This is a genomic window from Asticcacaulis sp. P2_C5, from assembly GCF_056404555.1.
This window is the reverse complement of sequence record NZ_JBFUDU010000003.1, coordinates 1-57,671: the sequence shown is the minus strand read 5'-3', so window position 1 is coordinate 57,671 and position 57,671 is coordinate 1. Positions and strand designations below refer to the sequence as shown.

Annotated in this window: 40 protein-coding genes (1 of these 40 running past the window's edge); 15 read left to right on the top strand and 25 right to left on the bottom strand. The window is 60.6% G+C overall.

The window, feature by feature from the left end; translation table 11 throughout:
* Both AC1DXO_RS06345 and AC1DXO_RS06340 read left to right on the top strand, forming a co-directional pair.
* Window positions 1-1,549 carry the 3' portion of a glycosyltransferase family 2 protein gene (locus tag AC1DXO_RS06345; RefSeq protein ID WP_476977270.1) on the top strand. The gene continues 1,166 nt to the left of window position 1, outside the view, so only the last 1,549 of its 2,715 coding nucleotides appear in the window; the start codon falls outside the window, past its left edge; it ends in the stop codon at window positions 1,547-1,549.
* A 3-nt stretch (window positions 1,550-1,552) separates the two neighbouring features.
* Window positions 1,553-2,629 (top strand): glycosyltransferase family 4 protein, encoded by a 1,077-nt coding sequence (locus AC1DXO_RS06340; protein WP_476977269.1) that lies wholly within the window; start codon window positions 1,553-1,555, stop codon window positions 2,627-2,629.
* 350 nt (window positions 2,630-2,979) lie between these two features.
* On the opposite strand, the gene AC1DXO_RS06335 is transcribed toward AC1DXO_RS06340, so the two are convergent.
* The 3 genes from AC1DXO_RS06335 to AC1DXO_RS06325 form a co-directional block, all read right to left on the bottom strand.
* On the bottom strand, window positions 2,980-4,449 hold the full coding sequence (locus AC1DXO_RS06335; protein ID WP_476977268.1) for a tetratricopeptide repeat protein: 1,470 nt from the start codon (window positions 4,447-4,449) through the stop codon (window positions 2,980-2,982).
* Window positions 4,450-4,552: 103 nt separating this feature from the next.
* Window positions 4,553-4,873: a hypothetical protein gene (locus AC1DXO_RS06330; RefSeq protein ID WP_476977267.1), complete on the bottom strand. Its 321-nt coding sequence runs from the start codon at window positions 4,871-4,873 to the stop codon at window positions 4,553-4,555.
* 27 nt (window positions 4,874-4,900) lie between these two features.
* Window positions 4,901-5,131 carry a hypothetical protein gene (locus AC1DXO_RS06325; RefSeq protein WP_476977266.1) on the bottom strand — a complete coding sequence of 77 codons (231 nt, stop codon included), beginning with the start codon at window positions 5,129-5,131 and terminating at the stop codon, window positions 4,901-4,903.
* Window positions 5,132-5,287: 156 nt separating this feature from the next.
* Between AC1DXO_RS06325 and AC1DXO_RS06320 the strand changes: the two genes are divergently transcribed.
* A complete protein-coding gene (locus tag AC1DXO_RS06320) occupies window positions 5,288-5,512 on the top strand; it encodes a hypothetical protein (RefSeq protein ID WP_476977265.1) in 225 nt (74 codons plus the stop codon).
* 4 nt (window positions 5,513-5,516) lie between these two features.
* Here AC1DXO_RS06320 and AC1DXO_RS06315 read toward each other — a convergent pair whose 3' ends face one another.
* Together AC1DXO_RS06315 and AC1DXO_RS06310 are read right to left on the bottom strand one after the other, a co-directional pair.
* Window positions 5,517-7,028 carry a tryptophan halogenase family protein gene (locus AC1DXO_RS06315; protein ID WP_476977264.1) on the bottom strand — a complete coding sequence of 504 codons (1,512 nt, stop codon included), beginning with the start codon at window positions 7,026-7,028 and terminating at the stop codon, window positions 5,517-5,519.
* Window positions 7,029-7,270: 242 nt separating this feature from the next.
* The gene (locus AC1DXO_RS06310) at window positions 7,271-10,351 is read right to left on the bottom strand and encodes a TonB-dependent receptor (protein WP_476977263.1); all 3,081 of its coding nucleotides are present in this window, start codon (window positions 10,349-10,351) and stop codon (window positions 7,271-7,273) included.
* A 783-nt stretch (window positions 10,352-11,134) separates the two neighbouring features.
* Here AC1DXO_RS06310 and AC1DXO_RS06305 point away from each other — a divergent pair.
* Complete coding sequence (locus AC1DXO_RS06305) at window positions 11,135-12,850, top strand: serine hydrolase (protein WP_476977262.1); 1,716 nt, start codon at window positions 11,135-11,137, stop codon at window positions 12,848-12,850.
* Between the two features lie 37 nt (window positions 12,851-12,887).
* On the opposite strand, the gene AC1DXO_RS06300 is transcribed toward AC1DXO_RS06305, so the two are convergent.
* Complete coding sequence (locus AC1DXO_RS06300; protein ID WP_476977261.1) at window positions 12,888-15,827, bottom strand: glycoside hydrolase family 31 protein; 2,940 nt, start codon at window positions 15,825-15,827, stop codon at window positions 12,888-12,890.
* A gap of 210 nt (window positions 15,828-16,037) precedes the next feature.
* Here AC1DXO_RS06300 and AC1DXO_RS06295 point away from each other — a divergent pair, with 210 nt between their 5' ends.
* Both AC1DXO_RS06295 and AC1DXO_RS06290 read left to right on the top strand, forming a co-directional pair.
* A complete protein-coding gene (locus tag AC1DXO_RS06295; RefSeq protein ID WP_476977260.1) occupies window positions 16,038-16,520 on the top strand; it encodes a cupin domain-containing protein in 483 nt (160 codons plus the stop codon).
* Window positions 16,521-16,994: 474 nt separating this feature from the next.
* Window positions 16,995-17,708, top strand: a complete 714-nt coding sequence (locus AC1DXO_RS06290) for a carbonic anhydrase (RefSeq protein WP_476977259.1) — start codon at window positions 16,995-16,997, stop codon at window positions 17,706-17,708.
* A gap of 270 nt (window positions 17,709-17,978) precedes the next feature.
* Here AC1DXO_RS06290 and AC1DXO_RS06285 read toward each other — a convergent pair whose 3' ends face one another.
* Together AC1DXO_RS06285 and AC1DXO_RS06280 are read right to left on the bottom strand one after the other, a co-directional pair.
* Window positions 17,979-19,178, bottom strand: coding sequence for a sensor histidine kinase (locus AC1DXO_RS06285; protein ID WP_476977258.1), 1,200 nt, complete (start codon window positions 19,176-19,178; stop codon window positions 17,979-17,981).
* Window positions 19,168-19,755: a response regulator gene (locus tag AC1DXO_RS06280; protein ID WP_476977257.1), complete on the bottom strand. Its 588-nt coding sequence runs from the start codon at window positions 19,753-19,755 to the stop codon at window positions 19,168-19,170. Before AC1DXO_RS06280 ends, AC1DXO_RS06285 begins: the two co-directional genes overlap by 11 nt.
* Before the next feature lie 111 nt (window positions 19,756-19,866).
* Here AC1DXO_RS06280 and AC1DXO_RS06275 point away from each other — a divergent pair, with 111 nt between their 5' ends.
* The 3 genes from AC1DXO_RS06275 to AC1DXO_RS06265 are packed head-to-tail and all read left to right on the top strand — an operon-like array spanning window position 19,867 to window position 24,322.
* Window positions 19,867-21,180 carry an efflux RND transporter periplasmic adaptor subunit gene (locus AC1DXO_RS06275; protein ID WP_476977256.1) on the top strand — a complete coding sequence of 438 codons (1,314 nt, stop codon included), beginning with the start codon at window positions 19,867-19,869 and terminating at the stop codon, window positions 21,178-21,180.
* Window positions 21,177-21,869, top strand: coding sequence for an ABC transporter ATP-binding protein (locus tag AC1DXO_RS06270; protein ID WP_476977255.1), 693 nt, complete (start codon window positions 21,177-21,179; stop codon window positions 21,867-21,869). Before AC1DXO_RS06275 ends, AC1DXO_RS06270 begins: the two co-directional genes overlap by 4 nt.
* On the top strand, window positions 21,869-24,322 hold the full coding sequence (locus tag AC1DXO_RS06265) for an ABC transporter permease (protein WP_476977254.1): 2,454 nt from the start codon (window positions 21,869-21,871) through the stop codon (window positions 24,320-24,322). The genes AC1DXO_RS06270 and AC1DXO_RS06265 overlap by 1 nt, the downstream gene beginning before the upstream one ends.
* A gap of 169 nt (window positions 24,323-24,491) precedes the next feature.
* Here the strand turns inward: AC1DXO_RS06265 and AC1DXO_RS06260 are convergent, their stop codons facing one another.
* The 3 genes from AC1DXO_RS06260 to AC1DXO_RS06250 form a co-directional block, all read right to left on the bottom strand.
* Window positions 24,492-26,030 (bottom strand): carboxylesterase/lipase family protein, encoded by a 1,539-nt coding sequence (locus AC1DXO_RS06260; RefSeq protein ID WP_476977253.1) that lies wholly within the window; start codon window positions 26,028-26,030, stop codon window positions 24,492-24,494.
* A 250-nt stretch (window positions 26,031-26,280) separates the two neighbouring features.
* On the bottom strand, window positions 26,281-27,180 hold the full coding sequence (locus tag AC1DXO_RS06255) for a hypothetical protein (protein ID WP_476977252.1): 900 nt from the start codon (window positions 27,178-27,180) through the stop codon (window positions 26,281-26,283).
* 130 nt (window positions 27,181-27,310) lie between these two features.
* A complete protein-coding gene (locus tag AC1DXO_RS06250; RefSeq protein ID WP_476977251.1) occupies window positions 27,311-28,093 on the bottom strand; it encodes a response regulator in 783 nt (260 codons plus the stop codon).
* 224 nt (window positions 28,094-28,317) lie between these two features.
* Here AC1DXO_RS06250 and AC1DXO_RS06245 point away from each other — a divergent pair, with 224 nt between their 5' ends.
* Window positions 28,318-28,563, top strand: coding sequence for a hypothetical protein (locus AC1DXO_RS06245; RefSeq protein ID WP_476977250.1), 246 nt, complete (start codon window positions 28,318-28,320; stop codon window positions 28,561-28,563).
* A 685-nt stretch (window positions 28,564-29,248) separates the two neighbouring features.
* Here the strand turns inward: AC1DXO_RS06245 and AC1DXO_RS06240 are convergent.
* From AC1DXO_RS06240 to AC1DXO_RS06200, 9 genes are all read right to left on the bottom strand, one after another.
* Window positions 29,249-30,799, bottom strand: coding sequence for an MGH1-like glycoside hydrolase domain-containing protein (locus AC1DXO_RS06240; protein WP_476977249.1), 1,551 nt, complete (start codon window positions 30,797-30,799; stop codon window positions 29,249-29,251).
* Window positions 30,796-32,343: a glycoside hydrolase family 43 protein gene (locus AC1DXO_RS06235; protein ID WP_476977248.1), complete on the bottom strand. Its 1,548-nt coding sequence runs from the start codon at window positions 32,341-32,343 to the stop codon at window positions 30,796-30,798. The genes AC1DXO_RS06240 and AC1DXO_RS06235 overlap by 4 nt, the downstream gene beginning before the upstream one ends.
* Before the next feature lie 209 nt (window positions 32,344-32,552).
* A complete protein-coding gene (locus AC1DXO_RS06230; protein ID WP_476977247.1) occupies window positions 32,553-34,031 on the bottom strand; it encodes a glycoside hydrolase family 28 protein in 1,479 nt (492 codons plus the stop codon).
* A 629-nt stretch (window positions 34,032-34,660) separates the two neighbouring features.
* A complete protein-coding gene (locus AC1DXO_RS06225; RefSeq protein ID WP_476977246.1) occupies window positions 34,661-37,966 on the bottom strand; it encodes a TonB-dependent receptor domain-containing protein in 3,306 nt (1,101 codons plus the stop codon).
* Between the two features lie 282 nt (window positions 37,967-38,248).
* On the bottom strand, window positions 38,249-39,223 hold the full coding sequence (locus tag AC1DXO_RS06220) for a FecR family protein (protein ID WP_476977245.1): 975 nt from the start codon (window positions 39,221-39,223) through the stop codon (window positions 38,249-38,251).
* Window positions 39,192-39,800: an RNA polymerase sigma factor gene (locus AC1DXO_RS06215; RefSeq protein ID WP_476977244.1), complete on the bottom strand. Its 609-nt coding sequence runs from the start codon at window positions 39,798-39,800 to the stop codon at window positions 39,192-39,194. The genes AC1DXO_RS06220 and AC1DXO_RS06215 overlap by 32 nt, the downstream gene beginning before the upstream one ends.
* Window positions 39,801-40,286: 486 nt before the next feature.
* On the bottom strand, window positions 40,287-41,042 hold the full coding sequence (locus tag AC1DXO_RS06210) for a LytR/AlgR family response regulator transcription factor (protein ID WP_476977243.1): 756 nt from the start codon (window positions 41,040-41,042) through the stop codon (window positions 40,287-40,289).
* Window positions 41,039-42,172, bottom strand: a complete 1,134-nt coding sequence (locus AC1DXO_RS06205; protein WP_476977242.1) for a sensor histidine kinase — start codon at window positions 42,170-42,172, stop codon at window positions 41,039-41,041. Before AC1DXO_RS06205 ends, AC1DXO_RS06210 begins: the two co-directional genes overlap by 4 nt.
* A gap of 55 nt (window positions 42,173-42,227) precedes the next feature.
* The gene (locus tag AC1DXO_RS06200) at window positions 42,228-43,079 is read right to left on the bottom strand and encodes a helix-turn-helix domain-containing protein (RefSeq protein ID WP_476977241.1); all 852 of its coding nucleotides are present in this window, start codon (window positions 43,077-43,079) and stop codon (window positions 42,228-42,230) included.
* A 582-nt stretch (window positions 43,080-43,661) separates the two neighbouring features.
* On the opposite strand from AC1DXO_RS06200, the gene AC1DXO_RS06195 reads away from it, so the two are divergent.
* A complete protein-coding gene (locus AC1DXO_RS06195; protein WP_476977240.1) occupies window positions 43,662-46,772 on the top strand; it encodes a TonB-dependent receptor in 3,111 nt (1,036 codons plus the stop codon).
* Between the two features lie 218 nt (window positions 46,773-46,990).
* Window positions 46,991-47,770, top strand: a complete 780-nt coding sequence (locus AC1DXO_RS06190; RefSeq protein WP_476977239.1) for a MerR family transcriptional regulator — start codon at window positions 46,991-46,993, stop codon at window positions 47,768-47,770.
* Window positions 47,771-47,999: 229 nt separating this feature from the next.
* Here the strand turns inward: AC1DXO_RS06190 and AC1DXO_RS06185 are convergent, their stop codons facing one another.
* Both AC1DXO_RS06185 and AC1DXO_RS06180 read right to left on the bottom strand, forming a co-directional pair.
* Window positions 48,000-48,326: a cell division protein ZapA gene (locus AC1DXO_RS06185; RefSeq protein WP_476977238.1), complete on the bottom strand. Its 327-nt coding sequence runs from the start codon at window positions 48,324-48,326 to the stop codon at window positions 48,000-48,002.
* Window positions 48,326-48,658 carry a hypothetical protein gene (locus AC1DXO_RS06180; RefSeq protein WP_476977237.1) on the bottom strand — a complete coding sequence of 111 codons (333 nt, stop codon included), beginning with the start codon at window positions 48,656-48,658 and terminating at the stop codon, window positions 48,326-48,328. Before AC1DXO_RS06180 ends, AC1DXO_RS06185 begins: the two co-directional genes overlap by 1 nt.
* Window positions 48,659-48,860: 202 nt before the next feature.
* Here AC1DXO_RS06180 and tkt point away from each other — a divergent pair, with 202 nt between their 5' ends.
* Entirely contained in the window at window positions 48,861-50,822 is a 1,962-nt protein-coding gene (gene tkt / locus AC1DXO_RS06175) for a transketolase (protein WP_476977628.1), read from the top strand.
* Between the two features lie 320 nt (window positions 50,823-51,142).
* Here tkt and AC1DXO_RS06170 read toward each other — a convergent pair whose 3' ends face one another.
* Window positions 51,143-51,583 (bottom strand): EF-hand domain-containing protein, encoded by a 441-nt coding sequence (locus tag AC1DXO_RS06170; RefSeq protein ID WP_476977236.1) that lies wholly within the window; start codon window positions 51,581-51,583, stop codon window positions 51,143-51,145.
* A 221-nt stretch (window positions 51,584-51,804) separates the two neighbouring features.
* Between AC1DXO_RS06170 and AC1DXO_RS06165 the strand changes: the two genes are divergently transcribed.
* A complete protein-coding gene (locus tag AC1DXO_RS06165) occupies window positions 51,805-52,536 on the top strand; it encodes a response regulator (protein WP_476977235.1) in 732 nt (243 codons plus the stop codon).
* Between the two features lie 15 nt (window positions 52,537-52,551).
* A complete protein-coding gene (locus AC1DXO_RS06160; protein WP_476977234.1) occupies window positions 52,552-54,198 on the top strand; it encodes a HAMP domain-containing sensor histidine kinase in 1,647 nt (548 codons plus the stop codon).
* Window positions 54,199-54,228: 30 nt separating this feature from the next.
* Here AC1DXO_RS06160 and fusA read toward each other — a convergent pair whose 3' ends face one another.
* Window positions 54,229-56,271, bottom strand: a complete 2,043-nt coding sequence (gene fusA, locus AC1DXO_RS06155; RefSeq protein WP_476977233.1) for an elongation factor G — start codon at window positions 56,269-56,271, stop codon at window positions 54,229-54,231.
* 514 nt (window positions 56,272-56,785) lie between these two features.
* On the bottom strand, window positions 56,786-57,671 hold an 886-nt coding region (locus AC1DXO_RS06150; RefSeq protein WP_476977232.1), incomplete at its 5' end, for a calcium-binding protein.

Sequence of the window (57,671 nt, the reverse complement as noted above, 5' to 3'; positions counted from 1 at the left end):
CTTTCAGGAAACCGCGCAAGGCTGGCTGGTCGACTATCGCTCGGGCAAGCCGATCAAGATGGCTGTCTCGGCTTGCGAGGTTTCGAACGTCGGCGCCAACCGCGGCACGACCTACGGCATGCGTCTTCACGTCGAGGACATTCCGGCCGACGGCTATGGCCGCGTCATTGCGATCCTGGATGAACGGGACCTGCCGCCCGGGCCGTACTTTTTCAACTGCGGCTTTCGAACGCCGCTGGATGCGACATGGAAAAAGCTTGTCATACCCGAGATATTTCTCGGCAAGCTGACAACCTACGGCGAGAAGCGCGTCCTGAACAAGGTGCGCACGATAAAAAAACGCGTTCAGGTCGACCATACGGTCCAATTGAAGAATGTGCTGATCAACATACCGCGCGGTGTCGGCGCCGCCGGGCCTGACGACCAATTCTGCATCGTTTTCGATCTGGTGGGCCAGGGCGATCTGGTCCTGTTCAATGCCGGCCTGGCCAAGGCACGCAAGCTGCCCGTCATTCGCGACGTCAAGTCAGGCGACTTCGAGGACCAGAATATCGCCGGGCAATTGAAGTATCTCAAGCTGTCACCGCTTTGGGCACCGGTCCCGGACGTCGCGCCGCCGGTCGCTAATGCCGAAGAAATCCAGCCTGTTCGCGGCCCCGCCCTGACACCGTTTGTCCAGATCATTATTCCGGTCTTCAACGCCTCGGCCGATGTCGATGAATGCGTTCAGTCGATCATCAAGCATACGTCTTCGCCGTTCGAGATCATTCTGTCGGACGACAGTTCCAATGCCTTTACGATCGAAAGGCTCAGTCTGCTGGCGCAGCGTGACCCGCGCGTTCGCGTGCATTTGAACGACGTCAATCTGGGCTATACGAACAACATCAACCAGGCGATTCAACAGACGGTCGCCGATTGTTTTGTCCTGCTGAACAGCGATACGATCGTCTCACCGGGCTGGCTCGATAAGATGTATGCCGCCCTGAATGTGTCGGATGACACCGCGGCCGTCGGCGCCCTGTCCAATGCGGCCTCCTGGCAATCCGTGCCCCAGGTGAAATCGGGCAAGGAATGGGCCGTCAATCCGCTGTTTGACGGCGTGACCGTCGAGGCCATGGCCCGGTTGATCGAGGATCTGTCGGAACAGGCCTATCCGGAATTTCCGTTGCTCAACGGCTTTTGCACCATGTTCCGCCGGCGCGTCCTGGAAGAGGCAAACTTCTTTGCCGATGACGCCTTCCCGCGCGGCTATGGGGAGGAAAACGACCTGTGTCTGAGGGCGGGCGATCTGGGTTACAAACTGCGCGTCGCCGACGACTGCTACGTCTTCCACAAGAAATCACGCAGCTTCGGCGCCGGTCAAAGAAAAGAACTGTCCAAGAAGGCCAATGTGCTTTTGCGTAAACGGCATCCCCATATTGCTTTCGACAAGCTGGAAGCTGAGATGCGCGACTGTATTCCGATCAACAACCTCAGGCGTAAATTGGTTGAAGCCCTGCAGATAGAGTTGAATTCCAGTCCCAGCCCTCAAACCGTAGCGCCCGAATAGACAATGAAACCCATTCTTTTTCTTCTTCCTGTAAAGGGCGGCAGCGGCGGCGCGCACAGCGTGATGCAGGAAGCCGACGCCATGTGGTCAATGGGCCAACCGGTAATCATTGCCTGCAATGCCGGCAATACGGCGCTGCTGGCGGCCAATTACGCCGATCTGCCGCGTGTCAGCGCCAATATACGGGGCTTTCACAATGCCGAGGAACTGAAGGCCATTATCACGGCGATAGAACCAAAGGTCGTGGTCGCGACCACCAATCAGTCGGTCCACACCCTGGCTGAGGCGGTACGTGATCTGCCGAACGTCAGGACGGCGTACTATGTCCAGGATTACGAGACGTTTTTCTACGAAGCCGGAAGCGACGATTGGCGGCTGGCCTTCGCGTCCTACGGACTGATCCCGGGCATGTTGCATTTCGCCAAGACGCGCTGGTTGCAAGAGGTTGTGGAACAGAACCACGGCGTTTCCGTCACCAAGGTGGCGCCCAGTGTCGACCACACGGTCTATTATCCCGATTTCAGCCGGATCAGCGACGAAAGCACAGCGTCACGCGCCATTACCATTGTCGCCATGCTGCGCCCGGTGACACCGCGCCGCGCCCCCCAGCGGACGGTCAGAATCCTCAACCAACTGGCGCAAACCTATGGTGAGCGGGTCAATATCAAGATTTTCGGCTGCCAGACGGCCGATATCGCGGCCAATAACCTGCACATCGATCCGCAAATCGAAAATCTCGGTGTCCTGAGCCGTACGGAAGTCGGAAATCTGTTTCGCGAGACGGACATGTTCCTCGACCTGTCGGATTTCCAGGCCTTTGGCCGGACGGCGATCGAGGCGATGTCATGCGGGGTTATCAGCGTGGTGCCGGCTCATGGCGGCGCCTATGAGTTCGGCGTCGATGGCCAGAACTGCTTTGTCGTCGACATGCGGTTTGACGATCGCATCCTGGCCTGTGTCGAGGCCGCCCTGGCCATGCTGCCCGGCGAACGGTTCGAGATGAGAAAGCGCGCCATCAAGACGGGCTTTCAGTTTTCGGTCGAAAAAGCAGCACTTTCCGAACTGGACGTGCTTGTATAGAGCTGCCGCGCGAAAGCCTTTGACCGACATGGAGAAGTTCGCGCAACGCAGTGACGGCACGTCTTCGGCTGTAGAATTTTTCGGCACGAAAAGCACGAACTAAGTCGAAAAGCACGAACTTCAGGTGGTTGGATCTACCGCGCGCAGCGCCTCAATTCGTAGACGCCGCTTACGATCAATTGCCCTTCGGGCGAAGGATGCCCAGCGCACTCCCATTCGTGCTTTTTGACTTCGTTCGTGCTTTTCGTGTCAAAAAATTCCACACTCGCAGACGTGCCGTCACTGCGTTGCGCGAACCATCTTACACTCACTGGGAGTCACGATTTGCTGAAGGGCTCTCTCCGCTCCGCCTACGCAACGCCGGGCAGGGATTCCATCTTCATATTGAACCGTTTTGCGAACAGCGCGACGTGCTCGGCCAACCGTGGGCCGTATTGACAGTTCAGGCTGATGGTCGAGCCTTCGGATTCGATCATGACAAGGAAAAGCCTGAAAAACATGCCCGCCAGCACCGGATTGGCGCAGGACAGCACGGTTTCCAGCCGGTTGAACCAGACCTTGTAAACATCGTCGCCGGCCAGGCGGTTTGAATAAAAGCCGTCCCACATAGGGATCTGCTTTTGATCCAGGACCTTTTTGCGCGGCTTGAATTCGAACATGCATCTCAAGGTGTAGGCATTGCGCTCCGACACAAAGATGCTGGCAATCAACAAAGACACGGCGCGGTCTTCCCCACTCGAGAAATCGGTATAGGTGTCGACAACGGACAGCATGAAACGACTGCTCAGCAGGTGTAGAAAATAGCCAAGATTGTCTTCAAACAGCTTTTGGAAGGCGAGCCAGTCGTTATCGCGCTCGGCGTACAAGACGGGCTCAAGAACAGGATAGGAGCCGAGTCCCCTGGATCCCCGCCGCAAACGAATAAGCAGGATCTTGAAGCACAGATGACGCGGAAAATTCTCGACAATCAAACGTGTCGGAAGCGTCAGGACAGAATTGTCATCCCTGGCACATTCCGTGGCTCTGATTTCTTCCAGTAGGACGTCCCGCTCGCGGCCGTCGGGAAATATTTCCTGCAGAATTTTCAAACCTGACTGCATCAGCTCAGCGTCTTCGGAATTGTGCGCGATCAACAGGTGCTGGACCGCATCGACCGGCATCAACTTGCCGACATTTCGCTCCTCCGAAAGCAACAGGCTGGAATATTTCGCCGCCTCACGCCAATGGCTCTTGGCCAGTTCCTTCGACAGCAGGGCACGCAGAATGGAGGTATCCGTTGGATACAGCTCCAGACCCGACAGGAGAGCTTCTTTCGATGCAGCTTCCTTTCTGGAGTTTTTCAGCGCCACGCTCAGCTTGACAAACAGGATGGCCGGCGCCTTTTCCAGGGCGGTCTTGGCGTCATTCCAGAAGGTCACGGCTTTCGCCCAATTGCGCCGCGCCATATGGATTTCGGCCAGCTCCATCAAAAGCAGACCGGATTGCGGATACCGCTTCAGACCGATCAGGACAGCGGCCTCGGCGTCGTCAAACAGGTTTTGCGCCCGGAAAGCCTTGGAAATGGCCGCCGCCGAAGCGTCAGAGCCGGCATAGTCGCCGGTCTTCACCAGGCGGGCATACAGTTGCGGGACGACGGCGAAATCCCGCCTGGCACAGGCGAGACGCGCCTGTTCGCCCAACAGATAATCACTGTCCGGATAGAGCGAGGTCAGTATCTCGAGCTGCTCCGCGGCCGCGTCATACTGTCGCCGCGCAATGAATTTGGAAAGCTTGGTTAGCAGGGCCACGTCAATCGCGGGCGTATCTTGAGTGGACGACATCTGGTGTATTTCTGGCAGCCCGATCGAAAACAATATGGCCGTCACTCTGCACCAGATGCGTTCCGTTTGCCAAGTGGTTTACCGCCGGATTGTGCGGAGGTATTCAGGCTGCGGCGCGCAGGCTGGCCAATGCAGCTTCGTCACCGGCCGCCAGGGCGGTAATCACGTGGATACGCTCGGCAATGACCGGGTCGGCCGCCAACCGCGAGCGCTTGCTCAGTTGCAATGTGATGTCGAGATAGACTTGGAAATCGTTGAGGGCGCTTTCGCTGAAAAAGTCGTCGGGCGCCAGCGAGGTGATAAAGGCATTGAGCGCGCTGCGCCCACGCGGATCGGTCAGGCTGCCATCCTTGTGCCGCGCCAGAATATCGAGAATGACGTCTTCCATGGTTGAGGGCGTGGTCTCGATAAAATGGGGCGTCATATCGGCCTTTCAGGCTGAACGCAAAAATCAGGCGACACAGACGCCGTTGCAGTAGACCAGGCTGTGCGGCGCGAAACCCAGGGTCGACATTTCGACCCGTGACAGAACAAAGCGCTGACCTGATGGCAGGACCATATCGCTGTCCGATCCGTCTTCCAGATAGATGGCGCGGCCGAATTCCGCCAGGGACTTGCGGACGCTTTCGATTTGCATGGCCTTGGCATAGGCCCAGCGGCAGGTTTTTTCAGTAAGGGACATTAGACACCTCATCCATTTTGCGTAGCTTTTGCGCCAATTTTTGTAAGAAAGAAATGCGGATGGCCCGGGTCGCGGCGCGCTTACAAAAAAACAATTCAATTCGGCTAGATTTAACGCTACGATAGACCGCGGAGCCGCGAGGTTCAGGACAGAGTAATGAAGCGCACCCAAAGTCAGGTACAGCCGGCGATCAGCGATCCATGCGAAGAGGCGGCGCAAAGGGAGCATGGCGCGCGTCGCGAACACGGCGCGCACTGGGAAAATGTCCGTCACCCGAAGCAGCGCTTTGAATGCCTGAAATGCGAACCGCACCACATCACCACGGTTTTCGGCTTCGGCGACGACATGGTCTGGCCGCACAGCCCCGACTTCGACGCCTGAGTCGTTAACCCGCTTTCGGCACATCGCCCCCGCAGATACCGCTCAGGAAATCTTCGTGGCTCGGCATGAAATTGCAGCAAGTTTCTATAACTGCGCGCGTGTCGGCGAGCCACCGATTCACGTCGTTGCTCTTAATGCTGAGTGTGAGCGGGTCCGGCGCACGCGGTCGCAGGCCTTGCCCGTACATCACGGCAAACCAACTTGGCACCCTGAACTGCTCATTTCGCTCGACCGGTATCCGGCCGCGGCTTTCAAACAGTTCAATCCGGTGCAACAGACTTTCGGGTATGCTCATGTTGCGGCAATAGCGCCAAAACTCAGAGTCGTCCCGCTCGCCGACATGGTAATGCAGGATTAGAAAATCGCGGATGTCTTCGTACTCCTTGATCATGTCGCGATTGTAGGTGTCGATATCTGCACGATCAAAACCTTTGTCCGGGAACAGGTATTGAAGGCGCGCGATGCTATTTTGAATCAGCATGATCGAGGTCGACTCCAGCGGTTCCAGGAAACCTGACGCGAGTCCAACCGCCACGCAGTTCTTATGCCAGAATTTCTGCCTTCGACCGGTGACGAAACGCAACTGTCGTGGCTCAGCCAGACGGCGGCCTGGCAGATTTTTGCAGAGAAGGTCAAGCGCGTGATAATCGTGCGCAAAGGCGCTCGAATAGACCAGCCCGTTGCCTTCTCTATGCTGCAATGGAATGCGCCATTGCCAGCCTTCGGCATGCGCGGTCGCGCGCGTAAACGGTGCGATCTTGTTTGTGCCTTCCGTGGGAACGGCAAAAGCGCGATCAGCGGGCAACCAATGGCTCCAATCCACAAAGCCCACGCCTAAGGCCTGCCCGAGAAGCAGGGCGCTGAACCCCGTGCAATCAATGAACAGGTCTGCGTCGCACCGCCGCCCGCCATCCAAAAGGAGGGCCTCGATGAATCCGTCGTCTCGGAGAACCACCTCCTCTATCTTGCCCTCGACACGTTTTACGCCCTGATTTTCAGACAGTTTTCTGAGAAAGCCAGCATAGAGGGAAGCGTCAAATTGATAGGCGTAGGCTAATTCCGCCAAAGGTGAATTGGCGCCGGTGGGGCGCATGAATTTACCGCGCAGCGAGGCCAGGGCCGCGAGGCTGTAAGGCTCCAGCCGATCTTCGCTACTGTCCTGTGCATGCCGCAGCCACATGGAATGAAACGGAAGGGAGCCGAATTCACGCCCATACTTGCCGAAGGCATGATGGTAGCTGTGTCCGATCCTGCCCCAGTTGACGAACTCAATACCCAATTTGAAGGTGCCCTTGGTATGCTTGATGAATTCGTTCTCATCAATGCCCAGGGTCTTGTTGAATATTTGAATATAGGGCGTTGTCGCCTCACCGACCCCGACAGTTCCGATGTCGTCACTCTCGATGAGCACGATCTCATCCAGGTCATCGCGGAGAACTTTTGAAAACCAGGCAGCCGTCATCCATCCGGCTGTTCCACCTCCGGCTATGACGACTCTTTTTATGGGTTGCGGCATGTCGTCCTCATAAATTTCACAAGAATGGCCAGTTGCGCTCATAAAAAAGAAGGTCTGGCCTTAGGGAGGGCCAGACCTTCAAGGATGCCGGAGCTGACAGGAGATCAGCAACCGGCGGGGGACCCATTTACTAGAGCGCAATCCGATAAAGTGGCTGCCACTTTTCGGTTAAATTGCGCGACAAAACAATAAATTAGAGCGAAATGACGATTCTACTAAAAAGTCATTTCGCTCTAGACGGTTCAGAAACTGCCCCTCAAGGTGAAGGTATAGCTGCGGCCGTCGTATTTGATGGATCGAACCAGGCGAGGATCAACTTCAAACTCCCGGACAGGAGAGTTCGTCATATTGTAGCCGTCGAACGAGAGCGTGAGTCTGTCCGTCAGATTGTAGGATGCCGCAATATCGAGCTGCCCCCGTTCGGAGGCGTTACGAGAATTGCCGGTATAGGTGCCGGCTGACGTAAGCGGGTAGGTGGAGCGCCAGTTATAGACTCCACGGATACCGAACTTGGGTGTTTCGTAGTACAGGATGGTATTGTACGTGAATTTGGAAATACCTGGGAAGGGTGCCGCCTTCGCACCCGCACCACGCTGCTTGGCTGTCGTGAAGGCGTAGTTGAACGCACCGCCAAAATTCTTCCAGAAACCCGGCAGAAAGTCGAAGTTCTGCTGGATATTCAGCTCAAGGCCATTCACATAGGTCGGCTTATCGACATTGTAGGACCCGTTCGCGTTGATATGGTACTCCAGCGACGCGGTCGAGGAACTTGCCTTACAGAAGGTGCCGTCCCAATTTAGGTTGCCATAACCCCAGCCGCCGCCATCGGCCGGACACAGAATGGCAGGGTCGGAAATGCCCTCGACACGGTTCTCGAGAATCTTCTCAAAATAGGCCACGGAGATCAGGCCGCCGGGGCGGTTATACCACTCCCACGACACGTCCTTGGACGAGGCGGTATAAGGCTTTAGCCGGCTGTTGTTGAACGATATATTGACGTCCTTGACGGTTTTCGTCGAAGTCGAAAGCGCCGAATTCGTTGTGACGGTCGTATAGGACGAGTTATTGGACGTTCTGGGATCCGGCCGAACATAGGTATCGTAGTAGGCCGCGCGGATCACCATGTCGTCACGCACGTCCAGCACGGCAATGGCCGATGGCAGGATATGGCTGTATTTGCGCTTGTAAGTCGTTGTGCCCATATCGTTTGGGCCTCCGAATCCGTTCCAGAAGTTCGACTCAGCGGTGGCGTCTGCGAAGACCGGGCTTAGGGTCGTATAGGATTCCTCAGCCGATTCACTGCGAACCCCGACATTGCCGCGGAGGCCATGACCCAGGATAGATGTATCGAATTTGGCCTGGATGTAGGCGGATGTCAGGGTGCTGTCGATGTCGAACTGATGCTCATAATAGGCGCCGTCTTCATAATAGTTGTTAAGACCGGTGCTTGCGAGCGGGTGGTTCATCCAGACGGCGACCGGCTGAACTGCGGGTAGAAACGCAAATGGATCAATGGCCTGCCAATTGCTCGAAATGGCAACCTTGCCACCCATGAAATCGGATGCCCCCGGAGGCGAGATGATCATCGACTGCGTAATGTTCTGTGACTTGATACCATAGGCCATGTTTCGGTATCCACGTTCGTGGTACCCGTCTTTTTCCAACCGCACACCGCCCTGGACGCTGGTGATCGGACCGAAATTCAGTTGACGCTCGGCATCGAATTGCGCCGCGTCCACCGAGTTCCATGCCTTGTTGACCGTGCCCGAAACATTCAGCGTGTACCTGCCGTCGGCGGTATACAGATTTTCCTGGTCGCCCGCCTGCCAGTTCCAGTAACCGGAAACATACGAACCGCCGGTTACATCGCGGAACGGCATGGCAAATATCTGGTTTTGCGGCGTTGGCGTGATGACCTGCGATACGGCCGACGCGTGCCCAAAACCGTTATTTATGGTCGTGGTCAAGCCGTTGCCACCCGAAATTGAGTTGGTGATCAGGTCGAGTTCGGTTTCCGAAGAGGTGTTCGTGCCGCTCGAAGACGCGAGTACGCCCGTTAGCTTCCATTCCTCATTGTGCCATTCGGCGTTAGCGAATAGTCCGTGATCTCCGGCATGCTGCGAGTACAGGCGGGTCGATGACTTACCCGGATAATTATTCCAGGTGACGGTCTGGTACAGGGCGCGGCCGTCATTCATCATGACCGGAGAGCCGACGGGGCTGACCGTGCCGGCGCCGTCCCAGAACGAATTGATCTGGAAATATTGCACCGTGTCCGGCAGATTGCGATCGGTGTAGAACCCCGTCAGGCCGAGCTTGGTATTGTCATTGGGTTTCCATTCCATGCCGGCCGAACCCGTCCACAGTTCCCCGACATTCATGCGGGAATATTGGCGCAAGGTGTTCAGGACATAGAGTCCCTTTTGACCATTGGTGCCGGTCGCCGACCCGTTATAGGCGGAGGTGCCCAGCAAGGCCGACAAGGCACACGTATCAACGCCGGAGCACGACGAACCTGTCGCTGAGTAATAGCTTCCGTATTGCGCCGCGAACTGCGCGTTCGTTAAGCCGGTGTTCGTCGGGTTCAGACGCGAGTAGCCATTGAAACGAAGCTCATCGCGGCGAAAATTTTCCTTTTTGTACGCCAAGGTGCCGAACACGGCGAAATCACGGCCCAGATGCTTATTATATCCGATCGTGAAGGCCGGTGACGTCAAATCCCCGAGCGTATTATATTCCAGAGACGTCTTGTAGAATCCGCCATCCTTGCGCGACAGGGCCGGCGCAATCTGCATATCGATATTGCCGGAAAGTCCGCCGGAAGGCGCGTTCGCCATCGGAGACTTTTCGATCACGAAGGCCGAAAAGATGTCCGAATTGAAGGAACCCATTGCGGCACCATCGGAACCGCCGGTTGCCCCCTGAATCGGCGGCGCGGCGATGGCCTGGCCATTTAAGGTAAGACGAGCATAGTTGCCGGGCATGCCGCGAAGGTTGATCGATGCCTGCCGTCCTTCGGCTTCACGATTCAGCTGAATACCGGGAATGCGCTGTAATGCCTCGCCGACATTGAGGTCGGGGAAGCGGCCTAAACCGTCAGATGATATCCCGTCCGTAATTTCGACGTTTGTGCGCTTCGCCCGAACGGCATCTGCATAGCTTTTCTTAAAGCCGACGACAACGACAACCTGCGCTTCGTCGCTCGCCGCAGGTTGAGGTGCCGCGTCCTGTGCCTGCGCCACGCTGCAATAGCCACCCATCAACATAGTGGCGCTCAGAAGCGCGCACCTGAGTGGCTTTCCCGTTTGTATCAAATTAGCCATCTATCTCTCCTTGTTCCTGGACCTTTGATGTTCTTGTTTCGCTCCAATTGCGCCGGCATTGCGCGACGCGCCGTCTTTCCGTTCGTGTGCAGGCACGACGCTCGAAGCAATTGGTAAGTCCGGACAGTCTCGTCCCAAAATTCCACATCCACCCATAAAAATTACTGTTCCTTGTTTGGCGTCGTAAGGCCGCCGTTTAACGCGGTACTATTTTGGGCTAACGCCTATCCTGACTCAAACCGCAACCATTTTTTGTTTCGTCGAAAATCTGCGCGGCAACGCAGTGTATTGATTTTAAACATGGATGCAGTGGCCCAAGAGTATGTTTTTGGAATAATTTTGTCAATTGCGTGATAAATAGAATAATTTTATTACAGAAATAAGCGGCTATGAATGAAGCCACTTTAAGGCTACTTGCGAACCAATTTTGATTTTCATTAATGGAAATAACTTTTACAATTCAAGGCCGACTGGCCATGCCAATGGCATTCGCTGCCGATCGCCACGAAAATAAAAGACCTAAATAAAGTTGCAAAAACATCACAATTGATGCGTTGGACGACCCGTCAAATGCACGAATCGGCGGCGCTGAGGTGCGTCGCCACACATGTCACAAAGTCCGAAATTGCATCGCTGCCAGGCATTAGCGTTCAAAAACGAACACCCGCCGCGAGGCCCGGAATTTAATGCGTTCGCAATCAATAGCTTAAATCTTCCTGCTATATGCTACCATAGTCCCCGAAAGCCGCGCCATTGCGAACGCGGCCTCTGAGGGGACATCCAATGCACAAACTGCTCGCCGTCACGGCCACCGTCCTGATGTCGGCCCTGGCCTGTCCGTCCTTCGCCGAGGATGCGGCGGGAAACTGGCTCGGCGCGATCGATGGCCACCTGATCAGCCTGGTCCATATCGAACGCGCCGCCGACGGCCGCCTGACCGGAACCTTCGCCAGCCACGAAAGCCCGCTGACCGCCGCCGATCCCCATGCCCTGAAAAGCCCCCTCTCCGACATCACCGCGACGGACGACCACCTGGCCTTCAAGGTCCCCGGTAACGGCGGGATTTTCGACGGCGGCTGGGATGACGGCAAAAAGGCCTGGACCGGCCGCTTCCAGTGGGGCGAAGGCGGCTATGTCTCGCCCCTGGCGCTCAGCCGCACCGACACGCAAGCCCTGCCCGAAGCCCCCGCGCCCGTGGCCTTTGCCCGTCCCGAGGACGAAGTCCGGGCTCTGGACGGACTGGCCCAGGCCTATACGGACGATGGACGCTTCATGGGCTCGGTCGTGGTTGTGCAGAACGGCAAGGTCCTTCTCGACAAGGGCTACGGTTTCGCCGACATCGCCCGTTCGGTTCCGAACACGCCGCAAACCGCCTTTCGTATCGGCTCGATCACCAAGCAATTCACCGCAGCCGGCATATTGCTGCTTCAGGAACGCGGCAAGCTGAAGATCAGCGATCCTGTCAGCGCCTACCTGCCCGACGCACCGGCCGCCTGGCAGCACGTAACTCTGTACAACCTGCTGACCCACACCTCAGGGCTCGGCGACTATGTCGCTGATCTCGTACAGCCATCGGGTCCGGACAAGCCCGCAGCCTTCGAACAGGACATGACCCCGGCGCAGTTGCTGGCGGTGATCCGCGAAGAGCCTCTGCTGTTCGAGCCGGGCAGCCAGTTCAAATACAGCAATTCCGGCTATGCCGTGCTGGGCGTGATCATCGAAAAGGTCAGCGGCCAGCCGTACGGCGACTTCCTGCGCGACAACCTGTTCGGGCCGGCGGACATGGCCGCCTCCGCCTATGATCCGGCGCCCGCGCCGGACCAGGCCCTGGGTTATTCGGCCAGCCTGTCGGGCCCGGTCCCGGCCGCACCAATGGACCCGTCGGCAACCTTTGCGGCCGGCGGGATCGTTTCCACGACCGGCGACCTGCTGAGGTGGCAAAAGGCCCTGGTCGGCGGCAAGGTGTTGTCGCCGGCCTCGCTCAGCCAGATGATCACCCCCTTCAAGAGTGGTTACGGCCTGGGCGTCGAAATTGCAGCGCCTTTCGGCCACACCGATATCCGCCACGGCGGCCACGTCTCCGGCTTCCGGGCCGAGGCACATTACGAACCGGCCGACGGGCTGAGCGTCATCGTGCTGGGCAATTTCGATCGTGACGGCGCGAATGCGCTCGGCGACGGCCTGCTGGCGGTGGCCCATGGTCTGCCGGGCGTGCTGCCGCCCCGGCCCTGGCCGGTCGCGTCCCAGGTGCTGGCCGGCTACAGCGGAACCTATGTCCTGTTGCCCCAGCTCAGCATCGTCATCGCCTATGATGACGGCCAGCTGACCGCCCAGGCGACGGGACTGCCCAAGGTCGCCATCTACGCGCAGTCGGAGACGGTCTTTTATGCAAAGGAGCTCGACGACACGACGCTGGAATTCGTCACGGGCCCTGATGGCAGCCCGGGCGTCCTCCTCCACCGCAAAGGACAGCCGGATCTGGCCGGGCGGCGGGAATGACACAAGAGCGCAATCCGATTTCGCCCGTATTGTGGACCTATTGCGAAAAATGGACCTTGATGGTCTTACCCGTATAGGTCACCGAACGCGTCGTCGTTGCGGAGCCGATGCCTGAGGCATTGTCAGAGGTCACAAGGACCAGGTTGAGTTTGCGTTGCCTGGTCATACCGGGGAAGTGGCCGTCTCTGGCGCCGATGGTCAGGGTCCTATGCGCGTCGTCCCAGATCAGGTCGTAGGTCGCGCGCTGGCCCTTTTCATAATTGTAGGTCTCGTTGTCATCCTCATACAGGGTGAACCTGCCGTCAGCCCCGGGATAGATGCGAACCTCATAGGGCGCATCCGGCTGCTCGGTGGCATATTGTACCTCCGGCCCCAGTGGGATGATCGCTCCGGCACGAACGTACAGGGGCACGATGTCCAGCGGCGTCTCTTTCGCGACCGTCTGGCCGCCGGTATACCGGGCCTGGGTCCAGAAGTCGTACCAGTCCGCGCCTGCGGGCAGGTAGGTGTTCATGGTTATGTTGAGGGCCGGCTTGTCTGTTTTCAAGCTGCTGATCTGTGACGGTGTACGCCAGGACAGGCGAATATTGCGGTTTGATGTCGCCTGGTAATATTCGATCTTCAGAGCTACCTTTTGACCCTTTTGCAAGGTGACTTTCGTGCCGCGATAGCGGCTTGCTCCATTGATCCAGTCCTCGATAACGATCTTGCCGTCGAGCAAAAGCCGGAAGCCGTCATTACCGTCCAGTCCGATTTCGTACTCGCCGTCTTCCGGTGCGAGCAGATATCCCTCCCACCGGGCGGAGAAGTGTTCGACGCCGTCAAGGCCGCCTGGAGGTCCGGCCAGGGGCGGTCCGGGCCAGTTGTGGTCCAGAACCGTATCGACAACCTTGCCTTTGGGCGTTTCGAAATTCTCGCCGGCAAAATACTGTCCGGCCAAGCCCGGTTGCCCGTCCGGGGTTTGAAGATAGCGTGTGGCAATGGTTTCCGGTGGCGGGTCCTGGATGTGATACATGGCGCGTGTGACCGGGTGCACCAGCAGCGAGGGGCCGAACATGAGGGCGTCGTTGATATCGTGTGTCTTGACGTCGTCGGGGAAGTCCATCGGCACGGGCCGCATCAGGGTATAGCCCTTGTCCGTCACCTTCCAGCTTAGGCTGTAGATATAGGGCAACAGCCGGTAGCGAAGGTGGACGGTATCGAGAAGCGATTTGTACATCTTCGGGTCCAGGTCTTTGAAGATATAGGGTTCGCGTTCGATATTGGTTCCATGGACCCGCATGATCGGGTTGAAGGCGGAAAACTGGAACCAGCGGGCAAACAGTTCACGATAGCCGGGGTTGTTTTCGCCTCCCGGGAATTCTGTTACGAAAAAGCCGCCGGTATCCTGGGACCAATAGGGATTGCCGGTAACGGTCACATTGACGCCACCGCTGACCTGCTGGCTCAGCGTTTTCCAGTTGGCGTAGATATCGCCCGACCAGGATGCCGCTGCCGTGCGCTGGGCGCCCGCCCAGGCCGAGCGCGTCAGGGTGAAGACCCGCTTGTTGCTCGTGGCGCGCTGTCCCTTATAGGCGCCCTCCGTCGTCAGCAGCGAATAGGGATTGAGATAACGCGAAAAGTCGCCCATCGCGTTGGTGCCCAGGCCGCGGATATCACGGGCGACCTCCTGTGGATCCCAGCAAGCCGTCCCGACCTCGACCTCGGTGCCGTCCATCCACAGACCGTCGACGCCCTTGTCGAGCAGTCCCTGCTTCACGTATTTGAAATAGATATCCCGCCCCTGCTGGCTGTAGGCGTCGTAAACCCGCGCCTTCTTGGAAATCCAGTGCAGCGGCGCAAATCGCAGACCATGACGATCCAGCTCGGCGCCAAGCTCGGTGTCGTTTCCGACAGACGGCCATATAGACACCACCAGCTTCACATTCAGGTCGTGGAGGGACCTGGTCATGCCTTCCGGATCGGGATACCGGGTCTTGTCCCAGGTCATGCCGCTCCAGCTTCCGTCCGTGTCCGAACCCCAATACTGCCAGTCCTGGACAATGTAATCGAGCGGAAAGCCCTCCTTGCGGAAGGTGGCGGCGACTTCGACAACCCGATCTTGCGTCTTGTAGCGTTCCTTGCTCATAAACAGCCCAAAGGCCTGTTTCGGATACATCGGCGCCACGCCGGTAAGGTCGCGGTAACGGGCGACGACTCCGTCCATCGAGTCGGCTGCCATAAAGTAGTAATCGACACCGCCGGGCGCGTTTTCGGCCCACAAGGTGGCGCCGTCCGGCCCGTCCTTGAAACGCATTTCGGAATAGGTGTCCCACATGATTCCGTAGCGTTGCGTCGACATGATCACCGGAATGACGATGCCGACATTGGTCTGGATCAGGAGCATTTCCTTGTTGCGCCGGTTGGTTTGCGCCGAGCTGTCAAATCCCAGGCCGTAGATCCCTTCGTCGGGCAACAGGGTGAAGCTATTGCTGGCCTCATAGGTCGGCTTGCCGGCAATATCGACGGACTTAAGCGACTGCGGCGCGTCGGATTTTTCCTGGGTGTATATCTTGCCGTGAGCGTCCTTGAAGGTGAGTGCGCCCGTCGACTTGTCGATGACGATCGTCAGCTGCTTTGAAACGACACTTAGGGATCCAGGCCTGTCCATGAGCGTGAAGGGGACGGCTTCCGGTTTTTCCAGCACGACAAGACTGGGTTTGGCCCAATGATTTTCGCCAAGATTGGCGTTTACGCGTACCGTTCCGGGCCCATAAAAGATAAGATTCTTCGTCACGCCCGCGACGTCAAACTGAACGCCGTCTTGAAGCCGGGTGAAGGTGAATCCGCCCGGAACCGACGTCTCGACATGCAACAGATGGCCATTGGCATCCAGCCCGGAAGGGACTGCGGCGCCCGCCTCCGCCGACGGATAAGCCCAGGGTAGACCCAGGCCCATTAACCCGATGATTGTCAGTGCCGCGCGGACATGTTTCACGTTAAAGCCCTGTTGTTGCGTTCCTGCCTGTGCGGCATTCTGATGATACCGCTAACAAACGTCTTTACGACACCCGGGCAGGTACATCAATGGTAAGGCCGGCGCAATTGCGATTAAGTCGGACCTATTAACAAGACAAGCGGCATCGGCAAACTTGTGGTAGACAGGTGTTCAGGCCCGTAGGCTGGCCAGAAAAAAAGGAAACACACTATGATCCGCGCTGCATTTGTCGCTTTATGCCTCCTGGTCTCGGGGCCTGTTTGCGCTCAGGAGGTCGTTGACCATACGGCTCTGGCAAGCCCGGACAAGATAAAGGAAGAGGTTGCCTCCATGCTGGCCGCGATGGCGCCCGGACAAACCTTCATGTGGCGTCCCTTGCTCAAGACGGAATCCCAGACCGCAGCCCTGGAAGTGTGGAAGGCGCCCGGTCGTCCGGCCATTCACACGGCAGAGGCCGAATATGTCATGGTAGTTCAGGGGGGTGGCATCCTGGTCACGGGAGGGACCATGAGTCATCCCCGCCTGGTAAGAGAAGGTTTCATCGACGGTGAGGCAATCGAAGGCGGCACGACGCGGCCACTGGCGCAGGGCGATTTTGTCTTGATACCAGCGGGTGTGCCGCATTGGTTCGGCATCCCAGGTGAACCCCTGGTGCTGCTTGGCATCAAGATTCCGACGGCAAGTGTGCCCTGATTAGATTCGGCCAAGACCTTTGTCGTTAATTGGCTCGCGTCAGGCCGATCTCGTTCAAATGCGCCAGGAACAGCTGGATCCGGTTCGACATCAGGCAATAGCTTCAGCATTTCACATCGTAACGTTTGAGGTGCATCGACAGGAGGTCGAGATCTGCTGGTCGCCGTCTTCGAAGAAGATGGATTCGAGACGATTGCCCCACTGGGTAAGATGACGTGCAATACCTTGAAATCATTGGCGCGCACCGAGCCAGGAAATGTCCCGCTCAACAAAACCGAACAGACTACGCATATTTATAATTTATGCTTTTGATATGGTGATTTGGCGTCACCGTAAGTTGTAAGTCGCGACGAACTGTTCCTTGCGAAACTCCTTGCCTCTCTTTGAAAAGGTTTCTATGTCGGATTGCAGTTGCCCTCTACCCAAGTAGACCAAGGTCTTGGCGTCATCAGCAGCAAAGAGTGAGAAAAAATCATGTGCAACAAGTGTTTAGAGTTGAGCCGACGCCAGTTTCTGACGAAATCAGCAACAGGTATTTTTGCAGCAGGCTTGTTGGGTGCGGGCGGGATGGCGGGCCCCGTGTTCGCCAAAACAGCGATGACACCGGAAGAAGCTCTCGCAAAGCTGAAAGAAGGCAACGCGAAGTTCATGAGCTCACCAGAGCTCTGCGAAAGTGATGTCATGAAGCAGAGGGATGCAGTTGCAAAGGGGCAGTCACCCTGGGCCATCATTCTTACATGTGCTGACAGTCGAGTTGCACCAGAACTCGTCTTCGGCGGTTTGAACCTGGGTGAGCTTTTTGTTTGCCGTAACGCGGGTAACATGGCTGACACCGCAACAATGGGTTCGATTGAATATGGCGCAGAGCACTTGGGCTCACCGCTGATTGTTGTCCTTGGCCATGAGCGCTGCGGTGCGGTTGGCGCTGCTTGTGAGGTGGCTGAAAAAGGTACCAAGCTGCCGGGCAGTATCGGCCCAATGGTTGATGCAATTCTTCCTGCGGCAGAAGACCTGCTGGGCAAGGAAGGTGATTTTGTCGACAATGTTGTGCGGGAGAGCGCGAAGCGCACCGCTGAATTGATTGGTACCGAAAGCGAAATCGTCAAGGAACTTGTTGCTGCTGGCAAAGTGAAAGTTGTCTATGGTCGCTACGACTTGGACAGTGGTGCCGTTGAGTTTCTTGGCTGATTTTCTTGGCTGCTCTACGTCACGGTATATGATTTCATAGCATTGTAGATCATCCCTGCCAGCATCTGCACGAGGAGCTGAAGGACGATTGGCATATGACCGAAAAATGCCCAAAGCGACTGATCTCGCCCCTCTCCTGCAGCATTAATAGGCTGAGGTCAAAGACGTTTTGGCTTCACGCAAGCAGTAAGCATATTGAGGAAAATGATAGGGTGCTTCACGGATGGTCTTGTGGCCGGCGCTGCATGATCGGACCATCCTGTCAGGACGTCATGTCTCGACGGCCATGCCGATATCGAACACGAAACAGGCGCCTTCCAGGTCACCCGCGGTTCGTTCGAAGGTCAGTTGCAACTGCCCCCCGTGTGACTGAACGATCTGGCGCGCCAGGCTGAGGCCGACCCCGCTGCCGTCGGCTCTGGTGGTGTAGAAGGGCAGGAAGACCTGAGCCACACGCTCCGGCGCGATACCGGGACCGGAGTCCTGGACACGAAACGCCAGCCGGCCGCGATCGGCGCCGATGTCCAGTCGCACGCGCCGATCGTTTCGCCCGAGCACCGCCTGCGCCGCGTTGTTGAGCAGGTTGCCGACGCACAACCACATCTGATCGGCGTCCATCATGGCGTACACCTCCCCCGGCGCGCCTATATCCAGCGTGACGCCCTGATCCCGCCATTGCGCCTCGAAGCTGTCGCGCGCGATCTCCAGCCAGGGCGCGAGGTCGACCGGCCGCATATCCGGCGGCGGCAGACGCGTTAATTCGCGATAGGCGTCGAGAAAACGCGTCAGGCCGTCGGCGCGCGCCACGATGCGTTCCAGCGCCCGGATCGCCTTGGCAGGCGCCTGGGCTTGGCCTTCCTTCAGTATGTCGAGCGCTGTGCGACTCATCGAGGTGACGGGCGTGAGCGCGTTCATCAGTTCGTGGTTCAGCACGCGCAGAAGGTCGCGCAGGACGGTGGCTTCGGCGGCGCGCACCTCGGCCGAAATGTCGGTCATGACCATCAGGTCCGAGGTCTCGTCGCGGCCCTCGATCCGGGTGCGTTCGACGGCGTAGGTCGCGCCCTGCCAGATGATCTGCCCGCCTGCACGGGACTCGCCGAACAGTCTCTCCCGGATGGCGACCGGCAGGGCATAGGCGACATTGAACAGACGCCGCGCTGCCCGATTGACGGCGATCACCTGGCCGTCGGCCGGCAGGAGCAGCAGCGGTGACGGGGTCTGGTCCAGCAGGACCTGCAGCCGCCGCCGGCTCAGTTCGGCTGTGTAGATTGCCCCTTCGGCGCTGGGCCGGTTACGGTTCACGCGAACCAAGGTCAGCGTCGCCGCGAAATACGCCATCAGTCCCGCAGCCAGCAGGCACAGGGCGGCAGTCGCATACAGCGCGTTGCTGAACCCCAGCAACGCCAGAGCGCCGGCGCCGAATACCCCGGCCTGCGAAGCGACGATGAGGACAAGGCGCCTATAGTCCATACTTCTCCATGCGCCGGTACAGCGCTCCCCGCGTCAACCCCAGATCCTTGGCGGCCTGGGAGACATTGAACTGGCAGCGCTCCAGCGCCAGACGGACCAGGTCGCGTTCCGAGCGCTCGAGATTGACGTCGCGGGGTGGCGGTGGCACGCGCGGATGGTCGATCGCCGCGCGGACGCTGGCGACCAGACGGGCATTGTTCCATGGCTTGACGACAAAGTCCTGGGCGCCGATGCGCATGGCCTCGACGGCGATGGTCATGCCGGAATGGCCGGTCACCACGACGACGGGTAGATGCGGATGGTCCTGCATATGCTGGCGCAGAAAGGCCAGACCGGCCTCGCCCGAGGTATCGCCACGCTGGAAGTTGAGATCGAGCAGCAGGACATCGAAGTCTTCCCGCACCAGCAGGGCCGCGGCCTCCTCCGGCGTCCCGGCCGGGACAAAGTCGAAGCCATCGCGATTAAGCACCATTTCGGCCGCTTCCAGCACGTCGGGATCGTCGTCGAGGAACAGGACGCGCATCGCCGCCGGCGCAGCGTCTTCATCAGGATCAGGGCTGGCTTCCAGGGTGTTCATTTTTGGACAGGTTCGGTTTCAAAGATCAGCTGATTTAAGTCGAAAAATGACAAAAAAGCAAATCTTTTTAATTGGTTATGGCTCTTGAATTGCGCGTGTTAGCCTTGCATCATGGCCGACTATACCCCCAGTAAAACCGACAACCGCGGCATGGACCGCAAACTCGCCCGCCCGTGGTGGCGACGCCGGGGCTTACTCGTTTTCGTCGCGGTCCTGATCCTGGCCGGAGCCGGCGGCGTGGCCTGGACCACCCTGCCATCGCCGGGCACCATGACCGCTGTGCCGGGCGCGCTCGACATCGGCGACGTAATCAGAGGCCCGTTTCAGGACTACGTGCCGTTGCGCGCCACAGTCGTACCGCTGGATATCACCTATATAACCGCGGTAAGTAGCGGGCGGGTCGCCGAAGTCATCGCCCAGGATGGCGATTCCGTCGTCGCCGGCCAGATCCTGGCGCGGCTCGACAATCCCGATCTTATCCTGGAGGTTGCCTCGCGCGAGGCCGAAATCTCGGCGCGGCTGGGCGATACCAATAACCAGCTGTTGGCGTTGCGTACCCGACAAGCCGAGGGCGACCAGGCCCTGGCCGACGCCGAATACGCCCTGCACAAAGCGCGGGAAGAGCTGCAGAAATACCAGCGCCTGCGCGATCAGAACGTGGCTAACGACGCCAATGTCAAGCCTCGTGCCGACGAAGTGGCCTATCAGCTGGCCCGTGTCGAGGCGCTCAAGCGGGCGCAGGCCGCCGACGGCGCTTTCTTCGCCGGCCAGAGACAACAGATCGAGGCTCAGGCTGCCGGTCTTCGCCGCTCGCTGGTCGACGTGCGCCACGGTCTGGACGGGCTCGTGGTTCGGGCACCGATCGCCGGGCGGCTGACGGGATTCGCGCTCAAACCTGGCCAGGCCATCAAGACGAGTGATCCGCTGGGTGAAATCGATTCCGAAAACGCCTGGAAGCTGTCGGCCGATGTCGACGAATTCTACCTGGCGCGGCTTACGTCCGGCCTTGCGGCTGACGCAAATGTGCACGGCCAGGACACCCCCGTCCATGTCGCCCGAGTCTATCCGCAGGTCCACGACGGCCATGTCACGCTCGACATGACCTTCGACGGCGCGGCTCAGGACGGAGCTGCCGACCTCAAACGGGGCGAGGCGATCAATGTTCGTCTGTCGCTGGGCAAGACCAGCCAGGCCATCCTGGCACCGACGGGATCGTGGCTCAACGACAGCAACGGCACCTACGCCTTCGTCCTGAACGTCCGTGGCGACGGCGCCGACCGCCGCGCCATTTCCACCGGCCGCAGAAATCCCGACTATGTCGAGGTGTTGGGCGGGCTCAAGCCCGGCGAACGCATTCTCACCAGTTCCCTCGCCAACTACAGCCGCGCCCGGCACATCCATTTCAGCAAAAGCAACGCATCATGACCGACACCCTCATCGCACTGCGCAACATCACTCGCCTTTACCGTGCTGACGACATCGAGACGGCGGCGCTGCACGACATATCCCTGTCGGTGCGGCGCGGCGAGTTCGTCGCCGTCATGGGTCCTTCGGGGTGCGGCAAGTCGACCCTGCTCAACATCCTGGGCACGATCGACCGCCCGACCTCGGGTGCCTACCTGTACCAAGGTGCGGACCTGGCGCGGCTCAACGAGGTGAAGCTGTCACAGCATCGCGCCCGGCACCTTGGGTTTATTTTCCAGAGCTTCAACCTGGTCGATGACCTGACCATCTTCGAGAATATCGAGCTGAGCCTGATTTATCGCAAACACTACAAGGGCTCGCGTCGCAAGGCGGTCCAGGCGGCGATGGACCGTGTCGGCATCGCCCACCGCGCACGCCATTTCCCGAATCAGCTATCCGGTGGCCAGCAGCAGCGCGCTGCCATCGCCCGCGCCATTGTCGGCGACCCGGACCTGATCCTGGCCGACGAACCGACCGGAAACCTCGACACCGAGAACGGGGCCCAGGTCATGGACATCCTTCATGGACTCAACCGGGCGGGCGCCACCGTCATCATGGTCACCCATTCTCCCAGCCACGCCGATAAGGCCTCGCGCCGCATCGATATCCTGGACGGCCAGTTGGTGGCCTCCGTCGCGCAGGTGCTGTGATGTTCCGTTCAGCCTTCGTTGCCTTCTTCCGTTCGTTCACCCGTCATCCGCTCTATGGCCTGCTGAATCTACTCGGCTTGTCCTTCGGCATCGCGGTCTTCATCACGCTCAGTCTGCTCTATCGTTTTGAGACCAGCTATGAAAGCTGGAGTCCGGAACGATCGCGCGTCTATGCCATGGGGGTTACTCTTCACGCCCCCGGCATACCGGACGATCGCGTCATGCTGACGATGGGCGGCCTTCTGGACGAGATCAAATCTGCCTATCCGCAGGTCGACGGCACTGTTGACAGGCCCAATGGCGTTATCGTGCATCGCGGCGCCGAAGTCTTCAGCCAACAACTTGAGGCGGTTAACCCGAATTTCCTGACCTTTTTTCAGGTGCCGGTCCTGCGCGGTAACGCAGTGACGGCACTGACCGATCCGTCGCAGGTCGTCGTGAGCGCCCAGATCGCTCGCAAATATTTCGGCACGGTTGATGCCGTCGGGCGGGTTCTGACACTCAGTGACGAGCTGGGTACAAACTCCTATACGGTCAGCGCAGTCATCGCCGATCTGCCGAAGAACAGCGACATGCAGTTCGACATGCTGTGCCGCTTGACGCCGCAGCGTATAGAGGCGAGCGCGGGGGGCTCGTGGCACCAATGGGGCGTCGTGCACGCCAAAACATATCTAAAATTCAAAGACCCGGCGGGCGCGGCTGCCTTCGCCGCTCAGATTCCAGCTTTCACCGACCGCCAGGCCGAAAACAGATTCGGACCCGGTGTTGTCGCTCACGAGGTTCTCGTGTTGCAACTCGTGAGACTGGCCGACCTTCACCTGGCCAGTCCGAAGCTAAAGGCGGCGATCGGGTCGCTGGGCCTGGTCGGAATCCTGGCCCTGGTGCTGGCCCTGATCAACTACGTCAACCTGGCGACGGCCCGTGCTGGCTTAAGGGCCCGCGAAGTGGCGGTCCGTAAGACCCTGGGCGCACCACCACCAGCCCTGCGCTTGCAGTTCCTTATCGAGGTCGTGCTGACACTGCTGCTGGCCTTCGTGGTGGCACTTTCGGCTGTTGAATTGAGCCTCCCGCTTATCAATGCCGCAGGCGGCTTGTCTCTGATGCTCTATCCCGCCTCTGTCGGATGGGTGTTGGGACTTCTGGGCTGCGTGCTGGCGGCGGGCCTGCTGGCGGCGCTCCATCCGGCCTTCGTGCTTTCGGCGTTCAAACCGGCGCATGTCCTGGCTTCCAGCCGCACGCCGGGCGGTGGACGTATGGCAGGGTGGCTGCGCACCGGCCTGGCCATGGCGCAGTTCGCCGCCGTCGTCGTCGCTTTCATCCTGATGGCCGGCTTCACGCTGCAAATCCGCCATATTCAGACAGCGGACATTGGCTTCAGGCGCGACAACTTGATGCTAGTCATGTCGTTGAACAGCGAAGCCGTTACCCAAGGTCAGCGCGACGTCTTCATCGCCGGCGTGCGCGCCCTTCCAGCGGTTCAGTACGCCACCGTCGCGAACGCCATTCCCGGTCCTGCCATGGGTCTTGGTGGCTATTCCAAGCTTGTCCTTCCGGGCCATAGAGGTACAGACCCGACTATTCCCAATCTTCAGCAGGCAGTTGTTGGGCCGGATTATTTCCGGTTGCTGGGCGTACCGTTGGTGGTCGGACGGATGTTCGATCAGCAACACGCCGAGGACCAGATCTGGAACTGGGCCGTGCCAAACGATTTTAATGACCGTATGATCAGCGTCATCATCAGCCGCAGCGCCGCTAAGGACATGGGCTTTTCATCGCCGCAAGCCGCGGTCGGTCAGGTGGCCAGTTTAGGTGATGGCGGGCACGTCCGCATCATAGGCGTCGTGGGCGATGTGCGTTTCACCAACCCCAATGAGCCGAACCCACCCAAGCTCTACCTGTTCGATGCACACACCAAGTACGGATTCGCTCTTGTGCGCTATCAGGGCGTGAACCAGACTGCGATGCGCCAGGCATTGGCCAAGCTGTGGCGGCGAATCCTTCCTGACGTGCCCTTCGACGCCATCAGTGCCAACGCGAGCCTCGACACCTATTATAAGCCGCAGCGCGATCGCAGCCATTTGTTCACCATCGGCACCGGCATTGCTGCCCTGATTGGCTGTATCGGCCTCTATGGCATGGCCGCCTTCAATACCGGGCGACGGGTTCACGAAATCGGCATGCGCAAGGTGCTGGGCGCGTCACGCGGGCAGATCGTGCGGCTGCTCCTGACGCAGTTTCTCGGTCCTGTCGTGGTGGCCAGCCTGCTGGCCTGGCCGCTGGCCTGGTTCATCCTGCAACGCTGGCTGGCGCAGTTCGACGATGTCATCACCATGCCGCTGTGGCTGTTTCCGTCGGCCTCGGCCGCAGCGCTGCTGATCGCGCTGGCCACCGTGGCAGGCGTGGCCTTCGCCGCGGCCAACGCCGAACCTGGCAAGGCCCTGCGTCATGAGTGAAGGAACGTGCTGTGGGCGCCCGACAACAAACCTGTTCGGCTGGAACGATATCCAGACCGCAATCCGACAAAGTGGATGCCACCGCACGGGCGGCCCCGTTTTCGGTTAAATTGCGCGACAAAACAAAAAGTTAGAGCGAAATGACGATTCTATCTAAAGTCATTTCGCTCTAATTCTGCTGCGGAAACAGCGAGAAATCCGGCAGAGGATGCGCCTGCAGTTCGGTCTCGTTCCCGATGGGCAGGATCGAGGTCATCGATCCATCAAATGACGGCCATGCCGGCAGGCCCTGGCCCGTGGGACGTCCGGTCCGGGCGAACTGAATCACCGTATCGGCCAGTCGCGACGCCAGTTGCCGATCTTCCGCGGTCCAGGAACGCGGGTCCACGGCAAGATTGTCGAACAGGTACTGCACTTCGACACCGTGGCCAGCTCCACAGCCCCAGTAGCAAGGGGAAGGCGGTTCGGTCGGACGGTGCGCAAAGTAGTAGACATAGGCTTTCGAGCGACCATATTTCGCCTGTAGCGCTGCCCAATGTTCCATGCGCCAACCCCACCAGTCATTGGTCAGTTGTTGGATGGAGGCAGTTGCCTGTGCGTCAGTCGCGCCGGGATAGGCAGCCCGCAACGCATCGGACGGCGGATAGCCCAACAGCCTGGTCATCTGCTCGACGCGCTTTTCAGCCGTCAACGCGCCGGTGTCCAGGTAGAACCCGACCAGATCCTTGCCCTCCTCGGCGTTCCATCCGACGAGCAAGGGCACGTCATTTTGACGATGATTTTGATAGGTGGTGGTCAGGTCTGCGTGCAGCAGGTATCCGTCGAGATAGACACGCGGCAGCCACGCCTGCGCCTGCAAGTCCTTGACGCTCAGCTTGCGTAGATCCGCCAGATGTTCCGCCCCGATGGACCTGGCGAAGGCCAGGCCCTTCGCTTCGGCAACCGCCTTCTGATCGAAGCGGAGATTGTCATCGGGGCTGATCGGCATGGCATCGTTCCCGCTCTCGGCTATAGCGCGCTGAAACAGGCCCTTTGCCAGGGGCGATGCGACCAATAGCGCGACCGATTCACCGCCCGACGAACAGCCCATGATCGTCACGTTGTCAGGGTCACCGCCAAAGGCCGCGATGTTGGCCTTCACCCAGCGCAAGGCCGCAATCTGGTCGAGTATGCCCTGGTTTCCCGACACATGCTCCGGTGACTCGCTGCTTAATTCCGGGTCGGCAAAGAAGCCGAATATGCCAAGCCGGTAGTTGATGGTGACCACAATGGCCCCGCGCCTCGCCAGATTGGCACCGTTTTGCACAGGTACGGCGGCGGTGCCGCTGTCCATGGCGCCACCGTGGATCCACACGATCACAGGCAGGTCTTTGGCTTTTTGCGGCGCCCAGATATTGAGATACAGGCAGTCTTCGCTTTTCGGGTTCGTAACCCACTCCGCGGTCTGGGCACAGGCGGGAGCGTAGGTCACAGCTTCCCGGACACCTGTCCACGGAACGACGGGTTGTGGTGCGCGCCAGCGCAGATCACCCACCGGCGGCGCCGCAAACGGTACGCCCAGATAGGCCCTTGTATCACCGTCGTCGGTGCCGGTAATTTCGCCGCCCGTCACTCTGACCGGTGCCGCAGTCTGCTGAGCCAGGCCAGGCTGGGCAGCGAGACCCAGCAGGCAAGCCAGGGCGATAGCCAGGTCTCGGGATCTTAACATTGTTGCTTTGCCTGTCGTTACCATTTGCCGAAAGGGAAGCCGTAGAGCAAAATGACTTTAGATAGAATTGTCATTTTGCTCTAACTTTTTGTTTGGTCGCGCAATTTAACCGAAAAGTGGTATCCACTTTGTCGGATTGCGCTCTAGCCGTGCGCCTGCCTTTTCGCAATCGGAGAAAATGCCATCACCGAACCGTTGGTGGACAAGTCGGGCAAGGCGACGTTTGACGGGCACGCATAGGCAGTGAAGGCTACGCCACGGCAATAAGGCCCGACATTGCCAACTGCACATGGGACGCAGCGACCAGCAGCCAGACCATCTGATCGGCGTAGAACTCGCCCAGAAACACCTGGAAAGCCGACGCGAAACCGACCGTGTCGTCGGGGTGCAGCACCAGCATGTCGTTTTTCGCCGCCGCTTCGAGTACCCGACGGACGTGCGTGCGCGAAACGCTGAAACGGCGCGCGATCTCGGCAATGACCAGGGGACGGGTGCGGGTCGGTGGCACGGCCTGACCCTGATCCGCCTTGATAAGTGTCCACAGGATCTGGCTGCCGGCGTGACGGTGCAGGAAGATGCGGACAAACGGCAGGGTGTGCCTTTGTTCCTCGGCCATCAGGGCGATCAGGATCTGGGTGTGACGGCGCGCGAAGGCGGCAAAGACCCCGGGCTCGCCGAAGCGGTCGACCACCGGCTGAGCCTGGGGCTCGATGACGGCCGCAGCCTGCAGGGCCGCCTTCAGGTGGCTGGACCAGGCGGTGAGGCAGCGCTCGGTCGGGACGAACAGTTCCGGGTCGCCGGGCAGACGCACGCCGCGCGTAATGTAGCCGAGATAGCGCATATAGAGCAGCACGGCGCGGGCGCGGCCCGGGCTGGACAGGGCTGCGGCCATGCCCTTCAGGCGCGGCAGGGTCAGGCCGCCGGTCAGGTGGAGATAGATGGCAACGAAGGCGACGCCGTAGCGACCGGCGTCCTTGAAGATGGCGTCGAGTGCCTTGTCAGCAGCACCCGCCGCAATCATGTTGTCGATCAGCGTATGGACGGCTTCGGCAAAGCGGGGATGGGCCAGAACGCGTTCGCGCAAAGCGGCATCAGGCAGGTCAGCGTCCGTGTCCCACATGCCAAGACCGGTTGCCGCGTTTTCGCCCATGGTCGTGCTGCCCAAGCCCTGCAAATGCTATAAATGTGACAATTTATCAGTTTGCAGGAGTCTGAAAAGCCTTTTCTCGCAAATGCGGCACAAATTACGCTGCACCGCGGCTAAAGCAGTACGGCGCAGTTTAAAGCAGAACCGCGTCTGGCCCCTCGTCCACATCGCCGCCCAGTACAGAGTCGATCACCATGGCCAGGTCATCCGGCGTAAACGGCTTGCCGATCTGACCGTCGACGCCAATGCGGCGACAGGCGTTCAGCGCCTCGACACTGGAAACCTTGTCGGCAATACCGGCGGACATCGAGACGATCTTTACCTTAGGCCAGGTGCGGCGGATGGTGCGCATGCCTTGAAGCCCGCCCATGCCCGGCATAAAGACGTCGCACAACACCAGATCGACACCGGCAATATCGACATTGGTGAAGGCCGTCTCCATGGACGGCGCCGCCGTAACACGGAAATAGCGCGGTTCCAGCGCCTGGGTGACGAACTGGCAGACGGTGCGACTGTCGTCGATCACCAGGACATGGCGGCGCTTGCCGCTGGCCGCCTTGTCGAGAATCTCGGCCAACTGGCGATCGGAAAACGGCTTGCGCAAGATGAAGTCGGCCCCGACCCGGCGCGCCTGGGCCAGGGTCTCATCGACCGTCACCTGCCGCGAGCCCGCCGTCATTAGGGTGATAGCCGCCTCCCCCGCCAGCATGCGGAAGCGATCGAAATGCGTCAGACTGTTGCGTTCGCCCACATAGATGTCGAGGAACAGGGCCTGGATATCGACGGTCTGCAGCACGTCCATGGCGCTCTTGACCGTATCGCAGACGACAGCCGACCACCCGGCAGCCTCGATCAGCTTGGCGATGATGGTCGCCTGGGTCTGACTGTCTTCCAGAATGAGGGCTGTGGGTTTCATGATATACCGTAGTTATGAACCTACCGTAGCGTAAGCCATGGCGATAGTAAAATATGTGTAAAGCAACACGGCTGGGATGCAGGTTCGCCGCAAACACGTTGTATTCGATAAGATTTTGCGCCGCGCGTCCGGCACTGCAAATTATTGCAAAGAGAAGGCGCATTTCGTTGTTGACAATTGGCGGCATTGGAACAAAATAAGAACATTCCCTTCAGGAGGTTGCCATGACCAGCATTGCCGAAGTCCAGAACAGATCCGAAGTTCAAAGCAGGTCCTCTGGCCGTCTGCGTTGGTCGCCGGTCGAGATCGGGCCTGGGGCCGGGTCTGTGCGCGATCTGAAGTTCATCCTCCGGGAACGGGAATTCCGCAGCCTGTGCGCCGGCGATGCGCCATGCGGCTATTATCGCGGACTGGACGGGCGCGGAAATGCTGTGATGGTGCGCGTCATCGCCGATGAGGTGGGGTGTTAAGGAAGCGGCCGGCCTAACAGATCTGTCGTGGGTTCGCACATCACGCGCACCTTTGCTCCATGAGTTGCTGAGGCGCACCTCTTATTACGGGCATCAAAAGCCAGTCCTCCACCGCTTGCGGGGGGGATATTCAGGCCATTTTGTAGCGCCTCGAACCCCACTGGAAGTGCAGGCCCGTTTCCGATCAATCGGAGCCGGTGGAGTATGATTTCATAAAACGCCCCCTCTGTCGGCTTCGCCGACACCTCCCCCGCAAGCGGTGGAGGACTGGCTTTGTTTGACTTAAACTCATTTGGTGATCTGAAATTTCGGCAAAAAAAACGGGCCGCCGGTAAACCAGCGGCCCCCCTAAAGGTAAGGGTCTTCACAACACAAATCACCGGCGGGACAGCCGTTCAGGTCGGTAACCGGGGTAAGTCAGCTACCGGAAGGTAGAGCGTGCGGCAGGTGTGACGTCCGCGCGCTCCATCGTAATTACCAGCCAGGGTGCAGATCTGATAGCGGTAACACGTGACGGTACCGCTACCATTATTGGAAGGGATTCGTCAATTCGTCAGACTCATATTGTGCGCAAAATTCGCGATAATTGTAATTACGTCACAAAATTCGCCGTATAGCCTATATTTGTAGTATATATTTGACCGGCATCTGTAATATTGTCAGACCATTGGCCGCCAATACTCCGTTATGTGACTGGATGCTTTTGATTCGGTGACAGACGGATAGGCCGCCCGTTTTGTCCGGTAGCATGCAGGCTGACGCGTACCTGACGCTCATCGATACCCGTCAGGCTTTGCGGCTTACCGGCCCTGTCGGTCACCAGCCTGGCGGTCCCATCGATCCGCCCCAGGGACTTGCCATTCAGGCGAAGTTCGGCACCCCTGCGGTCGTAGATCATCTCCGCCGTGCCGCCACCATCGAGCGGTAGCCGGAAGCGCCCGCCAGCCGCCGGGTGGCCCGGCCGGACATTCCATTCCAGCCCCTCGCCCTCTTCGCGCACCCCGGCCAGCCGCCAGCTGTAGTCGACCATGACCAGGGCGGCCGGCGAATAACCCGGCGCTTCGGTTTGCGTAAAGGCGCCGGTCTGAGGATCGAGCTGCTGGCGGAAGGTCATGTCGGCGATCAAAGCGCGGCACCATGCGTTCATCATCTGGCCAAACTCAGCCGCCCGGCCATAATGCTCCATCCACCGGCCGGCGCGGAGCGCCGTCAGGGCCTGGGACGCGCCACCCCACGAATTGGCCGGGATCGGTCGGACGAATTTCGCATCATCCATGGCTATCGACGGCAGGGGATAGGGCGACCAGAAGGCTGAGGGGTTGTGGATCTGGCGCGTCCACAGTTCGTCGAACAGGGCCTGATCCGGCAGGCGCTCGCCGCAGACACGACTGAGGATATCGCTGCGGATACGGACGAACTGATTGTTGGCATCGAGATCGTAAAAGGCGGCGTCTTCGGCGACATAGAGCTGTTTCAGGATGAGATCACGCAAGGTGATGGCACTTTCCGTCCAGCGGTCAGCGTCAGCGGTCTTGCCCAAGGCGCGCGCCATATCGGCCAGGGCCAGGCGGCCGCCATAGGTCGTCGCCGACAGGTCGGGACACAGGCGCGGCAGGTTGAAGCCCGAAGGAAAGGTCTTGGCGTCCTTGTTGGGACATTGCGGCGGGATGCCTTCCCAACGCGGGCTGTTGTCGTGGCCGGTGTCATAGGTGCAGAAGCCCTCGACCAGGCCGGTACCGCGCAGGTTACGGTGCTTCATCAGCCAACCGTCCCAAGCAGAACCGGCCATATAGGCGACACCCAGCAACTCGTCATCGCCGGTGGCACGGGCAAGCTCCCAGGCCGTTGCGGCGATGGGCACCACCATCTGGATCTGGCCGAACCCCGTCTCGGTGACCTTGTTGTTGCACGGCAACTGACCATCCATGTGCTGCAATTCGAAGAAGGTCATGTGGCTGTTGCGCGCCACGTCGGGGCGGAACCTGCGATAGACCAGGGCTTCGTGCGGCCCGCATTCCATCCAGATACCCTGATAGACGGCGCCCTCGATCAGGACGGGCTTGGAAAAGCGCGGCATCAGCTGGACATTGCCGGCGAGAACGGCCAGGGCCTGGTCATAGGCCGCCTGCCAGCGCGTATCGCTGGTCGTGAATTCCGGCACGGCCGTATCGGCGGCCGTGGCCGCGGGCGCAATGGCCGTGGCCGCCAGTCCGGCCAGAACGGAACGCCGGTTCATTGTGTCACCCGATAATCGTCGATATCGACATAGCCGTCGGCGATCGCGGTTCCCGGGCCGGCCTTGATATAGGTGAACAGGGCGGGGCGGCTGCCCTTCCACCACGAAAATTTCGACAACGGCACGCGATCGCCCAGGGCTGCGAAGGTTTGACCGTCGGTGCTGTAGCTGAAGGCCACCGTCTGATCGGCATTGACCTCGGCACGCAGGTCTATGGCGGCGCCGATGATAACCGGGCCGGGCGTTTCGACTCCGGCCGAGGCGAAGGTAACGCGGGTCGCGTAGTGGTCGCGGACCAGGCCGATCCACACCGGCTTGACGCCGAACAACGACAGGCCGGCGCGCTGGCCGTCGACCATGTGCGATATGTCGAGCCGCGCGGTTGCCTGCATGTGCGGGCCGACCAGGATTTGCGTCAGGGTATTGCGTGCCGTGGTCAGGCTGTCCGCTGGCCCAGCGTGCAGACGCAAGGCGCCCGGGTGTTCGCTCAGGCTCCAGCGGCTATTGTCGGGATTATGGTTCCACGACCATTGCAGGCCCAATTCCGCATTTCCGAAATCGTCCGATTGCTGCAGGCGGTATCTGGAATGGGCGACGCCGGTGTCGGGCATGGCATGACTGAGCACGGGCTGGCCACCCTCGCCCATCACCGGCCAGGCGTCGACCCACGTAACGGGTTCGAGATAGTCGATACGACCAAAGGCGCCGGTCGAGTTGAAATGGAGGAACCAGCCCCGGCCCGACGGTGTTTCAACATAGCCGCCCTGGTGCGGGCCATCGATGCCATTGCCAGGATCGAGCGCGTGGCGCCATTCGTAGGGTCCGGTGATGGCGCGGGCGCGACCGACGGCCTGCGGACCAGTGCCGACCCCGCCGATCGGCGCAAAAATGTAGTACCAGCCCTTGCGCTTATACAGTTTCGGCCCTTCGAGGATGGGCAGGTTGACCTTGTCTTCGGCCACCACGACTCCATCGTCGAGCACCTTGGTGCCGTCGGCGGTCATGCGATGCAGGATCAGCGGGCCGGCGCCGACCTTGCCGTGGATCAGCCACGCCGTACCGTCGTCATCCCAGAACGGGCATGGATCTTCGTAGCCAGGACCGGCCAGGACCTGGACGGGTGCCGACCACGGACCGGCGGGCGAAGTGGCCGTGGCCATGAAGACGCCTTCGTCGGGCGTCGGCCAATAGACGTAAAACAGCCCATTGTGGTGGCGGATCGACGGCGCCCATACACCCGAGGCATAACGCGTGCCGGTCACCGGCTTGGATTTGGTGTCGTCGAGCTGGAACGGACCCGGCATGTCGTATTCGGGCGCGAAGGTCAGTTTCGGCAGGACGTGACCGATGATCTGCCAGTGAACCAGATCATCGGATTCCAGCACCGGAATGCCGGGCGAAAAGTGGAAGCTGGAAGCGACCAGGTAGTAGCGTTTGTCGACCCGTATGACGTCCGGATCGGAATAATCGGCATAGAGGACGGGGTTGGTGTAGGTCGCCTGGGGAGCGGGCAATGTGGAGCAGGCAGTGAGCAGCGCCAGCAAGAGAAGCGCAGGTAAGCCGCCCCTCCGTCTCGCTGCGCGAGCCACCTCCCCATTGCTTCGCAACAGTGAGGAGGAAGCCACAAACGCTATCGTTGGAAGCGGCACCTCCCTCCTCCCTGTCGAGCGAAGCGAAGATGGGGAGGTGGCTCGCGCAGCGAGACGGAGGGGTAATCGGAGGGAGTCACGCTTGACGGCAAATAAGGACATGGTCAGTCTCCGCAGACAGTGCTGTCGGTTTGGGTCACATACTCCGAGCGCGGGTCGGGACCGGTCGGCGTGACCTTGTAGCCAGCAAGAGTGACCCCTCGAACATGGCGCGTCCACAAACCGTAGGCCGGGGCGTCGCCTTGCGTGTCGATCATATGGGCATCGGGATAAACACCCCTCATTTCCGGAATTAAGGATTCGTTAAGAATTGGCTTTGCCGACGGGCGCTGTTTAATCCGGATATGTCGAAGCGCGACGTCCTCGATCGCCTTCTCCGGAATGCCGATGAAGTACGAACCGCGCGGACCGTTATCCTCGCCGGTGATGCGGTCGAAGACAACACGGCGCAGGGTACCGACGGCAGGCTTGGCTTGTTCGGGGCGGACACGGCCGCGGTCTTCCAGGCGCATGAAGAAGGGGCTGCGGGCGCGGACAATGTGAATGTCGTGGGCCAGAATGTTCTCGGCCAGGCCACCGTCGACGACTTCCCAGGAAATGCCGGAGTCGGCGCCGACGGGTTTGATATGACGCATGCTGCCGGAAACACCGCCGATCTCGCAGTGACGGACCAGGACGTCACGGAAAAGGCTCTGCGAATCCGTGCCGAGTTTCAGCGCATTGCACGAACTGTAGAGCGTGCAATGTTCGACCAACACCCGCTCGGTCGGCGCCTGGGATGCACCCTTGAAACAGATGGCGTCATCGCCGGAACTGATATGGCAGTGGCGCACGATGACCCGGCGGCAGCCATCGATATCGAGCCCATCATTGTTGAAATTGGCCTGGTTCTCGACCTTCATGTTTTCGATCAGCAGATCGTCGCAGTTGAGATAGTTCTGCATCCAGCACGGCGAATCCTTCAGCGTGATGCCGCTGATATGGATGCCTTTGCAATCGATGATGCGGATCATGAAAGGCCGGCCGGGCGTGCCGTGGATGGTCTCGTCGCCCTTGAAATTCGCGCCGCGGCCGTCGATCTCGCCTTCGCCGCAGAGCGAGATGTTCTCGCAGCCCTCGGCAAAAATCAGCGATTGATTCATGCCCATATTGCTGTCCTGGACCGTCGGACGTTTGGCGACACGGTCAGGGTAGTCGGCAAGGTCGAGGCTGCCCAGCAGGCGCGCGCGTTTTGCGATTTCGAGGCGGACGTTGCTTTTGAGGTCCAGTGTGCCGGAAATATAGTCGCCCCTGGTCAGGCTGACCGTGCCGCCACCGGCGTCGTGCGCGGCCGATATGGCGGCATTGATGGCGGCGGTAGCCAGCGGGGCCGTGGCGCCATAGGTTTCGGGCAGGAAGACGGTGGCGGGACCGTGCCAGGGCTTCAGGGTTGCCGTCAGATCGCGCGCCATGGCGTCGAGGTCACGGCGCAGGTCGTCGGCCCAGGTTGGCCAGGTGCAGGCTTCGGCGGCACGGGCGGCTTCGGCCAAACTAAGTGCGGCAAGGCTGATACCAAATGTGCGTCGGCTGAGTGAAAAATTCATCTGTCGTCCCTGCCGGTTCAAGGAAGCAAGAAACCCCACCACCCCACTCGCCAAAGCTGCGCTCCGCTTCGCAATGTCTCGCGCGGTCCCCCTCCCCACGCTTCGCAAGAGCTTCGCGCAGGGATGTATAAGAATAGTGAGCGCGCTCTTTCTTATATTTCCCTGCGCGAAGCGTGGGGAGGGGGACCGCACGAGCGCGAATTGGCGACAGCCAATGAGACGTGAGATGTGTGCCGGCCGGCGAGGCTGGTGGGGTTTCTAGCTTCCTTCTTGTTCCCAGAGGTTAGTCCCCTCCGCATGATTAGAAAAGAGGCCCGGCGATCATGCCGCCGGGCCGAGGCTGGGGTGGCGAACCGGGAAGGTCCGCGACACGAGATATTTTGGAGCGAATGCCAGAAGCCGGACGCCGCCCGTAGTCAACTACGGGCAAGGCCGGCGACGCCGCAGTCGCCCAAAATAGCCGTGGCCCGGATCTTTACTGGTCCGCCACCACAGCCTATGAGTTCACCGGGTAACGGGAAGAAAACCGGTGTCCGTAGAAAGGTACCGGTCGGGAAAAGGAGACCGGAACCGCGGGCGCGTCTCGGAGGGAATCACGCCAACCTTGTTTATGTAGCCACGCGCCATGGTCAGAACTTCACATTGACGCCGAGGAACATTACCCGGCCTTCGACATCGTAGGTCGCAGCCCAGGTATTGGCATTGGCCTGCGAGCTGCCCATGACCGGCGGGTCCTTGTCGGCAATGTTCTGGATGCCGCCGTACAGTTCGACATTGGCCGGCAGATCATAGGCAAACGACAGATCGAAATAGTGCTGGCCGTCGATCACCGGATTGGTCAGGCTGTCGAGCGCCGGCACCGTGCCGCCGGTCCGTTTGGGCAGCAGATACTTGTCGATCGTCACCTTGCCGATATAGCGATCGCGCAAGCTAAGGGTCAGCGGCCCGTTGCTCCAGGTCAGGCGCGACACGCCCTTCCAGTTCGGGATCGGCTGACCGCAGGTCGGACCGAAGGCGCCGATGCAATAGTTCTTGAGATTGGGAAGGGCCTGAACCGGCGTACCGGTAAACTCCTTCGTATAGCTCCAGTTTTCACTGAGATCGAAACGGCTGCCACCATCGAACAGGCCCCAGTCGGTACGGAAGCCATAGCGGCCTTCGATATCGATACCCGAGGTCTTGATGCCACCGGTATTGGCGTTGGTCGTCGAGACGTAGTTCGGCCCGATGATTTCGCCGGTCACGGTGTTGCGGCTCGGTATGGCTTTACAGAACTCGCTGTTGGCGTCGGCGACGATCGTGTAGCACAGGTTGAGCGTATTCTGCAGACCGCCGCCCAGGGGGGCGATCGCCCCGTCCAGTGTGATGCTGTACCAGTCGACGCTGAGCGCCAGGCCGGGAATAAAGCGCGGCGTGAAGACGGCGCCGAACGTATAGGTATCGGACTGTTCTTCGCCGACATTCGGGCTGCCGCCGATCGTATTGCCGATAATGGTATTGGGCTGGACGCCGGCGGTAAAGACAGCGGCCGACGGGACACCGGTCGCGATACAGATGGCCTTAACCGCGTCGGTCTGCTGGGCGGTCGGGGCGCGGCTGGAGCACGGATCGGTGGCCGAGGCGAACTGCAGCGACTGGCCGCCGTACAGTTCACCGACGTTCGGCGCGCGGATGGCGTGCTGGAACTGGCTGCGGAAGGCGATGTCACGCGTAACAGCCCAATCTGCGCCCAGCGAATAGGTCCACACCCCACCGACGCCCTTCAGACTGTAGTCCGAATAGCGGAAAGCGCCGTTCAGGGTCAGGCTTTTGGCGATGGACATATCGGCCAGGATCGGGGCGCGGAATTCGCCATACAGTTCCTTGACCGACACACTGCCGCTGGTCGGCTTGGCGGCGTTAAAGCCGGTTACGTCGCCGGAGCTCAGGAAGGTGTCGGGCGTATAGCGCGCCGTATTGTCACGCCATTCAAAACCGGCATTGAAGTCGACCGGGCCGGCGGGCAGGTCGAAAGCCTCGCCGCTGAGGTTGGCGACCACGACCTGCTGTTCGGCGGTCTGGACATTGGTCGAGTTGATGGCGATAGCGCTGACCGCGGCCGACGAAATGTGCGGGCCGAAGACATTGAGGACCGGCTGCGCGCCCCCCTGGGACAACAGCGCCGCCGCAAAGCGACTGCGTGAAACGCTGCCGCGCTGGGTATCGGTGTTCTGGGTGCGGGCGTAGCTGTAATAGACGTCGTAGTTGAGGTCGCGCAGGAAGCTCGTCGAGGCGTCGCCGAGATGGCCCTTGATGCCGAAGGCGGTGCGGAAGACGTTGCGCTCCGAAGAATTGAAGCGATCGCCGACTTCGGGCAGGCGGCGGCCGATACCCAGGACAGCCAGGCCGTCATTGGGCGTGGTCGACATGGTGGCCGTTCCCTGTGTGATGGTCGTCGTCCCCGACTCTTTCAGATCCATCTGGTGCAGGACTTCCTGCATCTGGGTGCTGAGATAGGGATTGTTGACATTGACCAGGAAGTTGCCGTTGATATTGGTCGGCGCCAACTGCATGTTGACGACATTGTTGCTGAAATGGGCCTCGAGATAGGCCGTCACCTTGTCGTTCAGGTCGTAGTGGATAAAGGTATTGGCCATCCAGCGCGTCTGCGGAATGATCAGGTAGTTTTCCGGCCCAAGGTTATAATCGTCCTGTGGTGTCAGGGCCGGACGCGCCTGGGTGCCCGTGGCCTCATAGGTGTAGCCGCGCGAGGTCATGTTTTGCAGGCCGGCCGCCACCAGGGCCGCATCGAGGCCGGCATTGGACTGGGCCGAACCGTAGGTCGGGACGCCGAAGAAGCGGCCGTTGGGGATGTCGCCGGAACCGCCGGCGATCAGGCCGGGCTTGCCGCCGGCTGTCAGGCAGGTCTGGCCACCGGGAACGCTCATCGGCGTGCCGGGCTTGTCTTCGCTCCACGACGCCGCCGTGACGCAGCCGTCCGACAACGAATAGAAGGCGTAGCCGCCCTCTTCGCCGCGTGTGATCGAACCGCGGTTGAGATAATCGAGCGAGACCACCGCATTGCCGCGGCCGTCGGCGAAGTTGCCACCGATGGTCAGGTCCGTGCTGTAGGTCGGCGTATTGGTCTCACCATCCCAACGCTTTTGCGCGCTGATCTCAACGCCTTCGAAATCGTCGCGCATGATGAAGTTGACGACGCCGGTAATGGCGTCCGAGCCATAGACGGCCGACGAACCGCCGGTGACGACTTCGGTACGTTTGATCAGGGCGGCCGGAATCGTGTTGATGTCGGTCGTACCGTCGGTTCCGGAAATGGCGAAACGACGGCCATTGACCAGGACCAGGTTACGCTGGGCGCCGAAGCCGCGAAGGTTCAGGGTGGCCGTACCGCCGGGAACCGTGTTGGCGGTTGGGCCGTTGTTCTGTGAGCCGATGAATTGCGGATTCTGGTTCAGCAGGGTTTCGACATTCTGGGTGCCGGACAGTTTCAGCTCTTCGGCATCGACCACCGTGACCGGCGTCGGCGCGGTGAAACCGCGCGGCGCCAGGCGTGAACCTGTGACGACGACGACCTGGGGCTCAGGATCGACGGCGGCGACCGGCGTTGCGGCGACGCGCAATGAGATGATCTTGCCGTCATCCGAGGCGATTTCCAGGCCGGTGCCGGCGATAAGTTGCTCAAGTGCGGCGTGCACGTCCAGGTCACCCTGGACGGCGCGGGTCTGGACGCCTTTCAGCGTGCCGGCCGGGGCCACGATTTGAATGCCTGCCTGGCTGGCGAATTGCGGGATGGTCTTGACCGCATCGGCGGCCGGGACGTTGAAAGATTTGGTTTGGGCCATGGCGCCGGTGGCGAGCATCAGGCTCAACATGGCGGCGCCGGCGAACAGGGCCGCCTTTCTTGCGGGTCTCAAAGTCTGGCATAGATTAGGCATCGGTTTCTCTCCTGCATGCGAGTCCGCTTTTTTTGGTTGGTGCGGACTTTCTGAAAACCTAGACGCATGGGCCGGAAATTTTCCTCTATCGAAAGGTTAAAATTTTCCGCGAAGCCGCCAGGGAAGAAGTTTGGAACCGCGAATGAACGCTAATGAACGCGAATATTTTCAGGATTTTAGTACTGTAGCAGGCTCGGATTTTTGAACGGCCCAGCTCTAAACAATTCGCGTTCATTAGCGTTCATTCGCGGTTCCAAAATACGCTTTCTTCCAACGTATCTCTTACCGAAAAATCCGGACCTGCTTTTCGCTGATCTCGGCACGCAGGCCAAAGCTGATCGCGGTGGCCTTGGCAAAGCCGACCGGGTCATTGGCCTGGAACAGGCCGGTAATGGCTTCGTTGGCGATCGCCGGGTCGTCGATGACGATGCGCGTGTCGCTGTAACGGGCGAATTCCGCCGCCGCTTCACGTAAGGTGTCGCCTTCGAAGGCGATCCGGCCATCCCGCCAGGCCGTGGCGCGTTCGATCTCGGCCGGGGCGACTGCTGCCGATGCAACCGCTTGATCCTGCGCCGCCACAGCACGCATATTGGCCGGCAAACGCACAGCCTGAGCCGCGTCCTGCGAGCGCTGGCGAATATCGACAATGCCTTCACGGACCAGCACCTGCACAGGCATGCCGGCCAGATGGCGCACGATAAAGCTGGTGCCGACGGCCGTCACCTCGGTCTCGCCGGCCAATACGACGAAGGGCCGCGCCGCGTCCTTGGCGACGTCGAACAAGGCCTCGCCCTCGTCCAGCATGACCGCGCGGCGGCCGTCGCTGAACGCCACCTTGATCTTCGAATGGGTGTTAAGGCTGACCACCGATCCGTCGGCCAATGGCACGATTTTCATTTCGCCGACCTGGGTCAGATAGGCCTTGCCTCGCATCGTCCAGGCAAGACCTGCCACGGCAAGAGCCCCAAGGCCTGCCGCCACCGCGCCGCTGCTCCATAGCAGTTCGCGGCGCGAAAGGGACGGCTTCGCGGCCTTGCCGAAACGTGCCGCGTCATAGCCTGCCCCCAGAGCCCGTGCGCGTTCGCTGTACAGCGACACCGCTTGCGCACGCGCGAAGGCGCCGGCACGGCGCGGGTCAGCGGCCAGCCAGGCTTCGAGTTCGGAATCTTCCGCGGGTGACAGGTCGCCACGGTCCAGTCGCGCGGCCCAGTCGGCCGCGACACTGTCAATCTCTGCGGCGGTCTCTCTCGTCGGCACGTGCACTCTGGCCTTTGTTCAACTTACTTCCCCACGCCTTAGACGCACGGAGGGTGTCATTTCCGCTATACGAAATCAATTTCATCAGCAAATTAATGCCACGGCTCATATGTTTTTCAACCGTGCTCTCCGACAGGCCCAGCTTGAGTGCGACATCGCGCTGCGACAGGCCCGAAACACGCCGCAAAACAAAGACATCGCGGATCTTGCCCGGCAGGCCGGCAATGGCCTCGCCCAGTTGGCGCAGTTCGTCGCGATCGATCACCTGGGTCTCGGGGGAACATTCGTCGGCCATGGCGCCCAACTGGTCGAGATCGTTGATCGCCTGGAATGAGACAATCTTCGAGCGCCGGACATGGCTGACCAGAACGGAATAGGCGGCCTGGAACATGTAGTTGCGAACATTGGTGATGCCGGAGACATCTTCGACCGTGATCAGCCGCGCATAGGTTTCCTGGACAATATCGTCGATATCCAGTCCGTGGATACGTTTGTGACTGAGCCAGGAACGCAGGGCGCCCTCATGCTGAAGCGCATGGCGTGACAGCCACAAGGCGCGTTCGTCCGTTACCCGCATTTGCCCGCTCCCCGTTCTTGGGTCCGCTTTACGCGAACTTCGATATTATGAAACGCGATACTAGATTCCGGTATTGTTTGACACCGGTATCATATGTGAGCGGTAACATCAAGGGGCGGTCCTGAACGCCAGAGCGCAATCCGATAAAGTGGCATCCACTTTATCGGATTGCGCTCTAAGCTGAGCGTATCGATGAACATGAAAATAGTCGGCCAGCCCCTATCCGGGAAGCGAGGCCGGCCGACAGTTGACCTGAAAGCCCGGCAAGCCTCCGTTGGGAGAAGAAGCGCACCGAACAACAGGCCTCAAGCAAAGAAAAATATTCAGTTCAGCGACGAAACAAGAACTAAATATTCCCAAAAATATCGGACAGAACTACAAATCACGCACAACACCAAACCGATACTTGGAAATTCAGGTATTAATGCATATGATGAGGTGAATATTGGATAATTTGACCACCTCGCATCTTTCTCTGACCCTGTACTACCGGCCGAGCAGGAAAAGCGCCGACAGTCGGCGCCTGTAACGGCGACTGATCGGGATCGTCGTGCCACTGCGCAGGGTGATCTCCCCCGTCCCGCTGCTATCGTCGCTCATGTGGGCGATCCAGTCCATGTTGACGATATGTGAGCGGTGCACGCGGACGAACGGCGGACACGGCAAGGCGTTTTCCATGGCCGAGATCCGGCCGGGATAGCGCAGGCGCACCGAGCCCACACGTAACCAGACCTCTTTTTCGTCGGCGTCGATCGCCTCGATCTCGCTGAACGCGACCAACCGCGTCCCCCCGCGCGTCCTGACAATCAGCCTTTCCATCGGCTGCAGGGTCGACGGGTGATTCCTGAGTTGCCGTTTGGAAGCCGCCTTGAGAACGGCGCGGCGCAACCGATCCGGATCGTAAGGCTTTGTCACATAGTCGCAGACATCCAGACCGAACGCTTCGACCGCATGTTCAGGGAAGGCTGTGACGAACACGATCTCCGGCCGGTCCTCCGAGCGCGCCATGAACCGCGCCAGGGCAAGGCCATCCAGGCCAGGCATACGAATATCGAGCACTGCGACGTCGATCGCGCCGGCGCTCAGCGCCTCGACCACGCCGGTGCCGTTCTCGCAACGCGCGACCACGCTGAGGCGCGGATCGACTTCAATCGTTCGGGTTGCCAGCGCTTCCGACAAGGGTTCGTCGTCAGCGACCAGTACTCGGACCGAATGGTCGCGGACGGAGCGATCGCTGATCATGTCACGGGCTCCACGGGCAGGAAGACGGAGACGACATAGACATCCGTGCTGCCACTGATCTCCATGCGCGCCCGGTCACCGTAGTTCGCGTTGAGCCGCTCCCGCACTATGGCCTGTCCCCGGCCGCCGCCCGCCAAACCGGTGGTGGCCGGGCAGAACGAGTTGCGTACGCACAGGACCAGGTCCTGTCCGTCGACCCGCGCCTCGACTTCGACCTCGACTCTTGCGGCGGGACTGGCCGTGGCGTAGCGGATCGCATTTTCGACCAGCGGCTGCAGCACCAGGGCCGGCGTCATGGCCTTGAGCGCGTCCGCGCTGACCGAGAACCGCGTCGCCAGCCTCTGGCCGTGCCGCAGGCTTTCAATCTCCAGATAGCTGTCGGCCAGGCGCAGTTCCTCACGCAGCGGAATCCGCTCACTACCGGCCCGGTCGAGAACCAGATGCAGGTATTGTGACAACTGAGTCGCCATCTGGCGCGACCGCGAGCCTTCGCTCAGGGTGGCGCACAGCGAGTTCAGGGCATTGAACAAAAAGTGCGGCTCCAGCCGGCGCCGCAACGCCTCGAGTTCGGCCGCCGTCTTCTGATGAAGCAGTTCGCGCTCTCGGGCCGCCGTGGCCTGGGCGCGGATGGCGGACCGAACCGAATGAAAGAAACCGTCGAGGGTCAGGAAAATCAGCAGTTCGACGGAACCGGTGTTTTCCAGTCCTGCTTTGAAACGCTGAGGGAGCGGGGCCATCAGAGGCGTGTGCGGGAGCAGCTCGTCCACCAGCGCATGCAGGAAAATATGGACACCCACAAAGCCCAGGCCAACCAGGACATGGATGACGACCGTCCGTATCAGGGATTTCCCTTCGATGGGTCGGCGGCAGAAAAACCAGAACAGGAAGGGGCTGGCCAGGACCCAGAGACCCCAGCAGACGGGGTAGGAATAGACGCTGACGTTCAGCCAGGACTTGATCGGACAGACCGTCACCTTGGTGATCAGCCACGGCATCCGCAGAAAGAGACCCAGCAGGACGAAGATGGGCAGGACGACCAGCATCCACCAGCGCCAGTCGTCCAGCTTGGAACGTGGCATCACGCTTTTCGCCACCGCCGGCACCGGAAGACCTGAGACGCTTTTGGTCACATTCGTGTTTCCGCGTACCTTGGTTGGCACTTTTGTGTAGATGTTGATATCAGCCTCACGACCGACCTGCAAGTTCCGGTCCACCGGTTGGCTTTCGCCTCGGCGCCTGGGACGACTCGAGTTCGAGGCTGAAGAAGCCGACATTGCGCCGGTTGCGATGCTTGAGGGGCGGAACCCCGGACATCCTGATGAATTCCCGGTTCAGGTGGGCCTGGTCACAATAGCCGGCAGCGAGCGCGACCTCGCTCAGTTCCATCTCGTCTTCCTCGATCAGCCGCTTGGCCGTTCCAAAGCGGTCCAGCATCTGCAGCTTCTTGGGCGTCAGGCCGGTGGCCAGCTTGGTGTCGCGCCGCAACTGGCGCATCAGACGGAGCCGCAGGTCTTTCGCGGCCTGGCCAGGATGCACCGCCAGAACGGGAAGGCCGGCGTCGCAGCTCAGCTCATGTGCCGCCTGTTCCAGCAATCCACGTTCGACCACGGCGATCCGGGCGGCGAAATCGGCCTGCCCATTCAGGCGATTGCGGAAATCGAACCATTTCCAGGTTTCCGGACATGTCGCGCTCAGGTCGATCCAGTTGCCGGCCGATGGCCGGGGACCGGCCAGCAGACGCAGCCCCGGACTGCCCAGCCGGAACCGCAGGCCGAAGATACGGCTGCCTTCCCGGAGATGAAGCAGGGTTGCGCGTTCGAAGCCTCCGGCCAGGATCACCTGGCCCTTGCCGAAGGGCGGCAGGCTGGAACCGTAGCCGATCTCACCGTCGAGCACATAGACCAGATCCATGCGGCCGGTCGGCAGACATCGCAGGGTGGCGCGGCCGGGGCTCTCCACCTGCCAGAAGGTTTCAACGATGTCTTTCAATTGCTCTGTCGGCTCTGCAACAACAATCCGGGCACCCACAGACGTCATGACCGATCAACCCTTTTCCCTGATGACGATGAGGAAAAGCCTCTCATGCGGCCGCCGGTCAGACCACGGCCCGCGTCACGAGCGGTCGCTTTCCGGCGTGAGCGGCGCATCTTCAAGAGCTCAGGCGCCGCCGGACGGACGGCCCCGATGGCTCGCGCAAGGTGCTCAAGAAGCGGAGCGTTAGCACGCTCTTGTGGGCGCGGCGGCCAAAGCGCGTTTTCTGGCGCCCGCTGCGAGGAAGATGGGCCGAGGCAGGCCGCCGCTCGCAGCTAATGGAGTGTCAAAATATCCAATCTTAAGGAAAGCGCCTGTGATAGCAAAAGGTTCCGGCAACGGGAGTCATCCGACCGGCAAATCAGTATTGGGGACTGAGACGCAATTATAGAACGTCACAGCGCCGGTCCGTTTATAGCGGATTTCTGCGCAATAATTGCCGATGGCCCACGAACTGTATCGCCTAGGTAAGCTTTGTCTCAAAAACACCGGTCTCCGAACGCACGGAGAACCGGTTTGCTTGCACGATCTGATGATGACCGCAAGCCGGACTATGGCAAACAACAAGACTTGTGGAGAGAAGCTACGATGGGAAGTAAAACGAGTACATCACGCGCCGGACTGACCCGGGCGATCATCATGGGCGGCGCCTCGACGCTGGCCCTTTGTGCACTTGCGGCACCAACTCTGGCGCAAGAGACCGCAGCGGCCGCCAGCGACGACACCACTGTCGTCGTCGTCACCGGCATCCGCGGCTCGCTGCAGCGTTCGATGAACATCAAGAAGAACGCTACCGGCGTCGTCGACGCCATTACCGCCGAAGACATCGGAAAATATCCCGACACCAACCTGGCGGAATCGATCCAGCGCATTCCAGGCGTCTCGATCAACCGCGTCAACGGCGAAGGCGCCCAGGTCACGGTTCGTGGCTTCGGTCCCGGCTTCAACCTGGTCACCCTGAACGGCCGTTCCATGCCGACGGCCAGCATCAACCTGATCGGTACCGGCAACGCCTTCGCCGGCGGTGGTACGCGCAATTTCGACTTCCAGAACATCGCCTCGGACAGCATCTCGGGCTTCGAAGTCTACAAGACCGGCAAGGCCGACATAGCTTCGGGCGGCATCGGCGCCACCTTGAACATCAAGACCCTGCGCCCGATCAGCAAGTCCGGCGCCACCGGCTCGCTCAGCGCCAAGGCGCTGCACGGCGACAATATGGTCGACGGCAAGGACTGGACGCCGGAAGTCACTGGAACCTACAGCTGGGGCAACGATTCCAAGACCTTCGGCGTCGCTGTCTTCGCCCAGTACTCGGAACGGGACGTGGTCACCCGCCAGATAACACAAAACAACTGGAACCTGGACCCGTACGTCCAGTTCTATTCGCCCAGCAATGGCCGCCTGCGTTACGCTGCCAACCAGACGACTCTGCTGACCCAGATCACCAACGCGCCGCCGGCCGGCTCGTTGATCGCCTATCCGAACGACAGCCGCTATGCCCTGTCGCAGACCCATAACCAGCGCACCAATGTCGGCGCCACGGTCCAGTTCCGCCCGACCGAGGCCTTGCTGTTCACCGTCGATGCCCTCCATGTCGAAAACATCGCCGGGGAAGAGCGCGCAGAACAGACCAACTGGTTCAACCGTCCGTTCGACAAGATCACCTTCGTCAAGGGTGAATCCGGTATCTATAACGCCCTCTATCTCGAAGAATCCCTGGCCGGCGTGAAGGACATCGGCGCCGAGCAGCAGTTGTTCAGCCAGAAGAACGCCCTGGATTCGCTCGGCGTCAATGCCAGGTGGAACATTAGTGACAAGGCAACCCTCACCCTCGACGCCCATTCCTCGAAGGGCGAAGCGACACCGAACAATCCCAACGGCACCAGCTCGGTCCTGATCTCGCTTGGCGCCCCGGTGATTTCGAACCACTCGGTCGACTTCCGCAGCGGCATTCCCGTCCAGCACTATACCGTCAATGACGCCCTGCGCGGCAACAACAACGGCAAGTTGGACGTTGGCGACGTCGGTACCCAGGTCGGCCGCACGGTCACCAACAGCCAGACCCACCAGATCGACGAGTTCAAGGCCGACTTCACCTACGACTTCGACGGCCAGAGCCGTTTCGACGCCGGGGTGGACGTGATCAAGTCGCAAATGACCACCACCACCGGCAACACCTACCAGGCGCTGGGCGACTGGGGCATTTCAAATCCGGGCGACGTCGCCCAGTACGCACCGGGCATGCTTGAGGCCTACGACCTGGGCGCTCTGTTCGAAGATTTCGCGCCCGGCCAGTCCAACATTGCCTTCCGTGGCAATGCGCTCGACATCTACAATGCCATGGTCAAGGCGCCGATCTATAATACCCAGATCCCCAACACCGCGATCACCGCCAATACGATCGAGGAGGACATCACGGCCATGTATGGCCAGTTCACCATGAAGGGCGACTTCCTGGGTCAGCCGGCCAGCGTCGTCGCCGGCCTGCGCTACGAGAAAACCGATGTCACGGCCTCGGCGCTGCAAAGCATCCCGACGGCCATCCGCTGGACCGCCGACAACGACTTCACCACCGACTTCGGCACCGGCTTCCAGACGGTCAGCTCCGACGCCAGCTACAGCAACTGGCTGCCGAACCTCGACATCACCTGGAATTTCCGTGACAATATGGTCGCCCGGGCTTCGTTCTCGAAGACGATTGCGCGTCCGGGTTACGGCAGTATGTACGCCACGACGGGCGTCGCCACGCCACCACGCCCGACGGCCAATGGCACCAATCCGACGGCCAACTCCGGCAACCCCGCCCTGCTGCCCCTGGAATCGAGCAATGTCGATTTCTCGGTCGAATGGTACTACGGCAAGGACAGTTATGTCTCGCTTGGCTTCTATAACAAGGACGTAGCCAATTTTGTGGGCACCGGCCGCGTTTCGGCCAACTGGTTCGGCCTGCGCGACCCATCATCAGGCGCCAGCGGTTCGCGTTCCGGCGCGGCCAAGACTGCACTGGGCGGCATCGGTCAGAGCCCGACCGACGTCAACCTGTTCACAATGACCGCCCTGATCATCAAGAACAGCGGCAATGTCGGTGCGGCCACGACCGAGTACCAGTCGCACCTCAATGGCGGCGGTAATCTCGATCAGGCTTTCGTCGATTCCACCCTGGCGGCCTACGACATCACGGCTGACGCCAACGATCCTTTGTTCACCTTCGACACCAACATCCCAGTGAACAACAAGACGGCCAACATCCACGGCTTCGAACTCGCCTTCCAGCATTTCTTCGGCGATACGGGCTTCGGTGTGACGGGCAGCCTGACAACCGTCCAGGGCGATATTGCCTTCGACAACTCGGCCCCTCCAGGCACCTTGCAGTTCCCGCTGCTCGGCCTGTCGAACACCTATAACGTCACGGCCATCTACGACAAGGGCGCGCTCTCGGGCCGCATCTCGTACAACTGGCGCGACACCTACATCGCGGGCAGCAATGTCGGCGCCCAGGGTGATCCGTTCTATGTCGAGCCGTTCGGCGTGATCGATGCCGCGGTCAACTACCAGCTGACCCCGGCGCTTCAGTTGACCATGGAGGGCCTGAACCTGAACAAGGCGCATGTTCGCAACTACGGCCGCGACAAGAGCAACATGTACTTCGCTCAGGAGTTGGATACGCGTTACCAGTTGGGTGTGCGTTACAAGTTCTAACCTTCTCACCTACGTGTGTGTAAGGAAGGGTCGCGGTTCGCCGCGGCCCTTTTTTGTTCGCTACGTCTCGGGCAATTCGACCGGGCACGCCCCTGGAAAGGCAGATCTCCAACCTGATGCGTCGGCGATAATTTACCCGATCTTTTTTGCACAAGACCTCTTGCGCCGGCCCCTGGGGCAGGCTGGATAGGTTTGAGCGTTCGAAGAAAGGCTGTCCCGTGAGCAGGTCCAATCGTTATCTCAGCTTGTCGGAAACGGCCCGCCGGTTCGGCGTCAGCGGCAAGGCGCTGCGCATCTATGAAGCGAAGGGCCTGGTTCGCCCTGAGCGCACCTTGGCGGACTGGCGTGTCTATGGGCCCGACCAGATCGCGCGGCTGCAACAGGTTATTGCCTTAAAAAGCTTTGGCCTGTCCCTGGGCCGGATCGCGGAATTGCTATTGGGCCGCGACGTCGACCTGGCCAAGTTCCTGGCGCTCCACGAAGCCATGTTGCGTCGTCAAAAGGACGAGGTGGAGCGCGCCCTGGACTTGGTTGCGTCGGCACGATCGCGGCTGGCCTCGGAAGGCAGCCTGTCTTCGGACGATCTCATTGATTTAACAAGAAAGACAATCGTCATGAACGCTTCGACCGACTTCGGGACCATCGCCGCCAAACACCTGACACGCGAGGACCAGGACACACTAAAAGCCAACGGCTTCGCCGGCATGGACAAGCCCGCCCCAGCCTGGGATACCCTGCACGCCGAGGCCACGGTCCTGATGAAAACCAGCGCGCCGGACTCGGCCGAGGCGATGGATTTAGCCCGGCGCTGGATGGAGCAAGTCGCGCTTGCAACCGGCGGAAATCGAGCGCTCAATGAAAAGGTCAGGGCGCTTGCGCGTGAAATGCACGAACAGCCGGAGTTTCAGCAGCACTCCACATCGTCGAACGACATGATGGACTATGTGCAAAAGGCCTACGGTGCTGCCATAGCCGCCGGAATTGCTCCTAAACCTTGAGCGGCTCTCGGCTGGCCGATATTCAAAACTTTCTGAAGGCGCGCGTCTTATTCGTCGTGTCGTGTTGCGATTTGTCATCAAATGCGCTGCGCGCGTTAGCAAGCAGTCTTATTCGTGTCCATTGGCTTCGCCGAACGTTGTTTCGTGTTTCAAACCTTGCGGGCGACTCGGCATGCACAAGCCCAAGCGGGTAAAGCGAGATATGTTCGTACGCGGTAGACGCTCTGGCTTATACGCCCAGCAAGCGCTCAAGCCGGGCGGCGGCGTCGGCGATAGCAAAGGCCGCCTTGCGTTCGATTTCATGCGCACCGGCATTCATCCGCGAATTGATCGAATTGGCCTCGGCCAGTTGCGAACGCAGATCCTGCATCTCGTCGATCATCAGCAAAGCCGCCATCAGGAACAGCCGCACCTCGCCGATGGCGCCGACATCGGCCACCACCATCTCGACATGCTCGTTAAACGCCCGCGCCAGGTCCTGGACCCGGCTTTCCTGGCCGTCGGCGCAGCCCACCGTATAGGGCTTGTTGTTGACCCTGACCGTAACCTCGCCCATCAGGCTGCCTCATCGCGCAGGAGAATGCGGATATTGGCCGCCGCCATGCCCAGCGCCTGGAACGCCGTCTCGGCCGCCTGGGCCAGGGCCTGTTCGCGCAGGCGGGCCTCTTCCAGCTCGTGCTGCAGACGCTGAACCTCGATACTGGCCTGGGATTCGGCCGCGCTGTCGCCGATAATAGCGCTCATGTCGCTGCCCTCGATCGGCGGCAGGGGGTCACCGTTCTGCAAAGCACGAACGCGTGATTCCAGCGCCTCGAGCACGCGATCGAGCCGGTCGACCGCCATGCTCAGGCTGCTGCCCATCTGCCCTGCTGCCTGCGAAGTTTCCATGCCCGGTCTCCTGAAGTCGTCGCGGACTGCGCTTTTTTCTTCGCATTCCGCATAAAAGCCTACACTTGGCGGTGAACGTCGGCTAAAGCAGCCGCATTTCCACGCCTCATAAACCCAGTTTAATAGAGACTCGCCCATGACGACAAGTCCTCAATCCGGTGATATCCCCGCCCTTTTGGCCGACAAGCCGATGAGCGTCCTGATGGCCGACGCCATCCGCGTCCTGTCGATGGAGGCGGTGCACCGCGCCAAGTCAGGGCACCAGGGCATGCCGATGGGCATGGCCGACGTCGCCACCGTCTTGTGGACCAAATTCCTGCGCTACGATCCGAAGAAGCCGAACTGGGCGGATCGCGACCGCTTCGTCCTGTCGGCCGGCCACGGTTCGATGCTGCTCTATTCGCTGCTGCACCTGACCGGCTACGCCTCGGTGTCGATGGAGGACATCAAGAACTTCCGCCAGTGGGGCTCCTCGACCCCAGGCCACCCGGAATACGGCCACACCGAGGGCGTGGAATGCACCACCGGCCCGCTGGGCCAGGGCCTGGCCACCGCCGTCGGCATGGCCATGGCTGAACGCCACCTCAATGACCGTTTCGGCAGCGACCTGGTCAATCACAAGACCTGGGTGATCGCCGGCGACGGCTGTCTGATGGAAGGCGTCAGCCACGAGGCCATCTCGCTGGCCGGGCGCTATAACCTGAAAAACCTGATCGTCCTGTTCGACGACAACAATGTCACCATCGACGGCTGGGCGACCATGGCCGAAACCGGCAACCAGCAGGCGCGCTTCAAGGCCGCCGGATGGGCCGTCAAGGCTGTCGACGGCCACGATCACGTCGCGTTGGCCCAGGTCATGCGCTGGGCCACCAAGCAGGACCGTCCGGTGATGATCGCCTGCAAGACCAAGGTGTCGCGCGGCGCCGGCGCCCTGGAAGGCGACAAACACGGCCACGGCTACAACCTGTTCGACGACCAGATCAAGGCGGCGCGCGCCGCCATGGGCTGGGACGCGGAACCCTTCACCGTGCCAGAAGAGATCATGCAGGCGTGGGACGCTGCCGGCCGCCGCGGCCGTCGCCAGCGCCGTGTCTGGGAAGAACGCGCCAAGGCACACCCGAAGGGCGCCGAGTTCGTCAAGGCCATTTCCGGCCGCCTGCCTGACAACGCCTTCGATGGCCTCGACGCCCACATCAAGGCCGCGCTCGAATCGAAGCCGACCGACGCGACGCGCTCGTGCTCCGGCGCAGCCCTCGCGACCCTGGTTCCGGCCATCGAGGCCCTGATGGGCGGCTCAGCCGACCTGACCGGCTCGGTCAATACCCTGGTCAAGGGCATGGGAACCTTCGACACCGAAGACTATACCGGCCGCTACATCCATTACGGCGTGCGCGAATTCGGCATGGCGGCGGCGATGAACGGCATGGCGCTGCATGGCGGCGTCATCCCCTATGCCGGCACCTTCTTCGTGTTCAGCGACTATTCGCGCCCGGCCATTCGCCTGGGCGCGCTGATGGGCGCCAAGGTCATCCACGTCATGACGCACGACTCGATCGGCGTCGGTGAAGACGGCCCCACACACCAGCCGGTCGAACAACTGGCGGCGTTCCGCGCCATGCCCGGCCTGCATGTCTTCCGGCCGGCCGATATGGTGGAAACCGCTGAATGCTGGAAGATCGCCCTGAAGGCCAAGGGACCGTCGATGATGGTCCTGACGCGCCAGAAGAATCCGGCGGTTCGCGGCCAGGAAGGTACGGCAGCGGGTGAGAACCTGGCGGCACGCGGCGCCTATGAATTGAGCCCGGCGTCGTCGGACAAGGCCACGGTGTCGATCTTCGCTTCCGGCTCGGAAGTATCGGTCGCCGTTGCCGCCCAAAAACTGCTGGAAGCCGACGGCATTCCCACGCGTGTCGTCTCGACACCCTCGTGGGACCTGTTTGACGCCCAGACAGCGGGTTACAAGGGTTCGGTGATCGGCCGGGCTCCGATCAAGGTCGCCGTCGAAGCCGCTATCTCCATGGGCTGGGAAAAGTTCATCGGGCCGAACGGCATCTTTGTCGGCATGAAGGGCTTCGGTGCCTCAGCTCCGGCGGACCGGCTGTTCAAGGAGTTCGGCATTACCGCTGACGGGGTTGTCGCGGCGGTTAAGGCGGCCATAAAATAACGACGCATGGCGACGGACATGAAAGAGGCCGTGGCAGCGGCGGCCGCCACGGCCCTCTCTTGAGATCGAACGGCTCCGGGGAGATACCGCCTCTCTCAAGACTGTTCGCAACAAAGGCTATTGGCCTTCGCTCTGCATGCCTTAGCCGTTACGGTCGCAGGTAAGCTGGTGACAACCGTCCCCCTTCACCTGCCCGACCTCACAGCTCAAGTATCTAAACGCAGCACTTACGCGGTTCCGTCGCGCAAAAAATCGGCCGCAGGATAAAAAATCCCGCGGCCGATTCGCGCCACCTGTCTTGGCCCTATGTTACCGTCGCATCACGGCCTTGGCGGCGGTGGCATGTCGGGTTTCAGTTCCTCGCCGCTCAAGCTGCCGTCATGGTTGGCGTCCATCTGATTGAAATGGTCCTTCATCGGCGCCGAAAACTCGGCCAGGCTGATCTTCCCGTCCTTGTCCGTGTCGAGCCTGTTCAGGTCGGGCGGTCCCATACCCATATGACGGCCGCCCGGGCCGTGTGGCCCCCAATGCTGATCATTGCCAGGGTGGCCATCGTCAGGCCGGTTACCGGGCCTGAAGGCGTCGAATTCCGCCTTGCTGACCGTCCCGTCATGGTTTGCGTCCATGGCCCCAAACAGATCGTCTGGGCTTTCGGGTGAATTGGCCGGCATCTGGGCCCAGGCGCCGACGGCAATGGCCGCGGCCAGGACCGCACCTGCCAATGCAGTGAAACCTGCAGGTTTGTTCAGTGTGTGTTTCATCGATATTTGCTCCGGTCGCAGGGGTTTAACGTCCTCCGCCGCCAGTCCTGCGACCGGGCCAATCTGCGCCGTGTATATTGCTTCGTGATGTCAGGAATCGACGAATTGTGGCATAAACAAGATGGAATGTTTCTGCGACGCCATCAGAACGCCGTAACGAGAGAGCAGATTTCAGCCACTTTCCGAGTGTGTTTCATCCATTTTTCCCCAGGCCCTCCCCCATGCCGCAAGCCGCCACGACGCAGACCTATGTAACCACCCCTGTGCGCGTTCTCGTCGTCGATGACGACAAGGATCTGCGCGACCTGATTGCCGACTTCCTTTCGCAAAATGGCTTTGAGGTCCATACGGCGGCCCAGGGCAAGGATATGGACAGGGTGTTGGCGCGCGGCGATATCGGTCTGGTCGTTCTCGACTACATGATGCCGGGTGAAGACGGTTTGTCGATCTGCAAGCGACTGCAGGACCAGGGCGGTCCCCCGGTCATCATGCTGTCGGCGCGCGGTGAGGAGATCGATCGCATCGTCGGTCTGGAACTGGGGGCCGACGACTACATGGCCAAGCCGTTTCATCCACGTGAACTGCTGGCGCGCATTCGCGCCGTCCTGCGTCGCCGCGAAGCCCGCACCAGCGGCGACAAGGGTACGCCCCTGACGCACTTCTTCGGCTGGGCGCTCGACAATATCAAGCGTACGCTCACACGCCCCGACGGCGTCCAGGTCGCCCTGTCCAATGCCGAGTTCGAACTGCTGCGGGTGTTTCTCGACCGGCCGGGCCGCGCCATGAGCCGCGACCAGATCCTCGACTATCTGCACGGGCCCAATGGCGACAGTTTCGACCGCGCCATCGACGTGCAGATCTCGCGCCTGCGCCGCAAGCTGGCCGACGACAATAACGAGGACATCATCCGCACCATTCGCGGCATCGGCTATATGTTCAAGCCTCTGAAATAGCGTAAACCCGACCTCATGACAAAAAAAGCCGGCCTTATATCGCTTCCCGTCTTCTGGCAGGTGCTGGGGCTGAGTCTTGCCGTCCTGATCCTGGCGGTCGTCATCAATACCGCCATCGTGCTGTGGGCGCCGGAACCGCCGCCGTCGGGCTATAGTCTCGACGAGGCGGTACAGACGCTGAAGACGGGCGAGGTCCGACTGCAGAACGGGCGAAAGCTCAAGGCCGTGACCACGCGGACCGAACCCGCTCCGCTGACCGCCGCCAATACCGGTCCGGCGCGTGACGCGTTTGCACGTCAGATTGGCCAGAGGCTGGCCCAGGCCCTGGGCGTGCCGTCGGACACGGTCACCGTCCAGTTGCCGTCGCATCGCCATTTCATCTCGCACATGTCGGGCCCCATGTCTTCAGGCCCCATGTCTTCTGGCCCCATGTCTGAAGGACCGCCCGACGGTGCCCGGTTTCACACCGAGATGCGTGGCGACGATATGAGGTTTAGCGCCCCGGAAGCGGGCGGCCCGCTATCTGGTCCTGGCCCGGGTGCGCCCCAGGGGTCAGGTTTCGGGCCCGAACCTGGTCATGGTCCTGGTCCTGGTCCTGGCCCGGGTGCGCCCCAGGGGTCAGGTTTCGGGCCCGAACCTGGTCATGGTCCTGGTCCTGGTCCTGGTCCGGGCTCCGGACCATGGCTGGAGACGCGCACGGACATTGTCTATCCGCCGTTTCGCGCCGTATGGAAGCTAAAGGACGGCAGCTACCGCGTGATCAACCCGCCGCAGGACCTGATCGCACCGTGGCAGGCGCGCCTGCTGATCGGCTTCGGCCTGACCGCCCTGTTGATCCTCCCGCTGGCCTGGTGGTTGTCCCAGCGATTGTCGCGGCCGATCATCGCCTTTTCGGATGCCGCTGCCAAGATCGGGGTCGAAGACAATGCCCCGCCCGTCCTGGCCATCGGCCCGCGCGAAGTCCGCCAGGCGGCCGAGGTGCTGAACGCCATGCAGCAGCGCATCCGCAAGCAGGTGGAAGGCCGCACGGCGCTGATGGGCGCCATCGCCCATGACCTGAAGACGCCCCTGGCGCGGATGCGGCTGCGTATCGAGGACCTGCCGTCACCGCTGCGCGACAAGCTGTCGGGCGATATCGCCCATATGGACGACCTGATCCGCTCGGCCATGAGCTTTACCAGCGCGCACAAGCTGGGCGAGACGCTGCGGCCGCTCGACCTGTCGGCCCTGGTCGAGGCACTGTGCGACGACCTGGCGGCGGTGTGTAAAATGGAACCGGCCCTGGTCGAGCACAATGTCATGGTGCGCGGCGACGCCGTAGCGATTAAGCGCATCCTTACCAACCTGGTCGAGAACGCCGGACGCTACGCCTCGGGCTGCGGCATCTCCCTATCGACGCGCGGGCCGATGGTCGAGATATCGGTCAATGACAACGGGTCAGGCCTGCCGGCGGAGATGCTTGAGACGGTGTTCGAGCCGTTTTATCGCATGGAATCGTCGCGCAACCGCGATACCGGCGGTTCGGGGCTCGGCCTATCGGTGGCGCGCTCCCTGGCCGAGGCCCAGGGCGGAAGCCTGACTCTGCACAATCGCTACGAGGGCAAGACCGTGGTCGGGCTGGAGGCCAGGCTGACATTACCGAAACTGGTAAGAAAGGCGTGACGGGCGCCGCCGCACCCGCCACACCTCTTTTTACACCGCCCGGTCCCACAGCGCCTGGGGCAAGCTTGCATAACGGTCAAAGGCCATCATGAAACTGGCCCGGCCCTGCGATAACGAGCGCAGCGTACCGACATAGCTGAACATCTCGCTGAGCGGCGCCTCGGCGACAAGCTCGTGGGTCCGTGGCCCCGCTACGGTTTCCAGCACCTGGCCGCGCCGCCTTTGCAGATCGCCGATGATAGCACCCAGATAATCGTCGGGCGTTATCACCGTGACCCGCATCAGCGGTTCGAGCAGGACCGGATCGGTTTCGGCGAAAGCGATCCGGAAAGCTTCCCGGGCTGCGATCTCGAAGGCCAGGCCCGAACTGTCCTTCGCGTGGAAGGCGCCGTCGAGCAGCGTCGCTTCGAGGCCCAGCACCGGGTGTCCTCCGGGGCCGCCATCCGCCATCGCCGTTTGCAGTCCACGCTCGATGAAGGGCACGTACTCACGCGGGACGGTGCCGCCGACCGTGGCGTTTTTGAACGCCAGACCGGTTTCACCATTCGCGCGCGGACCGATCGCCAACCTGATCCGGGCAAACTGGCCGATGCCACCATTCTGCTTGCGCAGGGTGTGGTCGACCAGAGCCTGCCGGATCGCAACCGCGCGATAGGCGACCTGCGGCGCGCCGATGCACGCCTCGACGCCGAAGTCTTCCTTCAGCGTTTCGACGCAGATCTGCAGGTGCAGTTCGCCCATGCCGGCGACGAGGGTTCTCCCTGTCCCGGCATCCGTCGACACACGCAGAGACGGATCGCTGCGCGCCAGCGCATCGAGCGCCGAACGCAGACGGTCCTGATCCGCGCGGGTCTTCGGCTCCAGCGTCGCCTCGATCACCGGATCGGGGATGACAAAGCCATCGAGCACGATCGGGTGGGCCGGATCGCTGAGGGTGCCGCCTGCCCGCGCCGACTTGAGGCCGACCAGGGCAACGACGTCGCCCGCCACCGCTTCCGCAACTTCCGTTTCGGTAGCAGCGTGCAGGCGCAGGATACGCCCGACCCTTTCTGTCCTGCCCGTATCGGACAGGCCAACGGCATCACCTGGCACGATGCGGCCGGAATAGACACGCGCCGTGCTGAGCGTGCCGTAACGCGAGACCTGGACCTTGGAGACCAGGGCCGCGAACGGCACGTCAGCCAACGGCTGGCGAAGTTGCGGCGTGTCATCACGCGGGTCGACACCTTCGACAGCTGGACGATCTTCCGGTGCCGGCGCATAGGCGCATATGGCGTCCAGCAACGGCTGGACGCCGATATTACGATAGGCGGAACCGCACAGCACCGGCGTGAACCGGCCCGACAGACAACCGCGCCGGATCGCCGACCTGAATTGGTCGGCGGACACGGCCGGTCCTTCACCCAGCCAGTCGGCCAGGATGGCTTCGTCGTCCTCGGCCAGCACCTCGATAAGGTGCTCACGTGCCGTTCGCGCCGCCGACTGATACGCGTCCGGGATGGCACTAACGGCTGGCGCGTCGCCGTTGTTCCAGACAAGCGCCTGCAGGTCGACGAGATCGATCAGACCCGTGAAGCCGCCCTCGACGCCCAGCGGAAGCTGAAGCACCAGGGGCCGTGCACCGAGACGTTCCGCGATCATCCGGACGACCCGCTCGAAGTCCGCACCGGTTTGGTCCATCTTGTTGATGAAACAGATGCGTGGAACCTTGAACCGGTCGGCCTGGCGCCACACGGTTTCCGACTGTGGCTCGACGCCGGCGACGCCCGAGAAGACGACGACGGCGCCGTCGAGGACGCGCAGGGACCGTTCGACCTCGATCGTGAAATCGACGTGGCCGGGTGTATCGATGATCGAGATGCCTGTGCCGTTCCAGTCGCAGAAGGTGGCGGCCGCCGAGATGGTAATGCCGTGCTTCTTTTCCAAAGCGTGGTGATCGGTCTCGGTATTGCCATCATGGACGTCGCCGACACGATGGATGCGGCCGGTGTTGAACAGGATGCGCTCCGTCAGGGTGGTCTTGCCGGCGTCGACGTGCGCGATGATGCCAATATTGCGTAGATTGCGGGTCATGTTGTCCTCGCAGATATAAAAGTTCAGGGATGTCGGGATCGCGCGGACACAGCTCCGCCAGGGTTTGCGTTAGATGACGCAAACGCAGGTCAGGTCGCGCGTGAATACGGGCGACCTATAACGATACCGGTTTTGAAAGAGGCTCCGCCGTCAGTTTTGAGCGGGAGGAGCGGATGAGGGAGACGCGGGCCACGCGCGTCTCACGACGGACGCGGGCTAGCAGCGCTCCCGAAACTGGCTATCGTCCGTCATGTTGCAACCTCATGGTTTGGTGGTGGGCGGCTTATACGGGCGTGTAGGACCACGGTCAATCGCCATGGCAGGACGCCAATGCCATTGACCGCTACAGTGGCATAATACCAACACCGCTGCGTGCCGCCACTTCAAATCCAGTCGAGCGCAAAAAGCCCGCCAAGACGTCCGGCGGGCGTTGTCAGCTATAGCGGTTACAAACGCTCACAAGGTGATATGCGTTGGTCTGATGGACGGCCCATCAGACCAACTCAGAGCCTGGTCACCCCCAGACAATACTGTCGTGATTCCAATTCACGGGGGCGACCAGCCGGACCATATCGCCACCGCTGAAATCAAGTAGGATGTCGGTGCCATCGACCGTGACCGTCACACCGTGCGGCAGGCCGCTTAATCGAATTGTATCACCTTCCGCAGAGTTGAAGTCGTTGATGATGTCTGCGCCGGACCGGAAGTGGAATACGAAAGCATCCGCACCCTTGCCGCCGCTGAGCATGTCGTTACCGCGGCCGCCTTCCAGGATATTGTTGCCGTCATTGCCGATCAGGTTATTGGCGGTGTTGTTGCCAGTGGCGTTGATATCGCCTGTCCCCGTCAGGACCAAGGTCTCGACATATTGGCGACTTAGATAGAAGCTTATCGAGCTGTAGATCGTGTCATTGCCCTGGCCGATGTTCTCGATCACCCGGTCGCCGACGTTGTCGATATAGTAGCTGTCATCACCCAGGCCACCGATCAGCCGGTCGCCGCCGGCGGCGCCGTCCAGCACGTCGTTGCCGTCCCTGCCCGCCAGCACATTGTTACCCGAATTGCCGGTGATATGGTTGTCCAGCGCATTGCCGGTGCCACCCAGATTGAACGTGCCGGTGATGAACAGGTCCTCGACGAATTTTTCCAGCGTAGTCTGCACACCGGCATAGACCACGTCGTGCCCGCCGCTGTCGGTCAGATCATGGGCCACTTCATAGGTCCGGTCGCCGGCATTGTCGATATAGTAGGTATCGTTCCCGGCGCCACCAAACATCTTGTCGATGCCCGAAAGGCCGTTCAGAACGTTGTTGCCCGAATTGCCGATCAGCGTGTTGGCCAGCGCATTACCGGTTGCATTGATATCGGTCGTGCCGGTCAGCGTGATGTTTTCGACATAC

Bases quoted from the DNA above. Each gene is read 5' to 3' on its own strand.
- AC1DXO_RS06340 (WP_476977269.1), top strand. From the start codon at position 1,553: ATGAAACCCATTCTTTTTCTTCTTCCTGTAAAGGGCGGCAGCGGCGGC.
- AC1DXO_RS06335 (WP_476977268.1), bottom strand. From the start codon at position 4,449: ATGTCGTCCACTCAAGATACGCCCGCGATTGACGTGGCCCTGCTAACC.
- AC1DXO_RS06330 (WP_476977267.1), bottom strand. From the start codon at position 4,873: ATGACGCCCCATTTTATCGAGACCACGCCCTCAACCATGGAAGACGTC.
- AC1DXO_RS06325 (WP_476977266.1), bottom strand. From the start codon at position 5,131: ATGTCCCTTACTGAAAAAACCTGCCGCTGGGCCTATGCCAAGGCCATG.
- AC1DXO_RS06320 (WP_476977265.1), top strand. From the start codon at position 5,288: ATGAAGCGCACCCAAAGTCAGGTACAGCCGGCGATCAGCGATCCATGC.
- AC1DXO_RS06315 (WP_476977264.1), bottom strand. From the start codon at position 7,028: ATGCCGCAACCCATAAAAAGAGTCGTCATAGCCGGAGGTGGAACAGCC.
- AC1DXO_RS06310 (WP_476977263.1), bottom strand. From the start codon at position 10,351: ATGGCTAATTTGATACAAACGGGAAAGCCACTCAGGTGCGCGCTTCTG.
- AC1DXO_RS06305 (WP_476977262.1), top strand. From the start codon at position 11,135: ATGCACAAACTGCTCGCCGTCACGGCCACCGTCCTGATGTCGGCCCTG.
- AC1DXO_RS06295 (WP_476977260.1), top strand. From the start codon at position 16,038: ATGATCCGCGCTGCATTTGTCGCTTTATGCCTCCTGGTCTCGGGGCCT.
- AC1DXO_RS06290 (WP_476977259.1), top strand. From the start codon at position 16,995: ATGTGCAACAAGTGTTTAGAGTTGAGCCGACGCCAGTTTCTGACGAAA.
- AC1DXO_RS06285 (WP_476977258.1), bottom strand. From the start codon at position 19,178: ATGGACTATAGGCGCCTTGTCCTCATCGTCGCTTCGCAGGCCGGGGTA.
- AC1DXO_RS06280 (WP_476977257.1), bottom strand. From the start codon at position 19,755: ATGAACACCCTGGAAGCCAGCCCTGATCCTGATGAAGACGCTGCGCCG.
- AC1DXO_RS06275 (WP_476977256.1), top strand. From the start codon at position 19,867: ATGGCCGACTATACCCCCAGTAAAACCGACAACCGCGGCATGGACCGC.
- AC1DXO_RS06270 (WP_476977255.1), top strand. From the start codon at position 21,177: ATGACCGACACCCTCATCGCACTGCGCAACATCACTCGCCTTTACCGT.
- AC1DXO_RS06265 (WP_476977254.1), top strand. From the start codon at position 21,869: ATGTTCCGTTCAGCCTTCGTTGCCTTCTTCCGTTCGTTCACCCGTCAT.
- AC1DXO_RS06260 (WP_476977253.1), bottom strand. From the start codon at position 26,030: ATGTTAAGATCCCGAGACCTGGCTATCGCCCTGGCTTGCCTGCTGGGT.
- AC1DXO_RS06255 (WP_476977252.1), bottom strand. From the start codon at position 27,180: ATGGGCGAAAACGCGGCAACCGGTCTTGGCATGTGGGACACGGACGCT.
- AC1DXO_RS06250 (WP_476977251.1), bottom strand. From the start codon at position 28,093: ATGAAACCCACAGCCCTCATTCTGGAAGACAGTCAGACCCAGGCGACC.
- AC1DXO_RS06245 (WP_476977250.1), top strand. From the start codon at position 28,318: ATGACCAGCATTGCCGAAGTCCAGAACAGATCCGAAGTTCAAAGCAGG.
- AC1DXO_RS06240 (WP_476977249.1), bottom strand. From the start codon at position 30,799: ATGAACCGGCGTTCCGTTCTGGCCGGACTGGCGGCCACGGCCATTGCG.
- AC1DXO_RS06230 (WP_476977247.1), bottom strand. From the start codon at position 34,031: ATGAATTTTTCACTCAGCCGACGCACATTTGGTATCAGCCTTGCCGCA.
- AC1DXO_RS06225 (WP_476977246.1), bottom strand. From the start codon at position 37,966: ATGCCTAATCTATGCCAGACTTTGAGACCCGCAAGAAAGGCGGCCCTG.
- AC1DXO_RS06215 (WP_476977244.1), bottom strand. From the start codon at position 39,800: ATGCGGGTAACGGACGAACGCGCCTTGTGGCTGTCACGCCATGCGCTT.
- AC1DXO_RS06210 (WP_476977243.1), bottom strand. From the start codon at position 41,042: ATGATCAGCGATCGCTCCGTCCGCGACCATTCGGTCCGAGTACTGGTC.
- AC1DXO_RS06200 (WP_476977241.1), bottom strand. From the start codon at position 43,079: ATGACGTCTGTGGGTGCCCGGATTGTTGTTGCAGAGCCGACAGAGCAA.
- AC1DXO_RS06195 (WP_476977240.1), top strand. From the start codon at position 43,662: ATGGGAAGTAAAACGAGTACATCACGCGCCGGACTGACCCGGGCGATC.
- AC1DXO_RS06185 (WP_476977238.1), bottom strand. From the start codon at position 48,326: ATGGGCGAGGTTACGGTCAGGGTCAACAACAAGCCCTATACGGTGGGC.
- AC1DXO_RS06180 (WP_476977237.1), bottom strand. From the start codon at position 48,658: ATGGAAACTTCGCAGGCAGCAGGGCAGATGGGCAGCAGCCTGAGCATG.
- tkt (WP_476977628.1), top strand. From the start codon at position 48,861: ATGGCCGACGCCATCCGCGTCCTGTCGATGGAGGCGGTGCACCGCGCC.
- AC1DXO_RS06170 (WP_476977236.1), bottom strand. From the start codon at position 51,583: ATGAAACACACACTGAACAAACCTGCAGGTTTCACTGCATTGGCAGGT.
- AC1DXO_RS06165 (WP_476977235.1), top strand. From the start codon at position 51,805: ATGCCGCAAGCCGCCACGACGCAGACCTATGTAACCACCCCTGTGCGC.
- AC1DXO_RS06160 (WP_476977234.1), top strand. From the start codon at position 52,552: ATGACAAAAAAAGCCGGCCTTATATCGCTTCCCGTCTTCTGGCAGGTG.
- fusA (WP_476977233.1), bottom strand. From the start codon at position 56,271: ATGACCCGCAATCTACGCAATATTGGCATCATCGCGCACGTCGACGCC.